Here is a 57,671-nt window from a genome sequence, read left to right on the forward strand (position 1 = left end):
GGTAAATGTTTGCGTAGCATACACTTCCTGTTTTTGCTGATGGGTATATACGACAATATCGGAAATTTCTTCATCGCTTTCCGGCCCGGGTACAAGCCCCTCACTTAAAGGCTGCCATTTGTCGGAGACGGACGGTTGCTTCCATGCCGCTCCGTAGATAGAGTGCGATGCAAGAACGGTAAGCTGCGGATTTCCCTGCGCATCCGGCAGGTCAAGCACGCATACGGCCTTTAACCCGTTGACCGGAGTATGGCAGCCGAGGTTGCGCCAATGCCTGCCACCATCTTCGCTTAAAAACACGGCGCTGTTTGTTGCGGTAATAAGAGTACCGGGACGGGACGGATGGGTTTCCAAATCTTTCAGCATCTGAGGTTTTTTTATGAAGGATTTTTCGCCGTCGGTTATCTTTTTTATCACCTTTATCGGAAGACCGTCGTTGATATAATCAAATTTCGTTAAATTATCTGACCGCGTAATGCCGCTATCGGTGAGGAAAAACCATGTATTCCCACTTCTGATAATTTTCCGTACGGCCATCGTATCCCAAATTTTTTGGGTGGACACGGCGGTAAGTTTATATAATCCGTCTCGCGTACCCGCCAGAAGAAAATCCTGCGCATGAACCGACATCGCAGTAATAAATGCCAAAACAATCAACAGCCGTTTCATAAAGGGTAATTATAACCGATATAACAGCGGGGGTCTATGGAAACCTTGCCTATTTTACCTAAATTGACTACAGTGTTGCTTATGGGAAAGAAACTATATACATTAGCAATTTTACTGATGGCACTTGCAGTGTCATTGTTTTCATGTGCGACCGGCAATAATATTGCAGTGCCGGATACGTCGTTGAGCGATACAAGAGAGCTTGCGGAACAAATCGTCAGGGAGTTAAATTACGTAAGAACAAACCCTCGGCGGTATGCAACGGAGGTATTGGAGCCGCGCCTTAAATACTTTGATGGCAATATGTATGACGAGCCGGGAAAAGTCCGGCTATTGACCCAAGAAGGCATTACGCCGTTACAGGAATGTATACGCGTATTAAAAGACACTGCTGTCGCGGAACCGTTAACCTTGGAAACAGGATTATGCCGTTCGGCGCAATGGCTTGCGAATGATCAGGCATACACCGGAGGGATGGGGCATACAGGGAGTGACGGTTCCGATCTTGTTACCCGAATCAATCGATATGGAACATGGGGAATTCTCTGCGGTGAAAACTGTGCGTATGGTAGTATTACGGCGCGGGACATTGTCGTACAGCTTTTGATCGACGATGGAGTACCGAGTAGGGGACACAGGATTAATATCCTAAAACAGGAGTTTAAGAAGGTCGGTATTGGTTTTAACAAGACCGGAAATGCACCTTACGGTGCCGTTACTGTAATGGATTTTGCGGGCAGTTATACGGGGATCTCTAAAAACTCCAGTTTTTAGGGATTCTTAAAAGCTCGTTTTGTTACAATTCTGCTTCTTTTTTTATCGATACCTCTTTTATTTGTGACGTATTTACTGTATAATACTCTTTATTCGTGCGGTTTAATACCTTCCGTTCATCGGCAATGCTCTGCGTTATAACAAGCGGTATTAAAGCCGACTGCAACCACCTTATGAAAACAACATACCTAGACGCTCTGCGCCGTGGTATGTTGTTTCAATAGAGAGTAGTAAAAACAACAAAGCATTTTACCAGGAGCGGGTATGGAAACAGGTAAAAAGATATTTGGCAGCAAAAAAAAATATAGACCAACGGTAAATTTATGGAGTAGTGTCCGTATAAAATTTATCGTTATTATTGTTACTATTTTGCTTGTTGTTATTATCAGTGTTGCCACAGCTCTCGCAATTGCCATTATCCGCCCTTATAAAGATTTACTTTCAAACAGCCTCTTGTTGCAAACAAAAATATTACTTGATAATCTTGAATTACGGGTTCAAACTCATTTTTCTAACCCCACTCAGGAGGATTTTGATCTTTTATTATTGAATCGGGTTACTTTCCCCGAAGCAAAATATGTTGTTGTCACAGGTAGAAGCACTCTTCCGGGACAGACGGGGCTTCACTACGTCCTTGCAACTGATTATCAAGATATCACTAAACTGATTAATACCCATCGATATATTCCCGGGGAATCACAGTTTTATCCTGAAGGAATTGAAGAAATCCTTCAAAAGCTGATGTATATTAATGATGAAGCCTCAACAATCGTTCAGCAACATATCGACTCGATTCAACTGCTCACAAATGAGATGGAAGGGTTGGATATACATCGCGATTCGTACATGCTCAAGCGCCAAACTGAAATCCAAGCAAATATCAGACATCTGGAAGCAAAGCTGCAATCTAATCTTTCGGCACTGGCCGATCAAGGTTTTGGTTCCTACCCTGATTATTCCATGCAGAATCTTTCAAAAAAACGGACAGAATATTTATTCTATGAACCGATTATCTATTATAACCCTGAAAAACCGAAGGAGTGTGTTCAAGGAATTGTATTTGTTGATATTTCGGTAGAGGGGCTTTTGGAAAAAATAAATGAACAGCAAAACCGATTAATTCATATCATCGTCCAAATCTCATTGATAGTATTGATTGCGGGTATCTCTACTGCATGGTTCCTCAGTTCATTATTTGTACGGCCGCTCGGTTTGTTGGCAGCGCACGTCGCATTAATTCGCGATACCGAAGATAAAGAGAAGTTAGCTGGTAAGTCGGTTCAAGTTACCTCACGAGATGAATTTGGAATGTTGGGAACAACGATTAACGATATGACTGAAAGATTGGCTGCCGCTGCTGCTATTTCTAAAGATTTAAAGGTTGGAAAAGAGATACAAAAGATGTTTATCCCGCTGGATCTTAGTTCCTCCGGCAGGAAGCTGACAACTGGCAGTCATCGTGACATTTATTCTGAATTTTTCGGTTATTACGAAGGCGCCCACGGTGTTTCAGGTGATTATTTTGATTATAGAAAATTGGATGCCTTCCACTATGCCGTTATAAAGTGCGATGTTGCAGGGAAAGGGGTTCCTGCTGCCCTTATTATGGTAGAAGTAGCGACTTTATTCCAAAATTATTTTCAAAATTGGAGCTATAAACGAGACGGCTATAATCTCAGCGATATTGTTATGCGGATTAATGACGTTATCGAATCGCATGGGTTTGTGGGGCGTTTCGCTGCATTTAGTCTTTGTATTATCAATATGCGTGTTGGCGATGCTTATTTCTGTAATGCAGGTGATAATATCGTTCATATCTACGACAAACAGGCACGGCGCTTGAAAAGCTATACGTTGCGTTCAGGGTCGGCTGCCGGAGCATTCTCTTCGGAAATGATAAATCTTAACGGTGGGTATCCCGTAGAGAAAATACACCTGAATTGTGGGGATATACTGTTTCTTTATACTGACGGTATTGAAGAGTCCAAACGCAAGCTTCGTATCCCGCTTTCGAAGCCGAAAGACGGTGCCGATGCTATATTATCGGAGGATAATGGTGACAACAATCATCTGATAGGTACCGACAGTGAAACATTAGGAAAAGATAGGGTCGAAGCGATTATTGAAGCGGTTTTTGCTCGAAAAAAGTTTACGCTCAAAAAACGGCAGAGCGATCATATTTATGAGCAGATGGACTTTGATTTCTCTTCGTGTAACGGGACGATTGAGGATGCTGTTCTGGCGCTTATTTCAGTTGAGAAAGTCTTTAGAATGTATAAAGACAGTTCCGCGCAATCTTTTGATTGCGTCCAAGTAGATAAAAAAATCGATGCGTTCTTGAGTAAGTGCTTTCTGCAGTATGATATTTACTGTTACGATAAGGAGCCTCATCCTATTTACGATGAATATTTTTACTACAAACAAATAAAAGAAGATATTCAATACGATGATTTGACCATTCTTGGTATTGCACGCAGGGTACCCGTTTAAACGCCTGTTACAGGGCTGTGTATAAGTTTTATATGAATATTGTCAACTCTTACTTGACATTTTTCCAATTGTGTTTTATTTTATACCAAGTACATCGCAGGGTAGAGCAGTTGGCAGCTCGTCGGGCTCATAACCCGGAAGTCGTAGGTTCAAGTCCTACCCCTGCTAAGTTTAAAAAAAGGCATCCTTCTTTTGGGGATGTCTTTTTTTTTAATCAGGAGGTAAGATTATGGCTATTGTTGAACGTTTGGCAAAGCATGTTGCTGATTTTGGTGTTTTGTATACGAAAATACACAATTATCACTGGCATGTCGGTGGACTTAACTTTTTGGTTATTCATCAAATGACTGATGGTTATTATGAAGATGTTGCAGATAGCTACGACTCTCTTGCTGAACGTATCTTGCAGTTGGGCGGCACCGCTCCTGCTTCGTTGAAGGAATATTTGGCTCTGACCAGTATAAAAGAGGAGACAAAAAAATCTTTTACAGCAAAAGAAGTTATTACCGGCATCAAAACCGATTTTGAATACTTAGTGGCTGAATTGCACGAAACCCGTAAGGCAGCTGCCGATTCGAATGATGCTGCTACCGATTCTCTTTTAACTGACATAATTGCCGGTCTCGAAAAGAAAATCTGGATGCTAAACGCCGCCCTTAAATAACGTTTTTGATATTTTTTTCAATGCGCGAGATTTTGTGTAAAATTTCGCGCATTTTTTTTATCTCAGAGAAAGGACAAAATGCATCAGGCTAAGTAGATAAAATGGCGGAAAAATTGATGCTATCCTTGACAGTTCTGGCCGAATAGCATCAATTTTTCCGCGGGGTTCCTAAAAACCGGCCTGATGCATTTTGCTCCAAAGCGATAGATTGACTTTTTTATAGTGCTATAGTATAGTCCTCTGTCTAGTATATTGAGGAAGGTTTATTTTCAGCCGCTAAAGATAGCGTGGCTGAAAAACACGGCGAGTTCGCTTTCGCGAACGTCGCTTATTGACGTATGCGCGTTCCGCGCATCAATGCAACAATCTCCAAAATTGATATTTTGTTCGGTCGTTGCATTTTAAGGAAATTTTGCTTTCCTCGCTATCCCAAGATCTTTTAGGCGGGTAATGCGCCTGATAATTATATATAGAAGGAGTCTAGTTTTATGAAACGGACATTTCAACCGAGCAGAACAAAACGCTTGCGCCGTCATGGATTTCGTGCGCGTATGGCAACACGCGGAGGACGTGCAGTTTTAAAGAGTCGCCGTGCAAAGGGGCGCTATAAGCTTTCCGTATCCGACGAAAAAAAGAGTTACTAAGAGTTTAACACATGGAACGCTCTTGTTTGCCTAAAGAAGAGCGTCTTTGCGGCGCCGCGCGGATACGGACTCTGTTTAAAATAGGTCTCCGCTATAGCTGCGACGGCGCAAAGTTGTTCGTTTTACCGAATAAATTACCATACAATCGTTTTGTTTGTACATTTAAACGACATTACGGTTCCGCCGTACAAAGAAATAAGGCTCGTCGTTTATCTAGGGAAGTATACCGTCAAATGAAATCCCAGCTTGTAATAGGAAAGGATATTATTTTGCTTATATTCCCCGGTGGCGATACTTTTTCTATACGGACAACGCAACTACAGTGTTTGTTTAAAAAAGCGGATATGTTTTCTATTCGATCTCAACAATATGAAACACAATTATCTGAAAAAGATTGAGCGTTTTTTTACGTTTTTGTTATGCGCGGGGGTAAAGGTGTACCAAAAGTGTATTTCTCCCTTATTCCCGCCTTGTTGCAGGTATTATCCCACCTGTTCTCATTACGCCCTTGAAAGCCTGACAAAATATGGGCCGGTTAAGGGAGGGTATTTAGCGGTAAGACGAATTCTGAGATGTCATCCTTTTCACAAGGGAGGGTATGACCCCGTTCCCTAGGAGATTCGTTTATGAATAAAAATACAGTTATTGCAATGGTGCTTTCCGGTCTTGTCATTGCAGCTGCGATGTTTGTGCAATACAAATTTTTTCCCCCTGCCCCCGTACAGCAACAGCCGTCTACCACCGCCTCTGTAACGGAGCAACAGGCAGCAGTCCCGCAAAATACTTTCGTAGCGGAAAATATGCCTGCTGATTCAGCTGTGCTGGAAGTCCCTGATGAAACTGTTATCGGTGAACAAATCGTTACGATTAAAACCAATGTTGCAGAAATTACGTTTACAAATCGGGGCGGCGATATCATTTCGTATAAGTTGTTGGAACACAATAATTCCAAGGGTGATTCCCATGTAGAAATGGTAAAAAACCTAACCGATCGGAATAGAGCGTTTTCGATTGCGCTTGGCGGTGCTCAAGCTCCCGCTTTAAATCAATTCTTTAATGTCAAAGAAGAAACAGTAAACGGAAAGCAGACTGTCGGCTTTTTTAAGACAATTTCGATAAAAAACCAAGACGGTTCCATATCTTCGTTTACACTTGCAAAAAGATATACCTTCCTGCCTGATGATTATATGTTCGAACTTGCCGTTACGGTCAGCGGCGATGCCGATATGAAGGGGTTGAATTTTGATAATGCGGGGTATACATTGCGGACAATGCCGCAAATCGGTCCTGATTGGGATGTAAAGGCGGATCGCTACGAGTATCGTAACTTTTTTGCGTATATAGACGGGAAGAAAAAAGATGCTACATTAAAAGCCAATCAGACTAAGTTGATTACGGATTCCGTTCCATGGGCAGGCATTTCGGGAAAATACTTTAGCCTTATCGTTATTCCCTCAACCCCTGCGCAGCAGATTCTGTATTCTGCCGCGCAGCCTAACGCAGATAGGGTACAAGACGGGCAATTGTTTTTTTTGCGCCCTGTTATTACCGGTAATAAGGTAACCGATGTGTACCGTATCTACCTCGGCCCGTGTTCTGAAAATATTTTAAGCGCTTATAATATTCCGTCAAAAAACAATTACAATTATGACAATCTGCGTATTGATACGGTTGCTGTTTCAAGCGGTATTTGGCGTCCGCTTGAAGTGTTGCTTAAATGGTTATTACAATTCTTCTATAAACTTATCCCGAACTGGGGCGTTTCGATTATTCTTGTAACGATTTTGATCAAGGTTATCTTTTTCCCGCTTACTAAGAAGAGCTCGGAATCAACGCAGCAGATGCAGAAAATGCAGCCAAAGATTAAAGAGTTGCAGGAAAAATATAAAGGCAAGCCTCAAAAGCTGAATGAGGAAATGGCAAAGCTTTATAAAGAAGCCGGTTACAATCCGCTCTCGGGTTGTCTACCGCTATTGATCCAATTGCCGATATTATTTGCGATGTACCGTCTGTTTAATAACTATTTTGAATTCCGCGGCGCTATGTTTATTCCCCATTGGATACCGGACTTATCTATCGGTGACAGTGTCTTGCAGTTCCCCAGTCCTATTCCCTTCCTCGGATGGACGGATCTGCGTATCTTGCCGATTGTCTATGTGATTTCGCAGATGGTCTTCGGAAAAATAACGCAGACACCGACAAACGATCAGCAACAAAACAGCACAATGAAAATTATGATGTATGGTATGCCGTTGTTCTTCTTCTTTATGTTCTATAATGCGCCGTCAGGGTTGCTACTCTACTGGACATGCACGAACTTCTTAATGCTTGTTCAGCAGATGATCATTAAGGCAATGATGAAGCAGAAAAAGGAGGTTCGGAAATGATTTATGAATTTGAAGGAAAAACCGAACGTGATGCTATAGATAAGGCAATTGCCGAGCTCGGTGTAGAGTCTGATCAATTTGATGTGGAAATTGTTGAAATTCAGAAAAATTCACTTTTCAAGAAGGGGTATGCTAAAATCCGTGTACATATTGACGATAAAGCGACCGTAGAGAGACCAACTAGCGACACTCCCCTTCAATCTGGACCCGGTCGAGAGGCTGCTACGGATAAAGAGGCTGATTTGGTGAAATTTATCGGTGAACTCATTCATGCGATGGGGTATATCGCAAATATCGAAATCCTTTCACATGAAGAACACAAATTGCTTGTGCGGCTTTCTTCTGAGGATTCTGCGATTTTAATCGGTAAGAAAGGGAAGAATTTGGATGCGCTCCAGCTGATCGCTAATGTGTATGCCGGTAAAATCGGAATTTCGGAACGGATTATGCTCGATTGCGAAAACTATCGGCTCCGTCGTGAAGAATCGCTGGTTCGACTTGCTTATACCACTGCCGATCAGGTTGTAACAACGAAGACTTCGGTCTTGCTTGAGCCAATGAACCCCTATGAACGTAGACTTATCCACAGCACACTTGCCGACATTCGGGATGTCGATACGAAGAGCGAAGGTGATGGCTTATACAAACAAGTGCGTGTGCTGTATAAAGGGCTATAGCGGATGAGGCGTTGTCTTGTTCTTCTTACCCTTTTAACAGCCGGTTCTCTTTTTGCACAGGATATCGGCAATGTACCCGATTCGGTGATTTCTGTGCTGGATTCGTTTTTATCCGCTGAGCAGCGGATAGAATTACTTAAGCAAGGACATCTTTTCCGGTCGGTGTATAATAAAGAGAACGCTGTACCGCGGCTTGCGCCGCTTTTCGCCGTGCCGCAAACATTTGCGGAAAACTGGAACAAGGGTAATCCTACTTTTTTGATAGAAGCGTTGTATGTGCATAAAAAGACGCAAGGCAATACAAAAGACATAGAGAAAATCTCCCGCATTCTCCGCTCTGTTTCAAAGCTGGAAGGACTGCAATATTATTCGAGCAGCCGCAAGAAGATGCGGACACTCTACGAGGCGTCGTATGTTATTGACGACCCTAAAACACAAGGACGGATTGCCGATCCTGTTGACAATCCTGCAGCGGATTTTTCGGTCTATGTACTGCAAAAGGATTTAACCTTCGATAAAAATATTTATCGTTACCGTTTCTGTTCTGATGCCGATTCTGCCGGTTTTATGTCTACAAATATCGATGTCTTAAAGTATTCGATATTTAAAGCAATGAAACCTGAAAATTTAGAAGTATCGATTGCAGTAACCGACCTTGGCGAATATCTACTGGTACATATGCTGACGCGTGCCGATTTTACTGCGCCTTCCATTTTTAGGGAGCGGGTACAGAATTCGTTTAGAACACGGGGAGAAGCGATTTATAATTGGTTTATTGCGCAATATGAAGACGGGGTAGCACTTTGATGGAGGAACTATGCGGTTGAATAAGATTCTAGTGCTGGTTTTACCGGTTACTTTTTTGATTATCGCGACAGCAGCTGCTGCTGCGATTATTTTAACGGGAGATTCTGAAAAAGGAAAAAAAATGAATGCGATAAGCGCTGAATTACAAAGGGACGGTATCTATGCCGTTATTGATACGAACAAAGGGGATATTGTTTTGGAGCTGTTTTATAAAGAGACGCCCCTGACGGTATGTAACTTTGTCGGATTGGCCGAAGGAACATTGGATGCGGCAAAGGGAAAACCTTTTTATGACGGTTTAACCTTCCACCGTGTTATTTCGAATTTCATGATTCAAGGTGGCGACCCTGACGGCAAGGGCACCGGCGGGCCGGGATACCGATTCCCTGATGAGTTTGTCGACAACCTCAAACACAATACTGCCGGCATTCTTTCGATGGCAAATGCGGGGCCGGGGACAAACGGGTCTCAGTTTTTTATTACCCATGTGCCGACGCCTTGGCTTGATGGAAAACATACGGTATTCGGCCGTGTCGTAAAAGGGCAGGATGTCGTCAATAAAATTGTGCAGGGTGATCGGATGAATTCCGTGTCGATTATCCGTAAGGGAGCTGAAGCACAGAAGTTTACTGCAACGCAAAAAGATTTTGATACTTATCTTGCAGGCGCTACAGAGCGGGCAAAACAACGTGCTACCCAAAAGCGGGAAAAATATGAAGCTTTGATAAAGCAAAAATTCCCCAATGTCGTTAAGACCGAAAACGGTATTTTCTATACAATTACGAAGGAAGGGAAGGGGGCAAAGGCTCAAACAGGCAAGACCCTGACGATGAAATATAAAGGTTCGTTGCTGGACGGCACCGTATTTGATGATTCCGATATGCATGAACCGCTCAAGTTTGTTGCCGGTGCAGGACAGCTCATTGCAGGGTTTGACCAACAAGCGGTACAGATGGCAACCGGCGAGAAACGGATAATTGTTATTCCGCCGGAACTGGGTTACGGTTCACGCGGAGCTGGTGGGGTTATCCCTCCCGATAGCTATCTGATATTTGAGCTTGAACTACTGTCGGTAAAGTAATCTCCGGCAAAACCCTGTGAATTGACTACGCATTTTTTTTGTGCTAGTATTTTAAGGATATTTATCATAAATAAGGATGTAAATAATGAATGCAATTCCATTGTTGCAGCAAGCCGCCTCAGGGGGTAGTTTTATTCCGTTGCTTGCTCTCGGTCTTATCTTTGTAATTTTCTACGTTTTTATTATCGGCCCTCAAAAGAAAGAGCAAAAGAAAACGCAGGAAATGATTGCCTCCGTTCAGAAGGGTGATAAAATCATCACAATCGGCGGTATTCACGGTGTTGTTTCTTCCGTAAAAGAAACAACGATTATTCTTAAAGTTGACGATAATTGTAAGCTCGAAATGAATCGTTCCGCAATCGGCAGCGTTATATTGGACGAAAAAACGAAAGCGAGCCGCCTGGCAAATGTGCCGGAAAAGGCATCTCTGCTTTCTGCTCTCTTTAAAAAGAAAGAAAAGAAAGCTGAAGATTCCAGCTCCGAAAAACCGCAGCCACCCGATTTTTCCGGCGGAGCGGAATAAACGTTTCCATTATCATAGGAGCGTATCAGCTTATAAATCGTTCGTGCTGTGCCTAACCCCCAGTATGAACGTTTGTTTCCGTTAGATGAGGAGATAGACATGAAAAAGCGAACTCGATTCGTGATTGTTCTGGCTGTGTTAGGCCTCTGTTTTGTGTTTTTGTATCCCACCCTTAAATGGTATTTTTGGACAGATAAAGACGATAAGGCACTGGCGCTCGGTTCCAGAGAAAAAATTAAAGATTATGTCATAAATATGACAAAAACGGATATTGATGCATTAATCGCATCTGCAAAAAAAGGTGATTCCGAGCCGGTTTCAGCAAAATATGATCCGCTTATTAAGGCTGCAAAGAAGAATTTAAAGGATCTCGGTAAGGAACGTCCATCGGTCTGGACAGCGAGTGCATTGCTCGCAGCATTCCCTGGGAGTTCTGAAGAGAGGGCTCGTTCGGCAATGAGTTCTATCCTAGAGGATTCATACCGTAGCAAAATACTCGGTATTAAAAACGCGCAAGCAAATGCCGTAAAACTCGGGCTCGACCTCTCTGGTGGTATGAGTATTATCATTAAAGCAGATTTAAGTGCAGTAACCGGCGATAGTGGGGATAGCAGTACTTCGGCAAAAAAAGAAGCGATGAATTTAGCTATTGATACCATTTCGAGCCGTATCGATAAGTTCGGTTTGACGGAACCTGTTATCAGGCAGCAGGGTGAAGATCGTATTTACGTTGAAATTCCGGGTGCTGCCGATGCCGACAAGATCAATTCTATTATCATGGGGCGCGGCTTGCTTGCATTCCATATTGTAGACGATGATGCGACTCAAGCTTTTTATTCCTACTATAATGCCAATCCAACGCGTACTTTTGATGCGGACTATAACCTTATTGATCCTTCGATTATTCCTGCAGACACCAAGGTACTCGGTGTATATAGCAAGGATGTGTACGGTTTGGATGAACGGCAAGGTTTTCTTGTTATAAAGAAAGAAGCAGCGCTTGAAGGTAAACACTTGCAGCGTGTAAGCACAACCACGAGTCAAACCAATGAACCGCTGGTTGTATTTGAACTCGATAAGGAAGGTTCGGAAATCTTTGCAACCGTCACTACCGCAAATCAAGGTAAACGGTTGGCTATTGTATCCGACGATAAGATTAAATCGGCGCCGAATATCAAGGAGCCGATTACCGGCGGTACGGGAACTATCAGCGGTTTCAGCGCGGACGAGGCGGAAAACCTTAAAACAATTTTGCGCACTGCATGGCTCAATGTACCGCTCGAATTGGAAAACCAGCAGGTAATAGGCGCCAGCATGGGAGAGCAAGCCATCAATCAGGGATTAATGGCGTTGCAATGGGGATTAATTGCAGTTTTGGCGTTCATGCTGATTTGGTATCGCGCAGCCGGTATTAATGCTTGTATCGCGCAGATATTGAATCTTTATATCGTATTCAGCGTGCTTTCAGCCTTTAATCTTACGCTTACACTTCCGAGTATTGCCGGTATGATTTTGACGATTGGTATGGCGGTTGACGCAAACGTTGTTATTTTTGAAAGAATTAAAGAAGAACTTGCCCTGCACAAAAGTAGAGAAGCAGCTATTCAAACCGGTTTTGATCATGCCTTCTGGGCAATTATGGATTCCAATATCACTACCTTTATTGCAGCCTTGTTCTTATCAATATTGGGAACCGGCCCGATTAAGGGATTTGCTTACAGCTTGACAATAGGTGTTGTTTCTTCCGTATTTACAGCTCTTTTTGTTTCACGGCTTATCTTTGATTTTGGCACGGAAACATTACACCAAGAAAAGCTGCACATTACGTGGAGGTCGCTCGCATGAAAAAAACGATAAAATTCAGCAAGCTTTTTGCCGTTATGGTTGTTTTGAGCTCTGCTCTTATTATTTCCGGAATTGTAGGTTTCTTTACTAAAGGTATTAACTTCGGGATCGATTTCCAGGCAGGGTTTATCGAGAAAGTACGATTTGCTCCTACCGCATTTATTTTAACGTATGATGGCGAAAAAAATATACAGGTAGCACAAAGTTCCCAAGGAATTGATATTACCGTTATTTCGGTGGATACTGAAAACAAGGTTGTATCTTTTAAGTATACTGAATACCCCACAGTTGGGCAGTTTATTGAGGCCATACAACAGCAAATTGATGGTGTAAAGGTTAAAGCACTTGCAAAGACCGATACCGCATTGCAAAGCGTGTTTATTACCTCAGAAACATCTCGCCTTACGACGGAGCCATTCCGTGCGCATTATATTCCCGAGCAAATACAACCGATCGATGCCGATGAGGTGCGTCATGCACTTGCTTCCATCCCTTCGGTTTCAGTACAGCAAGTTGGTGAATCACGTGACCGCGTGTTCCAAATTCGGTTACCTGATAACGGCACATACACCAATGCAAACGCTGAACTGCGGGCTTTAATTAATACTGCGCTGGTAGCTGCTTATGAAGCGGATAATTTTGCCGTATTGAGTACCGATTTTGTCGGCTCTCGCTTCTCCGGTTCGCTTGCTCGCCAAGCGGTACTTCTGGTAATTGGAGCATTGTTCTTAATCTTCATTTATGCTTTAGTCCGTTTCCGTTGGACATTTGCATTAGGCGCCGTGCTTGCTTTGGTTCACGATGTTCTGATTATGATCACCTTTATTGTGTGGACGCAGATGGAGTTTAATTCCACCACCATTGCGGCAATTCTGACAATTGTCGGATACTCAATAAACGACACGGTTGTCGTATTTGACCGTATCCGCGAAAATATTCGGCTTAATCCAAAGCTTGCATTGGTTGATGTTTTGGATCTTGCACAAACCGAAGTGTTGAGCAGAACAATTATCACAACCGTTACGACAATGCTTGCCGCTGTTTCGCTTTATATCTTTACATCCGGTAGCATGAAAGACTTTGCGCTTGCCTTATTGGTAGGTATGATAAGCGGTGTATATTCGACAATCTACATTGCCGGCGCTTGTATCACCTTCTTTTCCGGTAAAAAGCACGCAGGTGAGTTAGCACTCGGTGGTACTAAAAAAAGACCGGTTGCCGAGGTAACCATATAATCACTGATATACCTCTAAAGATTGTAAACCTCTAAAAACGTGAGTTTTTAGAGGTTCTTTCTTTTCTTATTTAGTCAAAAAACAGACAGAGCCCATAGACTTCTCTACATCCGGCATTTTTTAACACATGGGCACAGGCTTCAAGCGTTGCGCCGGTCGTCATCACATCATCGAGCAGCATGACTTTGTCGGGAACGGCCTTCGCCGAAAATGTAATTTTCCCCTGTAAGTTCACTGCGCGATCGGCCTTGGACAGCTTTTTTTGCGGAATGCCGTCCTGGCGCTTTAAACACCGGTATATCGTCAGTTCCGGATAAACCGCTAAATCCTTCGCAAGATCTTCAATTTGATCCCAGCCTTTTTCCCGCAGTTTTTTAGGACGCGGCGGCACCGGTACGAGCGGTAGACTTGCAAACTCCGGATGTTGTGTGAGAAAGTTGTGGATAAGCGGTGCAAATACGGTGGAAAAGGTGCGAATACTATTGTTCTTCCAAACAGGCAGCAATTTTTGGCCAAGACCGATATAGGGAAAAAGTGTAAAGATACGATCGCAAGCAGGCCGCGGTTTTTCTGCGGTTTCGTCGTCAGTCGGCCTGCAACGGGTACAATACTCGTGCTCGGAAATGAGGATTTTCCCGCAGTGCTTGCAGCGAGGTTCGGCTCGGCATAAATGCTCCAAATCATCGGAACCGATATACGGCTCAAATTCCGTTTGAATACAATGGCTGCACAGCGGCAGCCCTGCCTCGCTTGCGTTCCCACAGAGGATACAAGTCTGCGGGCACAAAAGCCCGCTGTAACATTTACGTAATACATTCTTCACATGATACAAAGGCACGATGCGTTTCATATAATCTCCTATAACAGGGTCGACCTTTTGCAGCCTTATTATGGTCTTATATAGCACGCGAAGGAAAATGGCTTGTATTTATTGATTTTCTGCAGAAGATTTTTCAGAATTTGAAATTATACCAGCCTCTTGAGTGTCAACTGCCGCTGAGTTATCTTTTTCAGCTTGTGTTGCTGCCGTCTGACTGTCTTTTTCAGCCTGTTTTGCAGCGATGGCTATTTGTAGCTGCTTTTGCCGGTTTTCTTCAAGCTGATTCGTATCGTTAAAAAAGCTATATGCCTTTTTTATATCGTCGTAATGAAACGGGATACTGTCGATATAGTCGTCTACGGTCAATTTCCCATCGAGGGTCTCTACTTGGAAGCCTTCAAGCAACAGGTATTTTTTTCCGTCCTTCAGCAAAAAGTTGAACCGTACATGGTTTGCAATTTTTCCTTTGGCAATGAGCCTACTTATCGTCTCTTTAGATGATGCATAGACATAGAGGGTCGTTTCACCAAGGTAACGCTGTCCGTTTTGCCTATGCTGGGAATCGGCTATATTGCTTATGGTAAAAAAGCGGTCGAGTATGGTCTTCATTCCGTTGTTTACGGAAAAATCAAACCGATAGGTATACAGCATTGTATCGACTTTAAAACTGATAAAATCGTCTTTTGCTTTGGGCATTACGCAACAATCAATAGCGTAGACAACGTCAAACTGATGATTTGTCGTATTGACTGTAACACCTGCAGCGACCGGTTCCGTATACAATGCCTTAGAGGGTAGCGTTGTGCAGGCTGTAAGGCAGAATGCGCAAACAGCCGCTGGAATCCAAACTGTTTTTAAAAAGTTATTCATAATATCCTCCTTTGGTCGATAAGTGCTGTTAATCAGAATTCATCATAATCAGTACATTCTCAATTTTTCCAATTATATTATATAAGTAGAAAATTTTTGTGGAAGCAGATTGCTACCCCATCAGCCCCATTAGCCGCGCTTGCAGTCCCTTGCTCTTTGCGACCTTCCGCATTGTTTGGCGGGTCTTTTCAAACTGCTTTAACAGCTTGTTTACTTCGGCGACGGATGTACCGGATCCCTTTGCAATGCGTTTGCGGCGGGGCGGCCCAATGATGTAGTGATTTTCCCGTTCTTTGAGCGTCATCGACTGGATAATCGCCTTTTGCCGCTTAAAGCCTGCTTTGTCGATATCCTCGGCGGAAATTTGACCGGCAAGCCCGGGCATCATATCAAGCATGGATTCAATCGAGCCCATCTTTTCGACATTTTCAAGCTGGTCGAGCATATCGGAAAGGGTGAACGTTTCCGTCGCCATCTTTTTCTGCAAGCGGGCGGCTTCTTCCGCATCGATATTTTCCTGCGCTTTTTCGACGAGCGAAACAATATCGCCCATACCGAGGATTCTGCCGGCAATACGGTCGGGATAGAACGGTTCAAAATCTTCGATTTTTTCGCCGACGCCGACATACAGGATAGGCTTGCCGGTTACGGTTTTTAACGATAACGCCGCACCGCCGCGAGCATCGGAGTCGAACTTGGTTAAAATAACGCCGGTCAGCCCCGCCTGTTCATCGAAGGCTTTGGCGACCTCGGCAGCATTTTGTCCTGTCATCGCATCGGCGACGAGGAGGGTTTCTACCGGATTGACCGCCTTTTTTACCGCGGCGATCTCCTGCATCATCGCTTCGTCGATTTGCAGCCGTCCCGCCGTATCGACGATAACGGTATCAAAGCCGTTTTTCCGTGCATAGGTAACCGCGTTTTGTGCAACCCGTACCGCATCCTTGGTGTTTTCTTTATATACGGGGACGTCGATACGTTCTCCTAATGAGGAGAGCTGTTCCACAGCTGCGGGACGGACGAGGTCGCAGGCAACGAGCAGCGGCTTACGGCCTTCTTTCTTTAAACGGGCTGCCAGCTTCGCAGCGGATGTCGTTTTACCGGAACCCTGCAAGCCGAGGAAGAGGATAACCGACTGGGTGTCGGGGCCTTTCAGTTGCAGGCTTTTCTTTTCATCGCCTAAAAACGACAGGATTTTATCGTGGACAATCTTGATAAACTGCTGACCGGGATTAACCGATTTTAATACGGTTTCTCCCTTTGCTTCTTCGATTGTTGCATTGATAAAACGGCGTACTACGCGGAGGTTGACATCCGCTTCGAGCAGCGCAATTTTTATTTCCTCTACCGCTTCTTCAATATTTTTTTCGGTAATGGTTGCCTTGCCGCTTATCTTGCGGACAATGCCGCTAAACGTATTGGTAATTTTCTCAAGCATTTTTCATCCTTATTCGTACGGGGGTGTCGATTCATGCGGGGGTTCGCTGATTGAGTGTTAAAAGGTGTTCAATATTTATCAGTTAAAGTAAATGGACTGACCCCCCGCTTTTGCTAAAACCAATCTTTGTTGCCGTCTTCCCAGCTGAAAAATTCTTCCGGCTGAAAAAATAACCCGAGTTCCCGCGCGGCGCTTTCAGCAGAGTCCGACGAATGGACAACATTGATATTGGTATGCAAGGCATAATCGCCTCTGATGGTTCCCGGTTCCGCATTCAAGACCTTTGTCGCTCCGCAGAGTTTCCGCACAATGGCAACGGCCTCATCGCCTTCAAAAGCCATCGCGACCACGGGGCCGGAGGTGATATATTGCACCAGTTCGCCGAAGAACGGCTTATCGGCGTGTTCGGCATAATGCTTCTTTGCAAGTTCGGGACTGATACGCATCAGTTTTAAGGCAACCAGTTTTAGCCCTTTTTTTTCAAACCGGCTGAGCACTTCTCCTGCAATCTGCCGCTGCACTACACCGGGCTTCATCATCACAAATGTTCTTTCCATAATCTATTTTCTCCCATTTTTGGCGATGTCTTAAAAGTGTTTTCTTTTTCGACATCCCCCTTAATTGACACTCACTTTTTCCAACTTCCAGATATCTCGCACATAGTCTTCAATAGTACGGTCTGAACTGAACTTACCCGATCGGGCGATGTTCAGAAGACACATCTTAGCCCATTTCATCTGGTTGCGATAGTATTCGACAATTCGCTCCTGCGCTGCTGTGTATGCATCGAAGTCCGCCAGTACGTAATAGACGTCCGGCCGCTGACCTTCCACGCCGTATACCAGCGAATCATACAATTCTCTAAAGCTGTTGTCAAAGGGCGGCGTATACGTCCCGTCGATAAGCTGGGTCAGCGCTCTCGCCAATGCAGGATTGCGGTTCAGGTATTCTTGCGGATTATAGCTGTGCTCGTGCTCGATTTTTTGAATCTCATCGGCGGTGATACCGAAAATAACGGCGTTTTCAGCGCCTACTTCTTCCACAATTTCGATATTGGCGCCGTCCAGCGTTCCGAGCGTGATTGCGCCGTTCAGCATAAATTTCATATTGCCGGTTCCCGACGCTTCCTTACCCGCGGTGGAAATCTGTTCGGAAATATCCGAGGCGGGGAAAATCTTTTCTGCAGTCGAGACGCAATAGTTTGCCGCAAACACAACCTTTAATTTTCCCCGTACACGGTGATCATTGTTGATGCGGTCGGCGACGGTATTAATCAGCTTGATGATGAGCTTTGCCCGCCGATAGCCCGACGCCGCTTTTGCGCCGAAGATAAAGGTGTGCGGGATAGGATCATACGTCGGGTCTTCGATAATTCTGTTATAGAGCGTCATCACATGCAGGATGTTTAAGAGCTGGCGTTTGTATTCGTGGAGCCGTTTTATCTGCACGTCAAAAATCGAGTTCGGATCGATCACAACACCCTGTGTCTGCTTGAGGAATTCCGCAAGCCGCTCTTTATTGTGTTTTTTTATCGCGATTAATTCCTGTAGTGCTTCCTGATTATCAGCCAGCTTTTCGAGCTGCCGCAGCTGCGTAAGGTCTTTAATCCAGCCGTCGCCGATATGCTTTGTGATAAAAGCCGAAAGCGCAGGGTTTGCGGTTAAAAGCCAGCGGCGCTGGGTAACGCCGTTTGTCTTATTGTTAAACTTTTGCGGATACAGGTTATACCAATCGGACAGCTCTTTGGTTTTAAGAATTTCGGTGTGCAGCGCCGCGACACCGTTGACCGAAAAGGAACCGACGATTGCGAGCCATGCCATACGGATTTTTCCTTCGCCGATAATGGACATCTTGTTGTGTTTTTTCCAATCGTTCGGGTATTTTTCCCGCAGTTCCAGCAGGAAGCGGCGGTTTATCTCTTCTACAATTTGGTACACGCGCGGCAGTAGCCCTTGGAATATCTCGATCGGCCATTTTTCCAACGCTTCCGCTAAAATCGTATGGTTTGTGTATGCAAAGGTTTGCGTAACAATCGCCCATGCCGCATCCCAGCCGAGGTGGTGTTCGTCCATCAAAAGGCGCATCAGCTCGGGGATTGCCACGACGGGGTGCGTATCGTTTAGCTGGATAACATTATAACGCGGGAAGTCGGAAAAATTTGTACCGTGTTTATGGATAAATGAACGCACTAAATCCTGTAAACTTGCAGAAGTGAAAAAATACTGCTGCTTTAAGCGGAGCGCTTTTCCCGACGGGCCGCTGTCGTTGGGGTATAATACGCGCGAAATATTTTCTGCGGAGTTCTGCTTTGCAACCGCAGCGGTGTATTCCATATTGTTAAAGAGCTGGAGGTCGAATCCATTGGGAGAGGAGGCTTCCCACAGGCGCAGGCGGTTGACGGTTTTGGTGCCGTATCCGATGATCGCCATATCGTAGGGGGTTGCGATAACCTCCTCGGCATTTTCCAACCGATAGCACAGGGTGCCGTCTTCTTGCTGCGTGCATATCGGGGTGCCGCCGAAGCGTACCGTTACCGCCAAATCGTCGCGGCGTATTTCCCACGGATCACGATAACGCCGCCAATTGTCGGGGTATTCTACCTGATAGCCGTTTTCAATCCGCTGTTCAAACATACCGTACTGGTAGCGGATACCGTAGCCGTGTCCGGGATAGTCAAGCGTTGCAAGCGAGTCCAAAAAACAGGCGGCGAGCCTACCGAGACCGCCGTTTCCAAGCCCTGCATCGGGTTCTTCATCCTCGATGTCCCGATACGAGGCGGAAAGCTCCGTTAAAAGTTCTTCCATCACGGCGCGCATACCGGTGTTGTTCAAATTATTCGAAAGCGCTCGCCCCATCAAAAATTCGGCGGAGAAATAATACATCTGCCGTACATTGGGCTGCTCCTGCGCGGCTCTGGTTGCGGATATGTTCGGCTGGATGCTATCCATAACGCTGCTCGCCGCGGCATCATAGAGCTCACGCTTTGTTGCCTCGGATATGTCCTTGCTGAAATTCCGTTTCAACTTGCCTAGAATACTTGCCCGTAAGGTTTCTTTTAATTGAGACATAATCTACCTCGCTATTTCAGAATTAACACGACGGCTGTCGCGGCTAATACAACATATTTTTGCTGATTTTCCGACAGCGGCGCCTGTTCGGGATCGGTAAAATCTTCCCCTGCCGGATAGGATGTATCGATCAGCCGATACCAATGCTTTCCTTGCGGAGGAGGGCATATCGTTGCAGTAACGTCTAAACTACCGCCATTTAATATGATGTAAAAGCTGTTATCATCGCATTCGGCTCTCGTTTCCGCCGCGGAACCGTCAAGAAAATACGCTAAAAACGATGAAGGTTGGTTCCAATCGGGGGTATTGCCCTGTGCATCATACCAGCTGATATCTTGCTTACGCCGGTCTCCGGATTGCGTTCCCGTTAAAAATTCCGAACGCAGGAACGCCGGATGCTGTTTGCGCAGGCGGATCAATTTTTTTACAAAGGTCAGTATGTCGGCATTGCTTTGTGTCAGCGACCAATCGAACCAGCTTATCTCGTTGTCTTGGCAGTAGGGGTTGTTGTTTCCCCGTTGTGTCCGCAGTACCTCATCTCCGGCAGTTAGCATCGGAGTTCCCAACGATAAAATGAGCGTTAGCAGGATGTTTTTTGCTTTTTGCTTCCGTAGGGTTTCGATGCGGGTGTTTTCGGTTTTCCCTTCAAAGCCGTTGTTATAGCTGCAATTAAAATCGGTACCGTCCCGATTGTCCTCTCCGTTCTCTTCGTTGTGTTTTCTATCATAGCTTAATAAATCGTAGAGGGTAAATCCATCGTGGCTGGTAACAAAGTTGATGGAATGGAAAGGCTTGCGTCCGTTGCCGGAGTACAAATCGGCGGAACCGGTTACGCGCGTTGCAAGCTCTCTAGCATGGGAGGAATCGCCGCGCCAAAAGAGGCGCACATCGTCGCGGAAACGGTCATTCCATTCCGCCCACCTGCCGCCGGGGAAGTTCCCTACCTGATAGGCGCCGCCCGCATCCCATGCCTCTGCGATGATCTTTGTTTTTCTCAATATGGGATCTTCGGCAATATGCTCAAGGGTAGGCGGATTATCCATCAGTTTCCCTTTTTGATCCCTGCCCAAAATGGAGCCGAGGTCGAACCGGAAGCCGTCAGCGTGCATTTCGATAACCCAGTAGCGCAGGCAGTCCAAGATAAAGGTCTGCACAATCGGGTGATTGCAGTTGAAGGTGTTGCCGCAGCCGGAGTAATTCCGGTAATAGCGGGCGTTATCTTCTAATATATAATAGATGATATTATCCAAACCGCGGAACGAAAGGGTCGGCCCGAATTCGCTGCCCTCCGCCGTGTGATTAAATACGATGTCAAGAATCACTTCGATGCCGTTTTTATGCAGCTCGCGCACCATTCGTTTGAACTCGAATACCGCACCTATGCCTTCACGGTCGGAAGCGTACGACGACTTAGGCGCAAAGAAGGCGATGGTACTGTATCCCCAGTAGTTTTTTAACACTATGCCGGTTCGAGGATTTATTCTAGTCAATTCATGCGCGTTAAATTCCTGAATGGGCAGCAGTTCAAGGCTGGTAATACCCAGCTCTTTTAAATACGGGATAGTATCGATAATCCCCTGATAGGTTCCCTTGTGCTGTTGCGGTGCATTGGGATGGCACGAAAGCCCTTTTACATGCGCTTCGTATATGATGCAGTCCTTCAACGGATAATTGAGGGGATGGTCGCCCTGCCAGTCAAAATCATCGTGAGCTACTGCGATGCACTTGGGAAAGTGAGCAGGCGACTGTTTTGTTAAAAAAGCAAGGTCGCCGTCTATATGCGGCGGAGGTGTTTGCGTAGAAAAATTTCCGCTAAAAGATTCTGTGTTGGCAAGTCCTTGTGAGTATGGGTCGAGCAGATAATTGCCGACATTAAAACGCATTCCTTCATAAGGGGCAAATGGGCCGTCTACGCGGTAAAGATATAAGGCATTTTTCGGCAGTCCTTTTACAAAGACATGCCAGATATCTCCTGTTTTATTCGTTTGAGGATCAAAAGTGTATGAACAACAAGGCGCGGAATCTTCGGATTTTGCAAAGATATCCAACGTTACCGAAAAAGCATGTCGGGAAAAGACACTGAAATTTACGCCGTCGCAATAGACAGCAGCACCGGCTGGAAGCGGGCTACCCGGCAAAAATGATAGGTTTTCCATGAACGAAACGAAATGTAGCACGAAAAGTAAAATTATGCTATACTCCCGGTAAGTATCGGATAATTGCATCAGGCTATTTTTTTATATCCCGCGGAATAAAGAGGTTGTTCAACCAGAACTGCCAAGGATGGCAGTGGTTCCATGCAGCAGCGATGTTTTGTGCACGCACAAAACTCGCCTTCAACGGTTGTACACGGATGTACAACCGTTGAAGATGGTTCAAATGCTTGCCCAATCTCCTGATTTTGCGATTCATATTTATTTGTCTGATGCGTTTGCCCGCCTTTCCTAAAAGTAGTGTGAAATTTTGTATATCTACAAAATTTCATACAGAAGGATAAAAGTTATGAAGAAGATTCCGATTGTCAGTACGGTTGTAACCACAGTAGACGCGATGCAGCAGGCGTGTAAGCAGTCAAACTTCAGTATTATCTCGCAACAATTACATGATTACAGCGAAGCGCTTGCCGCTTTTCGATACGAGATGCCGGAAATCAAGATTATCGATTTCGGTGATCCGGCTGTTCATGCGGAAAAATGCCTTAAAGTGGTAAAGGATGATCCGTGGCTGCTGTTCGGGGGCGTTATTGCAATTACCGATTCACAGGATCAAAAGGCAACGTTGACGCAGCGGAAAGAGCCTAACTTTTTATTCGTTTTAACACGCAAGGAATTTGAACAGTATGTTGCACAAATTATTAAAATTTTAAATTCACATGAACATTTTTTAGTCAATCGCGGTATGAACCATCCTGCGAATGAACTTGAGCATGGCAGCTTTATGAGTGAGACCGACCCGTTCGAAATTATGTTCTATGCAAATCTCATTTCTACCTACCTTTATAATACCGATCGTGTGAATGAGGCTGAACGGAGTGCCTTTCAAGGCGCGATGATGGAGCTGCTGTTGAATGCCGTAGAGCATGGAAATTGCAATATCAGTTATAATGAAAAATCAGAATGGCTCAAACAGGGAAAGGATGTACTTGAGCTCATCAGGATAAAACGGAAGGATCCTGCCGTTGGAACAAAAAAAGTCTTGATTACGTATGATATTTCTCCTGAACGCACGCGAATTACCATCAAAGACGATGGAAAGGGATTTGACTGGCGTTCCGCGCTTGATGCTCCTTTTGAGGCAGGGCTGCATGGCATGGGTATTAAGATGAGTCAGAGTTTTGTGAAAGAACTGTATTATAATGATGCGGGAAATGAGGTTTCATTCGAGGTGCCGAACCAGAAAGACAGCACCAATCTGACGCCGGCAATTCTGCGGGAACAAGAAACCTTTCATTTTAATCACTTGCAGGTCGTATGTCGCCAAAACGACGAAACAAATAATCTCTTTTATATTCGATCCGGTCGCTATGCGGTCTATGTGAATAATACGCTGCTGACAGTGTTGACACCGGCGGATATCTTTATCGGGGAGATGGCTTTCCTCACCAATGATACGCGATCGGCAACGATTGTCGCGATCGGAAACGGTACGTTGGTTAAGGTGCCTAAGATGAAATTTATGAAGCTGATAGAATCTTACCCCCATTACGGTATCTTTTTGTCACGTCTTCTTGCCGACCGTCTTGCGCGTCAATCACGCGAAAGCGCCTCGCTTAAAGCCGAACTCAAAGCCTTGAAAGATTGAGGTTAGGGTAATCGGCGCGTTTACAAAGGTTTATACATGCTTTCTAAGAGTTTAACGGTACTTGAATTACTCGATCTCGACTTAACCGAGCACGATGCCCTTCACCTGCATTGCGTGTGCGGGCAAAAGGGTTTGACGCGCAGTATTACCGTTGCGGATTTAAACCGTCCCGGGCTTGCGCTGTCAGGATTTTTTGATTCCTTTGCATATCAACGTGTTCAGTTATTCGGCAGAGGAGAATGCGCCTATTTGCAAACACTTATCGAAAGCAATACTCTCGAAAATATCAAAAAAATGCTTACCTACGATATTCCTTGCTGTATCTTTTCTCATAATATCCCTCCTCCTGCCGTATTTTTAGAGCTGGTGCAGGGAACGGGATGTCCTGTGCTGCAAACCGACCTTTCCTCCAGTGCGCTTTCCGTGCGGCTGATGCGCGTTCTCTCCAATGTATTTGCTCCGACAGTCGCGATACACGGTGTTCTGGTAGAAGTGTACGGGCTCGGTATTCTTATTTTAGGCGATTCGGGAGTTGGTAAGAGCGAAACGGCGCTGGAGCTTGTAGAGCGCGGGCATCGCTTGATCGTTGACGATGTAGTAGAAATCACCTGTATCAATGGTAATAGTTTGATTGGACGGGGCGCCAATAAGATGATCGGGCATCACATGGAAATACGCGGACTCGGCATTATCAATATCATGCAGCTTTACGGGGTTCGTTCCGTGCGTGAGCAAAAGCAGATACAGCTGGTTGCAAAGCTGGAAGAATGGGATTCGCATAAAGTATATGACCGTATCGGTACCGAGGAACTTACCACCGAGATATTGGATGTAAAACTGCCGCTTTTGGAAATACCGGTAAAATCAGGGCGGAATATTCCGATTATTTTAGAAACAGCCGCGATGAACGAGCGGCTCAAAAGTATGGGCGTTTATTCTGCGAAGGAATTTAATCAAAACATTCTGCGCTGGATGGAAAGCGATACGAGCCGGGTACCGTATTATTCGGCGGATGATACCTATTAAGGAAAAACTATGGTAACAAAAAAGATTATTGTGCAAAATCGTGCCGGAATCCATGCGCGCCCCTCATCGTTGATTGTACAAACGGCAAATAAATTCCAGTCGAATATTATGTTTGAAAGAGAGAATATTACCGTCAATGCAAAATCCATTATGGGCGTGATGACGATGGCTGCAGGATATCAAACCGAGCTGACCGTTTCCGCCGACGGCGTCGACGAAGCTGAAGCGATTGCTGCACTTGAGCAGCTTTTTGCAGCAAAATTTGAAGAGGAATGACGTAACCGGATGAGTACTCCTTTATGGCTTTTTACCGGCCCCGAATTGGGGGAACGGAGCGATGCGCTTGAAGCGCTGCGGAAGAGTGCAGGAAAAAAATATGGACAACTCGACAATCATCTCTTTTATGCGGCGGATACCTCAATATCGGTGGTGTTGGATGCCGTACAGAACGGTTCCCTATTTGCGGATGCTCGGTTCGCCGTTGTAAGAAATGCGGAAGCAATCAAGAAAAAGGAAGACATACAAGCGCTTACGCAGTGGGTTGAACAGACGCCCAATGAAGATGGCGCCTTTTTAGTGTTGATTTCCGATGAAATCGGCATCGATAAAAAAATTGAAGCACTAGTACCTAAAGATCATAAAAAAATATTTTGGGAACTGTTCGAAAATAAGAAACAGGATTGGATCCGCCGTTTTTTTGCGCAATCGAGGATCAATATTGAACATGATGCTATCGATGTTCTGTTGGAGCTGGTGGAGAATAATACCGAAGCGCTTAAAACTACATGCACACATATCAGCCTCTTTTTTGAGCCGGGAACAACGCTGACGGCAGAGACCGTTGAACGTCTGCTTGCCCATAATAAAGGGGAAACACCGTTTACGCTTTTTGATGCATTGAGCAATGCCAATTTGGAATATGCGTTGAATATCCGCCAAAAGCTGACCCTTTCCAAAGAATCTTCGCCGGTACAGCTGATTGCGGGACTTACTTACTGCTTTCGACGGCTGTGCGACTGGCATGCTCTTGCGCAAACCGGCGGGATTGACGATTTCAGTTTAAAAAAAGCAGGCTTTACGTCGAAAAAAGCGATTGACCAATACCGCCGCGCAAGCAGACAATGGAACGAACAAACCGTGTACCGTATTATATCGCTCTTAAATAAGACCGACATGCAAATCCGTACGATGGGGCAAGAACTTTCGGGAGTGCTGCTCGATACTTGTCTCTACAGCATTATTTACAATCAAGGGCGTGAATTAGCCGCATATAGTAACGCTGCACAGCTGTGCTAACTATGCGACGGTAGGGTATCTTTAATTGACACAATCGCCCGCGCAGTATACAATTCCGCAATATTTTTCGAACAATCACTAAAACACAACCTTTCGAGCCTAATTGACAGGGGCGTTTGAGTTCAAAACAGGGATGATATGAGTAAAGAACAAAACAATCAGAAATTAGTACATTGGGCGGATCAAACCGCGGAGAAGATTATACGCGAGCGCGGCGATTTGGAATCTTATACGTGCGCCTCGGGAATTACGCCGTCGGGAACCGTTCACATCGGCAACTTCCGGGAAATTATCTCGGTTGATTTAGTTGTACGTGCGTTACGCGACCGCGGCAAAAAGGTACGCTTTATTTATTCGTGGGATGATTACGATGTGTTCCGCAAAGTGCCTGAAAATATGCCGGGAAAAGAAACGCTGCAAAACTATCTGCGGTATCCCATCACAATGGTACCCGACACAACCGGCCGCGACACGTCTTACGCGCGTCATCACGAAGTAGATGTAGAGCAGGTGCTGCCGAGAGTCGGTATTCATCCCGAATTTTTATATCAGGCTGAACGGTATCGCAGCGGCATGTATGCCGAAGGGATGAAAAAAGCGCTGCAGAACCGCGACAAAATAAAGGATTGCTTAAACCGCTACCGCGATGATGAGCATAAAATTCCCGCAACGGAAGAATATTGGCCGGTTGCGGCTTTTTGCTGCAACTGTAATAAAGACACTACCGAGATTGTTTCTTACGACGGCGAATACGGATTGGAATACCGCTGTACAAGCTGCGGTCATCAGGAAAAGGCCGACTTACGCACCTCAAAGGAATTAAAACTCGGATGGAGAGTTGACTGGCCGATGCGCTGGCAGTTTGAAAAAACGGTTTTTGAACCTGCCGGAAAAGACCATCACAGCCAAGGCGGTTCTTTCGACACGGCGCGGCTTGTCGCGGATGAAGTATATGATTGGCCTGCTCCGGTCAGCTTTCGCTACGATTTTATCGGCATTAAAGGCTTGCCGGGTAAAATGTCCTCGTCAAAGGGAAAGGTCATCAGTCTGTCCGATGTCTTGAACGTGTATCAGCCTGAAATTGCGCGGTACTTGTTTGCCGGAACGAGGCCGAACACGGAGTTTTCCATCAGCTTCGACTTGGACGTTATCAAAACCTATGAGGACTACGATAAAACCGAGCGTATCGCATGGGGTGTCGATAAGGCTAAAAACGATGAGGTGTATGCGAAAGAACGCCGCATCTATGAACTTTCGCAGGTTGAAGGGATGCCGCCGTGCATAGCCTATCAAATTCCGTTCAGACACCTCTGTAATCTTTTACAAATTAACGCCGGAGACATCGCGGCGGTCATGAAGCTTTTGCCGGATATGAAGGAAGAACAGCGGGAGCGTTTTGAAGCACGGGCGAAGTGCGCATGGTATTGGATTACCGAATGTGCGCCGGAAGACTTCCGGTTTGCACTGCGTACCGACGGCGGCAAGGCGGAACTTTCTGCAGCCGAAACCGCTGCGCTCTGCAAAATCCGCGATGAGCTGTTACCGCAGATGGATGCGCTTGATGAAAAAGCTTTTTCAACTGCGCTGTATGATGTAGCTCATGCGTGCGAAATCGAACCGAAAGCGCTGTTTACCGCCGTCTATCAGGCGTTGATTGGGAAAGACCAAGGACCGCGCCTTGCCGGTTTTATGAAGATAATCGGAAAGGAACGGCTTGCACAATTGCTTTCATTTTATTAGAATACTGCGCAAATGATGGCACAAGGTTGTAATGCGGTTTTGAATGTACATTCTACTTTAAAAGACAGGCAAGAGGTATCCCATTTTTGCCGCTTCATCCTTTGCAGCCGGTTGTTATGTTATTATTGAATTTTTTAAACGCTCTTTTTTAAGGGCGTTTTTTTTTGTGAACACGGATGGGCATCTCTAAAAACTCGGTTAGATTTTTAGAGATGCCCGACGAGTATTTTTATAAATTGTTATACTGTAATAATTTATAAAAATACATCGCAAAAAGTTTAAGGAAAACCTCTAAAAAACTGAAGTTTTTAGAGGTTCTCGGATGCTTTAAAAAGCCGACCGCGTTTATGTATTTAATTTAATAGAGGAGTTTGATATGAAACAAGTTATTATGGAAGCGGAATCGCTTCAAGGCTATTTGACGTCGAAGGATAATGCATATCTCAAAAAATTAGATGAATTGTATAATCAGACAATGCAACAATTTACACGGCTCGATACTGCCGCGGATATAAAAGAAAAAGATGCGGCTGAAACTGAGATTATCGCATTATATGATAAAATGGGAAAGATTTTGCAGGAAATCTGTAAAGAAGTGCCTCAGCTCAAGGTGTATTCATTCATTACTGATTTTGCAAGCCATGCGGAAGCCTCTCGCGTTATGGCGAAACTGCGCAGCAGCGAAACCGGTCATAACGAATTCATCTATTATACTCAGCGCGCCTTTGAAATGCTGTTCAAACTTGCGTATAGCGGAAGCCACGAAGACAGCAAAAACTACCTTATTTCCAAAACGCCGGTTACCGTTCCCGTACAGAACTATGCCGTACATAAAATCTGCGACATCGATCATAAGATAGAAAATACCGTCATGTGTGTTATGCTGCGCGGTGCACTCCTTCCGTCGATGATTATGTCCAAGGAGATTGAAGAATATTCCTCACACGGCTATGTAACCCCGTTCGCACTGTTTAAGATTAAACGGGATGATACAAAAAAAGTCGACGATATGCAGTACGTACTCAATTTGGATATGTCGTATTTCAATTTAGAAGACTTGAACGGGAAAGACCTGATCTTTGCAGATCCGATGAATGCAACCGGCGGCAGTTTGATTACTGTTGTCAAATACCTTGAACGGCAGGGAGTGAAACCGAAATCGATCAGCTGCTTCCATGTTATCTCATCGCTCAAGGGAGCTTTGTGTGCCGCCCGCGCTTTAAAGAACTGTACGGTGTATACACTGTGGATGGATCCTGCACTAAACTCCGCCGCGTATATTCTTCCCGGGCTGGGAGATGCGGGCGATAGGATCAACGGGATTGATGAAGCTGAACATCCGCGGAATATGATTCAGCTTATTGCGGATTACGGCGCGACTATTGCAGGTTTGTATCGTCATCAGTTGAGAGCGATTGAGAATGTGGTGCTTCAAAATAAATAAGCGTATCGATGAGAGAGTGGTTCAATTGACGACGGGAGCGGTGGTTCAACGAATTACAGCTGTTAACTCCGCTGAGGACGTCTACAATATTGTCGATCGGGTACCGAAAAACAGCATACTGTTTGTTCTCCTTTTTTTTATAACCGCTGCCGGTCTGTTTGCAAAGGGCAGTGTTGATTCCGAGACAGCAAAAGCCTATTTTGAAATTGCTCAAGCCTATACCGAGATATCCAAGTACGACAAAGCGGCGGAATTTTACCTAAAGGCGGCAAAAGATCCTGCGCATAAAAATGCGGCGGAGTATAATTTGGCACGAGTGTATGGGCTGCAAGGCGATTGGGAAAAGGCAAAGAATATTTTTGAACGGCAATACAAAGAAGCGCCCGGTAATGTGTTGATTGCAAAGGCGTATGCCTACAGCCTTGCAGCAACCGGCGACGAAGCGCGCGCCTGTGAAATGTATAAAAAATTGTACGATGAGGATTCGGAAAACCCCGAAGCGGTGCTCAATTATGCCCGTATACTGATTCTTTCCAAACGGTACGACCAAGCGCTTTCTTTTATTGAGGAGATGAAAACTCGATTTACCGAAAGTAGCGAAAACAAAGCCTTTGCCGAACTGGAAGAAAATATCAAGAAAGCGCAGAAAGAGCCGGAAAAACAGAAAAAAGAACCGCAGCATCAGGAAGAGCTGAATAAAGACGGTAAAGCGCAAGAAAAGCAGGATAAAGAAGAGCGGAATAAGGGCGGTACCGAAAACCGATCGGGAAAAGCCGCCTCCAATTCCAAGGCTGAACCGAGTACTAATTTTGAAAAGGCGAAGGTAGATGAAAGGTAGATGATAAGAAAAAAGCATAACAGGTTTGCCAGCAATGTAGGGTTTATTCTCGCTTGTGTCGGCTCGGCTGTCGGTATGGCGAATGTGTGGGGTTTCCCCTACAAACTTGGAAGCAACGGCGGCGGCGCCTTTTTGCTCATCTATATCTTATTTGTTATCCTTTTCGGATATGTCGGGCTTTCCGCGGAATACGCAATCGGCCGCCGCAGCGGTACGGGGACGCTCGGCTCCTATGCCTATGCATGGAAGCACGGCCGCAAAGACCTTGAGGGCATCGGTAAGATAGTCGGATGGCTGCCCTTGGCGGGTTCAATTACAATCGCCATCGGGTATGCCGTTATCATCGCGTATGTACTCAAGGCTTTTACGCAGTCCGTATTGGGCAGTATTATGACGGTAGAACCCGGACAGTGGTTTGAATCCTTTGCCTTTCAGCAGTTCAGCGTTGTGCCCTATCATATGGTTATTATTATTGTAACGCTGCTGACCATTGTGCTCGGTGCACATACAATCGAAAAAACAAATAAAATAATGATGCCGCTTTTTTTCATATTGTTTGCGGCATTGGCAGTTCGTATGGCATTTTTGCCCGGCGCTTTTGCAGGGTATACGTTTTTATTTACCCCCGATTGGAATCATTTAAAAAATCCGTCCGTGTGGATAACCGCGATGGGGCAGGCTTTTTTCTCATTATCTATTACCGGCTCGGGAATGATTGTCTACGGCGCTTATTTAAGTAAAGATCATGACTGCGTAGCGGGAGCAAAAAATACCGCACTGTTCGATACCATCGCGGCGATTGTTGCAGCTCTTGTGATGATCCCTGCGTGCTTTGCTTATCGGATGGATCCCGCAGGCGGTCCCGGTTTGCTATTCGTTGTCCTTCCTTCCATTCTTCAAAAAATGCCCGGCGGCAGAATATTCGGTATCATCCTGTACCTTGTCGTCGTGTTCGGAGGAATTTCATCCTTGCAAAATATGCTTGAAGTGGTCGCCGAATCGCTGATGCACACGTTTAAAGGCTTAAAACGCACCGCGGTGATTACCGTTCTTGGCGTCATCACCTTCGGCATCGGTGTATTTATGGAACCCATCGCAGAAACCAAGGGCGCAATTCTCGGCGGCTGGGGCGCATGGATGGATTTGGTCTCCACATATATTATCCCGATCGGTGCAGTGCTCGGCGCCGTTTCATGGTTCTGGGTAATGAAAAAAGATGAGCTTTTGGATGAAATCAACACCGGAGCAAAGAAATGCTACGGCAACGGCTGGTACTACCTTGGTAAATACGTGTACACACTCTTCGCGCTGTTTTTGTGCGTTGTTGCATTGATGCGCGGCGAGGGATTTTAGAGCATAGGCCTAATCCGGCTGTTGATGATGTGTCCCGGCGAATGCTATGATAGAAAGATGAGGCTGTTTGGCGAGGTATAGTTTAGATTGAAAGCGTGTAGTTTCTATGATATTATGGAAAAGGGCTAAAGGGTGTTATGGCGACAGGCTACCGGACTGCTTTTTAGGAAGAAAGAATGAAAAAAGTTTTTTTATTCTTGTTTTTTTTGATACAAACAGTTTTATCTTTTTCACAAGAAAAAAAAGCATTTATAGGAACAATTATTAGAGAAAATTTTTTTAAAGAGACAACGGAAATCAAAAATACTGAATCGGAAATTTATTGGCTCTTATATTGTGATGATATTACAAAGCGACAGTTAGTTTTTCGAGATGGAGATAATGGGTATTTAAAATATAGAAAATACCTCGATAAAAAAGTAATAGTTTTTGGCGAAGTCATGAACTGGGAAACTGCCCATCACAAAACGAAAGAACTTATTATTGTAAAAAATATGAAGGAGATAGATGAAACCGGACAGGAGATTTATAAATACATTTCAAACAATGTAATGAAAGCAGCTCAGTCAGTTATTCTTGAAACAACAAATGATAAAATAGATATATCAAAAATCAAAATTGTAGAAGACTTTGGAAATGTATCAAATCCATTTACAGGAGAATATTTCTATAGGGATTTCATTGCATATCCATACTACAGCATACGAAAATTCGGTTCAGCGATAGACGGTGAAATTGTAGAAATTTCAAAAACAACGGAAAGTTCTATCATAATAAAATCTGGTGACCTTGAAATTGAATACTTCGGCTGGATAACGCTTGATGAAAATTTAAAAGTTGGAGATAAAATTTTAAAAGGAACTTTTTTGGGAACATTATATGGTGGTGGTGATAGTGGAATGAAATTGAAAATAAGAATGAAATACAAAGATACAATTATTAATCCTTCTTTATGGTTCTAGTATTGAATATTTCAGAAAGCATATCAAACTTACTTTTTGAAATGAAATTGAACTTTCAGGCTAAGCAAGGTAGTGGTAGTAGTAAAATACTATAAACAATATGGAAGACGTGCTGATAATTAGTGATGTTTTATTTGAATTAGCGACTGCTTGACAATATTTTTATGATTTATCAACTAAATATGGAGCTTGAATGGATAAAAAGAATAGGGTTTTTAAAATCCTGAAAAAAGATTTGACATTATTTTTTATATGTCTTTTTTTGGGGCTTATTAGTATTTTTGTTTCAATTGCTCATCGGCTTCAAATAGATTCAATTTCATATACTGATCAAAAATGGATTGGAATCGTTTTTTCTGTTTTTTTGACTTATATATTATCTATATTAATATTTCTTCTTGTAAGCATTATTTTTCGAGCGAAAGATAAAAAATACAAAATATTTTTAGTAGATATAGTGTTATTAGCTTTTTTATGCTTGATATTTATTTTAATTACCTATATTGATTATCCTACATTAGTTTATATGGCTTAAAATCTGAGAAAGATAGAGAAATTTTACAATGAAAATATGCCTAATACCCGCTTCAAAGCCGACAACGCAGACAAGCCGCAAATGCAGATTAAACGAATGTTGAACGGCACCTTTAATGCAGGAGAAAAAATGAAATCAACTGAAGTATATAAAATTATAAATCTAATAATTAAGGAAGATTTTAAAGCATTAGGATATAAAAAAACTAAAGGTGGAATGCTTGGGTTTTATAAGCAAATAAATAAATTCTATGTAATATTTTGGTTTCAATGTTCTCAAAGTGCTTTTAATTTTTATACAGGATCAAAATTTACCATCGAATTTCAGCTAAGTGAGACAGATGGAATAGGCTCTGAGGCTATTGAGAGGCATAGAATAAGTCATTATTTAACACAAGAAGAATTACAATACATTACAAAAAAAGAAAATGAAATAAGAAAAAATATGAAAAAGCCGCCTTCAAATTATTCATTGCTAAATATGTCTGATGATATTAAAAAATGGTTTATGAAAAATTACGAACCCGTAAAAGATGTATATAATAATGATACAGATATTTGGCTTAGATATATTGAAGAAAAGAATATAAAAGAATGGGCTGAATATTTTAAAAATATAATCAAAAGAATAGTAGGTGTCTTGGAGCAAAAAGCAATGAGTCAGGAACGCCCATTAATAGTAATTGGTTGATAGTAACATAAAAAAACAATCCCCTTACTGCTTAATGGAATAGAACCCGCCTTCTTCTGCAACAAAACCTTCGCGGATGAGACCTTCGAGCGCTTTATCGAAGAGAAGCTTTTCCGTCTGAGTATTGCCGTACAGCTCTGCATATTCTTGACTATTGTGTGCCGTAAGGGTTCTGATAACTGCTCCCCGCGCCTGTCGTACCGAACCTTCAAACTTGGACTGTTTGGTATAATGTCTGCTTTTTCTGTTCGGATTGACGGTTTTCTTTTTTAATTCCGCGCCGTAATCCATCAGTGCGTAGTACCAAAGCCGCGGATTTTCTTTATACAGTGAGGATTCGATATGTGGAAATAGTTCTTTATCGCTGATATCGGTTCTGTCTTTAAAAAAGAAAAAGATAAACACCGCGCGGATATTCGTTTCGATAAATACGTTGGGCCTATTGTAGGCAAATGTCGAAATCGCGGCAGCCGTGTAGGGGCCGATACCCGAAAGCGTTTGAAGTGTTTCAGGAGCATCGGGAACAACTCCGCCGTATTCGCTTACAATGGTTTGGGCGCACTGGTGTAAAAAACGCGCGCGGCGGTTGTATCCGAGACCTACCCACTGCTCAAGCACCCGCACGAGGGAGGCAGCCGCAAGGTCTTGCACTGTGGGGAACACTTCCAACCAGCGGTTATATTTTTCCACCACCCGTTCGGTCTGCGTTTGCTGCAGCATAAATTCGGACACGAGGATGGAGTACGGATCGTTCGTTGTGCGCCACGGAAAAAACCTGCCGTGTGCGGAATAATAATCTAAAATCGCTTTTTGAAAATCGCTGTAATCGGGTGTGTGTACGGATTCAAAAGTATTCATAGGTTTTCTATTGTATGGATAATGTGCATAAACTTACGGTTATAGAATTGATATCCATTCATATTGCACGCTAATGTTCAGTTTATGATATGCTTTTGTTATGCATCTGCTTTCGGAACAATGAGCGAACGCCGTAAAAGTTCGTCTATGATGAGCCCTACAATGAGATCGGGAGTATAATGCTCCGTATCGATCAGCATATCGGCAAAGGCATAATCGGTATTGTCGATATTATACAGTTCTTTGTACCGGCGGGTATCGTCGCTGTCCCGCATCGCGGTAAACTCTTTGATATGCTCAAGGCTTCCCCCCTCCCGTTGAAAGATACGTTCCGCGCGTACTTCTTCAGAGGCATAAAGGTACACTTTTAAATCCGCCTCTTTCAGCATCCAAATCGCAAGGCGGGAACCGAGTACACACGATGATTTCAGCGCCTGTTCAACTTGGCGGTTATCGACAATACGGTCAAAACTGAAATCAGTCTTTGCTTGTTCAATGACTTGCTTTAACGGCATATCCAATTCTTTTGCGAGACTTCTAAAGGTGTAATTGATGCACGGAATACCCAACGTATCGGCCAGCAAGGTAGAGACCGTTGTGTTGCCGCAGCCGGAAGCGCCTGAGATCGCAATGCGCAGCTCTTTTTTTGCAGGAATAGCATAGTCGTTTTTCATCAGTGTATCCCTCATTCGATATTATGAGCCTGCTCGCGGATATTTTCCAGAGCATCCTTAGCGGAGATTACCGCTTGTCCGATTTCCGTCAGCTGATTTTTGGAGCCGATGGTGTTAATCTCCCGATTGATTTCCTGACATAAAAAATCAATTCTTCGACCGGGAGCTTCGTTTTCCGTAATTTCTTTTTCTAAAGCGGCAATATGCGCTTTTGCCCGTATAATTTCTTCATTGATTGTATACTTAACAAGCAACGCCGCGATTTCCTGCATAACACGCTGCGGATCCGGTTCACGCTCCATCAATTCGGAAAATTTCTTTTTCAACATCGTAGAAAAAAGTTCTTCCATCCTTGCAGCGTGCCGCTCAATCTCCGCAACCGAGTTGGAAAGTACGGCAAGCATTTTCCGTATGTCTGCGGATAATGCCTTACCTTCTTCAATCCTGCACGTGTTGAATTTTTCAGTCAACTCATCGAGGAGAGGAATAAGAGCGTGTTGCCAAAGCTCCTTATCAAAATTTTTATCGATTTGCAGCACTCCCTCTTGCCGTAAAATCAGGTCGAGCGTGATTTGATTTTCCATTCCGAGCGCATGAGCGATATCGGCGATGGATTTATAGTACGCTTGTGCAAGGGTAATATTGGGTAGAATGGGCTGCTCATTGTGTAATTTTTTTAAGCGGAGATAAAAATCGACTTTACCTCGTATAATACGCTTGGAAAAATACTTACGCAAAAACGGTTCGAGCTGAGTCATCGTAGACGGAATATTGATGTTGAGATCCAAAAATCGAGAGTTATAGCTTTTCAGTTCGCAGGAAATGTCGGTACCGTTCACAATGCCGTCAAGGTAGGCATAGCTTGTCATGCTCTTCATACGCGCGCCTTTTCGAGTAAGTCGTTATAAACGGCGCGGCCGAGTTTCCAATTATCGCCTGCTCCAACGGTGATAAATAAGTCGCCTGAACGCAGTTCATGTTCTACAAAGTCCTTTGCGTCCATAATCTCTTCAAAGTAATAAACCCGTTTGCGCCGCTTTTTCATTTGGTCGAATAAAGTTTTGCCGTTTATCGATCCGTTGTATTTTTCCCGTGCCGAAGCATATATCTTATGCAGGATCACCGTATCGGCGTAGGAAAAGGCGTCGGCAAATTCGGGAAGCAGCGCTGCGGTACGCGAATAGGTATGCGACATAAAATCCGCGATAATCCGACGTTTAGGATAAAAGTCATGTATACCTTTGAGCGTTTTATAAATTGCGGTCGGATGGTGTCCGTAATCGTCCATGAAGAGGATGCCGTTGACTTCGCCCAAAATTTCACTGCGCCGTTTTGCCCCCTTAAACGAAGCGAGGCTGTTTCTGATCGTGGTGAGATCGGCGGCGGTAACCTCTTTTCGCTCCTGCTTGATAAGTCCGATTACCAGCGCGATAGCGGCGGCGGCATTGAGGACGCTGTGCTCTCCCGGAATACCAATGCGGAATTCTCCGCCGAAGCCGCGCAGAGAAAAAACCGACTGCCCGTTTTGGATGCCGAGGGTTTTAATCCCGTAATCGCCGTGCGCCGTTTTGCCGTAAGGCGTTAAGACAAGATCGGGACGGGAAGAAAATGTCAATTTTGCCGCCTCCCGTGCTCCCGCATCATCGGAGCAATAGATCAGTTCGTTGAACTGGGGCAGGCGGTCGATATACTGTAAAAAGGCGGTTAATATGTCTTCGTATTTAGGATAGTAGTCCTGATGATCGCTTTCGATGCTGGTAAGCACGATTTTTTGAGGATGAAAAAATAAAAAGTTGCGTTTATATTCGCACGTTTCAGCCACAAAATACTTTGAACCGTTGATAACCGTACACCCGCCGCCGAAGTTGGACACGGCGCTTCCTGCCAATACGGAGGCGCTTAAATGTAAGTCCTTTAAAAGAGTACCTGCGATACCGGTAGTCGTTGTTTTGCCGTGTACGCCTGCAATACCTGCCGAATAGCTGTGCTCGGAAAAAGCGCCGAGTGCTTCGGGATAGCTCATGCGCGGGAGATTTTGCTCCGCAGCGGCATGCAGCTCCGGATTTTTATCAGGCGTGTAAGCCGTCGAGTATATGATCAGTTGGGTGGAAGCAGGGATATTTGAAGGCACAAAAGGACTGCTGACCGGTATATTCAGCTTACGCAGCAGTGCATCAGTATAAAATTCATCGCTGACATCGCTGCCGGTCAATATTGCACCTCGCGAAACAAGCAGCTCCGCTAAGGCCGCCATACCGGTTCCTTTTATACCGATCATATGTATATGATAACCGGAGAGATTTTCCGGCAAACGGGTTGTAATCATAGAGGAATATAATAATGGAAAAGTTTGTTTTAAACAAGGCAAAGCTTTAACAAGGGCTTGACACCCAATACCGTCTTGTGTACTATAAAACAGCCTTTGGGACTATAGCTCAGCTGGATAGAGCGTCAGATTCCGGATCTGAAGGCCGGCGGTTCGAATCCGCCTAGTCTCATTCTGTTAAAATATATCTAATTTCCGGTTTCTTTTCTCCGTTCTTGCCTACTTGACTTAAATGCTATTTTACTTGATATGCTTAAATGCAGGTAGAAATATTTAGGAGCTATATGAAAATTGTTTTTATTACCGGTGTGTCCGGAACGATGGGATCCGAAGCATTAAAACAGATTGCTCAAACGGGAGCATTCCGGTGCCGTGTTCTATTACGACCTAAAAAGGCGAATATAAAGCTGGCAAAAAAGCTTCAGAAAAACGAAAACATTGAAGTGTTGTTCGGTGATATACAAAACTGCGAAGACTGTCTTGTCGGCGTAAAAGATGCAGACTATGTGCTTCACTGCGCAGCGATTATTCCTCCTGCTGCCGACCACAATCATGATGCTGCATTCCGTACGAATTGGATGGGGACTCAAAATCTGCTTAATGCTGTGGTAGAAAACGGACAAATCGAAAAGACAAAATTCGTTTACATAGGCACCGTTGCGGAATACGGTAATAGAACATTCAAACACCCGTGGGGACGAGTCGGCGATCCGCTTTTGCCGAGTGCGTTCGATATGTATGCGGCAAGTAAAGTAAAGGCCGAGCGTGCGGTTATTGAATCTCCTTTATGCTGGGTTTCGCTGCGGCAAAGCGGCATCTTATATGACGACGTGCTTTTCAATAACATGAATGACGGGCTGATGTTTCATACGTGCTGGAATACGCCGATAGAATGGGCAACGGCGCGTACATCCGGCCTACTTTTGAAAAATCTCGTTGAAAAAGATACAAACGGAACGCTTAGGCCTGATTTTTGGAAAAAGGTATACAATATCGGAAACGGAAAGGATGCCCGTGTTACCGGCTTTGAAACACTTGACCGCGGTTTTAAAATGATGGGACGGAGCGCCGAGGAAATTTTCCGCCCCGAATGGAATGCAAGCCGCAATTTCCATTGTATGTGGTTTGCCGATTCTCATATATTAAACAGCTATCTTGATTTTCAACATGAAGGGTTTGAAGCGTTTTTTTCAAAGCTTGAAAAAAAATTGTGGTATTTTAAATTGGGAAAACCGTTCCCGCGCCTTGTGCAGCGTTTTTCGATTATGCCGCTGCTGAACACAAATAATGCCCCGGTCTTTTGGGTTACGCACAACCTCAAAAAAAGAGTTGATGCCTTTTTCGGTTCGTTGCAGGCGTATAATGCAATCCCGCGCAGCTGGGAAAAATTCCCGTTATTGTGCAAAAATCAAAACCCTGAAACCGGTGCTGAGTTAGATTATGCGGCATTAAAAGACGAAGCATTGCTTGCGGCAAACAATATGCTTTTAAATCACGGCTATGATGAAACAAAGAAGCCGGATGAACTTGATATTGAAGATATGCAGCAGGCAGCAGCTTTCAGGGGTGGCAAGTGCAACAGTACAACAATGACCCGCGGCGATATGTACCGTCCACTGCAATGGCAGTGCCATAATGGTCATCATTTTTCGGCGACTCCGTATTTGGTGCTTAAAACAGGCCATTGGTGCCCCGAATGCTGCAGCGTACCGCCGTGGAATTTCGGAGAGCTTGCAAAACACATTCCGTTTTATGCGCAAGTATGGTACGACGACCACACGAGTGATGAAACGGAATCGTATTCAGCAGAGGATGCCCGCGATATATTCGCCTACGAAGCAGGTTCCTCTAATATACAAAGGGGATGATACGCTTCGGTTTATAGCGGGCAAATTCGTCGGGGAAGTCTTGCGCATATTTTTTATACAAGGCATGAGACCGCGGTACTAAGTTACAAGCCGTCCAAAATAAAAACAGGAAACCGGCGGATGACCATGTTAAAACCGCAAAGCCGAGCCATTCCACCAATTCACCGAAGTAGTTTGCACTGGTAACGTAGCGGTACATCCCCTTACACGGATAGTAATGCTTGCTGTCTCCATTTGATCTCAGCGAACGAATATAGGAATCGGATTGTATATTGATAAACATACCGGCACAAAATAATGCAGCACCAACGATAAAACGGGGATCGGCAAACCAGCGCACGTTATACATCTCTGCAGGAGAAAAATAAAAAATCCATAAACCGATTAAAAACGCATTGACCGTATTAAAGAGCATCCCCATTGATACTATGCTAAGCGGCATTTTACTGTTTCCCTTGAGTAGCATCGGGAAAATCAGCGTGCGCTGAATGTAGTGCGCAAGGAAGAAAGACACAAGCACTATCCGCACCGGTTTGTGTGCATAGTCGAGTATTGATAGTAAAGAAATCATAACGATAAGGGTGGGACACTCCATCAGCATCCATGCAGCTTTATTGTTAAAACTGAAGCCCCATTTTTTATTGATCAGCTTCCCGTACCCTGCCGGGATAAAATACAAGGCAATAAAACACATCAACCCTAACGCAAGCATTGTAATTTCAACAGTACAATATACAGAATATAACATTGCCACAGTATCATCGCTTTTCTTCTTTTAATCAACTATCTTTTGATGCGGAGTGTTGGGGAATGCAACTTTCCGCACGAATCAAGCGCCGGTATGAAGGGTTGACAGGCTGCATAAATACTCGTAGCTTACTTAAAAAGGCTGAATGAGATTATGGATCCTACGATACGATTGCTTCCCGCCGATGCGGTGTACACTGTGTATGAGCGGCTGCGGCAAGAGAACCCTGATCCGCGGAGCGAGCTGCATTGGAAAAATGTCTATACGCTGCTTGTTGCCGTGGTGCTTTCGGCACAGGCAACCGATGTCGGGGTAAATAAAGCGACTGCGCCTCTTTTTGAAAAAGTCGATACGCCGGAACAAATGGTTGCGCTCGGTGAAGAAGGACTGAAGGGTTATATCAATTCCATCAACTTATACCCGACAAAGGCAAAACGGATTATCGCGCTTAGTAAAATTTTGATAGACCAATATCATTCTGAGGTACCGCATGATCGAGCCGCATTGGAAAGTCTTCCGGGTGTCGGCCGGAAAACAGCAAATGTTGTGTTGAACGTAGGGTTCGGTGAACCCGCAATAGCGGTCGACACACACATCCTACGAACGGCGCCCCGTATCGGACTGTCTAACGGGACAACTCCGCTGGAAGTAGAACAAGATTTGATGCGCATAACACCCGAAGAATTTTTGCTGGACGCTCATCATTGGATACTGTTGCACGGCAGATATGTCTGTAAAGCGCGAAATCCTGATTGTGCCGGATGTAATCTTAATGATATATGCTTAAAAAACGGGGTAGGGGAGTAGAACCGTAACAAAAGGCGGCAGGAAGATTGGCTATCTGCTTCGCATTTCCGGCCTTGCTTACAATAGAGCCGTCCCCAGCCGCTGTTTTATTTTTTCATTGGTAGGGCGGACATCGTAATACGCCGCTTTAAAGGTGATTGTGCGGGCTGTAGTATCCCACAGTGCGAAATATGCAGGGAAATGCGTTTTATCGGCAAGCTCCGCCGCTCTATTTTCCGCTGCATCGAATACACGCGGAAAGCCTACGCTGCCAGGATTGACGATGCAGCAATCCTTATCGAGCGTAATCGTTTGTTCCGGTTCAGGATATAATGCGCCGTAGTCTTCTCGATCGGTGTAGTAGAAGGCAGCTTGATGGGTATGTCCGCAAAAGCAGAGTTTAAAGTTTTCGGCATATAAGTATTGAAGCGATATTGCCGTTTCTTGCCCTCCCTGCAGGTATTCGGTAAGAGGCTCCAATGGAGACCCATGTACAAGCAGCGTCTTTTCGGATAAAAAATAGAGAGGGTGCAGACCTGCCAAAAAGAATCGGCTTTTCCACGAGATAAGCTGTGCAGTCTTTTTTAGCGATCGGTGTGCGTTTTCACCGAACCAGCTGCTCGGGAGTCGCTTTAATAATCCCGCTTCGTGATTACCCGCCAGAAGAATACATGGACGGATGTGTCTTTTCAATTCTTTTATTTGCTGTATGCACGCTTCGGGATCGGGGCCGTAGCCGACCATATCGCCAAGCGAGATAAAGCCGCCATACTGCCCTTCGACGGAATCCAGCACAGCGTTGAGTGCTTCCATGTTTGCATGGATATCGGCCGTTACCAGTATCTTCATAATGAGAGGAATATATCATACCGTATGCCGGAAAAACTTACAACAAGACTTTTCAACAACCTCCGGGATAGCTTTCAATCGGATTGGAAACTGCTCTCCGAGACCGAACATTTTCTTGCTTCTACCCCCTTGCAGCGAAATTATGAACAGCAGTTTGCCCTATGGCGTAAACAGCTGCAAATAGAAAAAAATGATGCGGTACGTGCATCGATACGGGGAGAAATCATTGCATTGAGAAAAGCGCTGCGTCTGGAAGGATATGATTTATCGCTCGGTTCAATTCAACTTATTGTAGAAGATTTTGTCAACGATGATGCGGCTGCCCGCGGCTTCCAACGGGTTGTGATCTGCTTTTGCGATGCGGGGGTGTTTTGGTTATCGGGAGAAGCCAATCATCTTGAACTTGCCGGTGATCTACAGACCGAGTTGGAACGTAAACGGCTGTATGTTCATCCTGAGATGCATTATCTTTGGTTTCTATGGAAACGAAATGCTTTATTACTCAGCGGTTCCGCAACTGAAACAAAAGAAGCTTTCGAGCGGCTGCAAAAACGAGCTCAAGCAAACCCACAAAAGATATTGCGGTATCTTAAAGCGTTATAGGATCAGTCTTACTTGTCTTTTCGCTGTTATTTTAGTACCTTCATCCGTAATTAACATACTTTGATAAGGAGTACAGGGGAATTGAGTTTTCCGTACAGATAGATACTTCGTTTATAAACCGTTAGGAGATATGATATGGACATGGATTTATACATAACAAAGCATCGGGTCATGCAAGATTACCTTCGCCAGCTAACCAACCTTGTAAACGGTACTATAGACAAGGCAAATGCGCCATTAATTGCAGAGCTTATTAATAAAACAACGGGTGTATTGAATATGCACCTTGCCTCCGAGGATCATTTTGTTTATCCAAAATTATTGGAGAGCAGCGATGAGAAAATTCGATCAATTACCCGATCATATATGAATGAAATGACCGGCATAGCGGATTCGTATCTCGCCTTTCATAAAAAATTCAACACGCCGTCAAAAATACTTGCGGATATCGATGAATTTAAGCGGACTTTTAAAAAAGTTCGGGATGCACTTTTGCTGCGCATAGATCGCGAAGAAAAAGAACTGTATACGTTTACTGTTTAAAAGTTTCCTGAAAAGGCAATGCGCGGACTTGCAATTTCCTCTTTTTGCTCCTATAATTGCAACTATGCTGAGCCAACGCATCGGATTTTTGCAGTACCAACCGCCTCTTTCCAAAGTGCAGTTGTTATTTTCAGTAGCGGCATATTTGCAAAAGGTAGTTGACATAAAAATAGTCGACGCTACAATCACTCAGCAACTCAGCAACTCAGCAACTCAGCAACTCAGCAACTAGACTGTGCCCTGATAAACGGGCAATTTTTTCATTTAAGCAACACCATTATTATTTTTTCTCATCAATTTTTGCAGACGGCAAGCGTACTGTTAGGCTTTTTTATTTTAAACCGCAAAGGGCGCTAAGTATGCGGAGAAAGATAGAGAGGAGAGTTGATAAGGATATTCCTTCTAAAACCTTAGCATTTTCTGCGAGCTTCGTGGGTGCATTAAGAAAAAGAACTGCAAAGCACATTCCCTATTCCCAAGATTCAAGTATAAATTTCGTACCACATAATTACACATTATGCATTATAAATTATCCATTATTTTCAGCTTTTTATCGTAGGAGCCGTCCTGCAGTATGGTTTGATTCAGGGTAAACGGAGCCGTAATTGGTAATTTGTAATGGATGAAAGCCATAAGCGAAGCCTTTGGTGCTTTGAGGCAAAATAATGATAATAGAGGAGAAATACGTATGAATACTAAAAAGGAAAAGAGCGGAAAGCTCTTAGGTTTAGCAGCGGCAGTGCTGCTTACAGCAGTGTTAGTGTTTACCGGCTGTCCCAATGCCGCGGGTGGTAACAGCGGAGGCAGTATCACACCGCCTGCATCTGCCGGTAGTTATAATGCAGCGACCGGTAAGGGTGTAGTAGGCGGCGTAGAGTTTACGATGAAAGGGATTGCAGCGGTAACAAACGGAAACCTTGGGCACATCGATGAGAGTGATAACGGAGTGCATACGGTAAGCCTTACTGCCTACCGGATAGGCGAAACGGAAGTAACGCAGGAGCTGTGGCAGGCTGTGATGAGCAATAATCCGAGTTATTATGACGGCACTTCCGGTAAAGAACCTGTATCCGGCGAAACGCAAGAAAAGCGACCGGTGGAAAGCGTGGACTGGTATGAGTGTATAGCGTTCTGCAATGAGCTTACCAAGAAGGTAGCGGGGTTAGGAGAGAGTGAATGTCTGTACTATAGTGATGCAGGTTATACGAACGTGTATACAAAAGAAGATGCAGGTGCAAAAAAAGAGGTGTATTTGTATACAGACATGAATAAAAAAGGGTTCCGGTTACCGACGGAAGCGGAATGGGAATGGGCAGCTATGGGCGGAAAAGACTATAAATGGTCTGGAACAAATGTCGAAAGCGAACTTAAAGACTATGCGTGGTACAGGGCTAATAGTAATAATCAAACGCATGAAGTAAGGAAGCAGACTGCGAACGGATACGGCTTATACGACATGAGCGGGAACGTATGGGAATGGTGCTGGGACTGGTATAGCAACACTACGCCTGCGGGCGGGCAGGACCCGACTGGCCCTGCTGCTCCCGGTGCTGACCGCGTCGATCGCGGCGGCAGCTGGGACGGCTATGCAGGCGACGCCGCTCGTGCGTATCGGGGCATCAGCAATCCCGGCAGCCGCCGCAGCATTCGTGGCTTGCGGCTGGTCTCGCGTCCCTAGAGCTCACACATTTTGCCGGAGAGGTAGAGCAGCTGCGGGCTGTTGAGCAGTGTACGTCCGTGTACACTGCTCAACGATAAGTTTTTCTATCGAAAAACTTACTACTGTTTGGAACCGCCGCCGTCCGTGGCGGTATGTGGCGAATCCGAACAGGCAAAATGTGTAGAGGTGCACGTGTTTTGCTGTAGAGCGTGTGCATATCCGCCAAGGAGGGCGGGGATAGTAAACAGAATTTGATGAAGAAAAACGAACGATAAGAGGCTGGAAGGTAGAGACGTTTTAGTTCAATATAACTCCCGCACCAATCCGCCACGGACGGCGGTACTGAAACGAGTTAGTGTGAAAGTCACCACTGTTTAGCTTTTATTTTCAGAACTATGCTTTGGAACCAAGGTGGGTTCTTAGGGCAGAGCCCCGCCCAAGAATGTGCGTCCTTGCACATTCTTGGGCTACGAGTTCGCAATGCGAACTCGCTGCTGCGTAGAACCACCGCCATCCGTGGCGGTACTGCGGTATGTTGATTTGGCAGGAGTGCAAACGCACCAGGTAGAGTAGATAAAAGCGCAGAATAATTGAGGCCGTGAGACCATTTGAACCGCGAAGAGGTTCAACTCTGGTTGAACGACCTCAATTATTCTGTGGGGATGCTAAGAAATAGCCTGATGCGTTTGCACGGGGCTTGACTTTCTTTTGAAATTGTGGAATACTCGTTCAGTCTTGCTAAGACGGTTATGTAACGGGCCATTAGCTCAGCTGGTAGAGCAACAGACTCTTAATCTGTGGGTCGCAGGTTCGAAGCCTGCATGGCTCAGATGAATAGGAAGTTAAGTAGCCTAAAGGCTAGGACTTGACATTCCTAAGAATCATCGGTATATTGTTTCGACTCACTTTGTGAGCGAGAGTGGTGGAATTGGCAGACACGCCAGACTTAGGATCTGGTGCCTCGGCGTGAGGGTTCAAGTCCCTCCTCTCGCAGGATTCCACACTGTACATACCGAGCGATATATTTTGCGGGAATAGCTCAGTGGTAGAGCGCCACCTTGCCAAGGTGGATGTCGCGGGTTCAATCCCCGTTTCCCGCTCTTGCAGAAGCGATTCGGTACATCCGAATCGCTTTTTTTTTAACCGGATAGTGCCGGTGAAGAATAAAGTTCTCTTGCGAGAAACCCTTTTAGAATCATAAGGACATGCCAATGAATTTTACGAAAGAATTTACCCCTATCGAAAAGTCTCGGATGAAACTTTCGATTACCGTTAAACAGGATGAGGTGCAAAACCGATATGCGCTTTTAACGAAAAAATATGCGAAACAGCTCCAGATACCGGGCTTTCGTAAAGGCAAAGTACCGGTAAAAATCCTTGAACAGAAATTCGGTGATACGCTACGTGCCGAAACGTATGACGAAGTAATTCAGAATGTATTGGAAGAAGTGTTTGAAGCTGCGGATAAATATTCACGGCCGTTGCCGTATTCGCAGCCTGAACTTGATGGCACACCCGATTTCAAACTCGACTCCGACTTGGTGTTTACCGTTCTGTATGATGTACTTCCTAAAGTAGAAATCTCCAAGGTAGAAGGTTTTACGGTGTCCGTGCCTGAGGTAGCCGTTACCGATGCCGATATCGAAAAAGAATTGGAGCTGATACGGGAACGTAATGCACTTGTTATCGATTGTGGCGATAACGATACCGTGCAAAAAGATAATATCGTAACCATTAATTACGTGCAGCTTGATGATGCCGATGCGGAAATCGAAAGTTCAAAACGTAACGATTTTGTATTTACCGTCGGCAAGGGGCAGTTCCATTACGGCGTAGACGATGAGCTTATCGGTATGAAGAAAGGCGAAGAAAAGGTTATCACCAAGACATACTCTACCGGATATGCCGACAAAGAGCTTGCAGGGAAGACAATCAAGTTAAAGGTTACCGTTACTGCGTTGAAACGCAAAGACCTACCCGCTATTGATGACGACCTTGCACAGGATGTAAGCGAAAAATACAAGACGCTTGCCGACTTAAAAGCCGACATATCGAAAAACCTTACACGTCAGGTGGAAGATGTTTTGGAGCGGAAAAAGACCGACAACCTGCTTAAACAGATGGCGGAAGCTAATCCCATTGAACTGCCTGAATCTATGATTAAGGCGGAACTTGAAGGCCGATGGGCTATGCTGGCACAGCGGTTAGGTATGTCGCCCGACAACTTGGAAAAACTGACGGGCGGTGTAAACGGTAAGTTTTCTAAGGAATCTGCGATGGCTGAATGGCGAGCAGAGGCGGAGCTGCGGCTTAAGACTCGCGTCATTGTCGAAAAATTGATGGAAGAACGGGGAATCGCTGCCTCACCGGAAGATGTTGAAGCGGAATATGCTTCGATAGCCGAACGTACAGGAGCTTCAACGGCGGATGTTAAAAAGCATTATGAGGGTAGTCCCCGCGAAAAAGAATATTTAATCGATGATATTAAAGAGAAAAAACTCTACGCACAGCTTTTTGAGAAATCAACGGTAAAACCGGGCGAAAAGCTGACGGTGGAACAATTACTTGGAGAGGGAGCTGCCGATGTCGGAACAGATGCATAGCCTTGTTCCCTATGTTATTGAGCAGACAGGAAACGGGGAACGCAGCTACGATATTTTTTCGCGCCTGTTAAAAGACCGTATTATCTTTGTCGACGGTGAGATAACCGATGCAACCGCCGATTTGGTTGTTGCACAATTGCTTTTTCTGGAGTCCCAGAATCCCGACAAAGATATCAGTCTTTATATCAACAGCCCCGGAGGTTCGGTAACGGCGGGACTTGCCGTTTACGATACGATGCAGCATATTCATCCTCATGTGCAGACCATCTGTCTCGGACAGGCTGCAAGTATGGCTGCCGTACTTTTGGCAGGTGGAAGCAAAGGGAAACGCTTTGCACTACCTTCCTCTCGCGTGATGATCCACCAACCGTGGGGCGGCGCACAGGGGCAAGCCAGTGATATTACCATACAGGCACGGGAAATACTCCGGTTAAAAAAACTGATTATTCAATACTGTGCCCATCATACCGGGAAAACGGAAAAGACAGTTGCCGAGGATATGGAGCGGGATTTTTTTATGTCTGCGCAGGAGGCTTGCGAATACGGCATTGTCGATATGGTCATGGATAGGAGAAAAAATGCCTAAATTAAGAAGTGATCCTTCTTTGGTTTGCTCTTTCTGCGGAAAGCGTGAGGATGCAGGCCGTAAAATTGTCCCCGGTCCGGGAGTTGCCATCTGCGATCATTGTATCCAGCTTTGCAAAGAATATTTGGCCGCCTATAAGATGGCAATGCCTTTACAGCTTTCGGGGGATATTCCGACGCCGATGGAATTAAAGGCCTATCTTGATGAATATGTCATCGGGCAAGAGAAAGCCAAGCGAGTTTTATCGGTTGCCGTTTATAATCATTATAAGCGAATTATGCATCCTCCTATAGATCGGAATGCTGTTGTTATTGAAAAATCCAATGTTTTACTGATAGGCCCGACCGGTTCGGGAAAAACGCTGCTGGCGCGGACGCTTGCACAAAAGATGAAGGTGCCCTTCGCTATCGCAGACGCGACTACTTTAACCGAGGCCGGTTATGTCGGAGAAGATGTCGAAAATATCCTTTTAAAGCTTATCCAGAATGCCGATGGCGATATTGCCCGTGCAGAACGAGGTATTATCTTTATTGATGAAATTGATAAGATTGCGCGGAAAAGTGAAAACGTGTCGATTACCCGTGATGTTTCAGGCGAAGGCGTCCAGCAGGCTCTGCTAAAAATTGTCGAGGGAACCGTTGCTTCGGTGCCTCCGCAAGGTGGCCGTAAGCACCCTAATCAGGATATGCTGAAGATTGATACATCCAATATTCTGTTTATCTGCGGTGGCGCTTTTGTCGGGCTTGATGCAATTATTCAGACGCGAGTTGCAGAGAATCCTATGGGCTTTGGTGCGGATGTACGGTCTGCAAAAGAAAAAAATTTGCAGGAATTATATGACAAGCTCATTCCCGACGATTTGGTAAAGTTCGGTATTATTCCCGAATTGATCGGACGGCTCCCCATCAGTGTCTCGCTTAACGATTTAAAACTTGCAGATTTGCGCCGTATTCTTGTTGAACCCAAGAACGCGATTATCAAACAGTTCCAAGAATCGTTTAAGCTTGATAATGTTAAACTGACTTTTGATGATGCCGCACTTGACGCTATTTCGCAACAAGCGCTGGATCAAAATACCGGTGCACGAGGTCTCCGTTCTATCGTAGAAAAACTGATGCTTGATGCAATGTTTGAAGCGCCTTCAATGAAAGGCCAAAAATCCTTGCATATCACAAAGAAGGTTATTGAAGAAACGGAAAAGCCTGAGTTAAAGCTGATCTCGGAAAAAACGGCATAGTTTGCCGAATTGTATTTTGTTTGGTTTATTTTTTAAATAACATCAAATGCCATAAAAAGAGCCGGTGCATTAAACGGACAGAAGCTAAAACTTCAACCGTTAGCGTCGGCTCTTTTTATATTCGCGCCGCTTTAATTAAAAAAATGAGTTGCGGTTTAGTTGCGATATTGTACACAGATGAGTGCGCCCAGTACCATCAGGTGAGCAGAGAGCTGCTGCAGGTAGGTTAGTAAACCGTGCACACCATGTATGCCGCTGTTAAATGTTCCGATAAAATCAATCAAAATAATATTGATGATCCATAAAACGATAAAAATAATTAAGATTACATTTAAAATTTGAGGGGAGAGTGTAAATAGCCCCATCAGCAGGAAAAAACCGGCGATAAGTTCACATACGGCAATCGCGATGATGATGATTGTGCTTATTGTTGAACTTTTTACCAGCTGTGTAAGAAAGGTAACTACCGGATTTAAATTACCGGCAGTGGATTGCATAAGTCCTGTTACGCCGCTAACCAGTAAGAAAAAAACAAGTGCAATTTGTAAGATGGTGATCCCCATACTTCGTCTCATAAAAACCTCCGAGTATCTTTTGTAAGAGACATCCTAAAACTTCTATTTTTAAAGATGTCCTGTATAATATCGGCGGATAGCCGCTATATTTTTACGGCATTGGTAATTGAAAATGCTGGAAATTGTTTGCTCAATTCGGATTCTAAATAATTTATGAATTATTTCTCCCTCTTGCCTGAATATGACCTGCCGTTTATACTTCCCGACATGTGTAATCACCACTATGCAAAATCAATTCGTCAATGTCTTTTTTCTATAAAACCGATAGAAGTGCGCGGGGCAGATGTTACGGTGCATTCGCTTTCGTATGATTCGCGTGAGGTACGGACAGGCGCCGCTTTTTTTGCCTTGCCCGGGGTGCATACCGACGGTTCAAAATTTATCGATGCTGCTATTGCAAAGGGCGCCGTTGCGGTTATTCATGAAACAACACTTCCATTATATCAAGAACATATTTGTTATGTTCAAGTGCCGGATGTTCGCGCCGCAATGGCCGCTGTGGCTGCCGTTTTTTTTGACGAACCTTCCAAAGACTTGGTAACAATCGGAGTAACCGGTACGGAAGGAAAAACCAGCACCGTCGATTTTATCTGGCAGCTGCTGCGGCTTGCAGGGAAAAAAGCGGGCTTTTCTTCGACCGTATCTTTTTCATTTGGAGATAAGCCGGTCGCCAATCCGGCGCATCAGACTACACCCGAATCGATTACGGTGCAGGAACGGCTTGCCCGTATGCGGGATAACGGCTGCGAATACGCCGTTGTGGAAGCGTCTTCTCACGGGCTTTCTCCCCGAACGGCGCGGCTATTGCATGTGCATTTCGATGCAGGCGTATTTATGAATGTGACGCAAGAACATTTGGAATTTCACGGCACCTTTGAACAATACCGCTACGATAAAGCGAATTTATTTCGGTCATTAGATACCCATGACCATAAGAAAAAAAACGGAATGGTTGCGGCCTTCGGTATCGTCAATCTTGAAGATCCGTCTGCCACCTATTTTGCACAGGCAACAAATCAGCCCGTATTCGGATTTTCCGTGCGAAAAAATATCGATGGCGCTGCTGCGGCTGTTCCGTTTTCAAACTTTGCAGGCGGCTTATCTGCCGATAACGTGCATGAAGGGGAGTGCGGTTTAACCTTTACCATTCACGCATCGTTGAATGGTGTGCAAAAAACGTATGAGGCCGCCGCTTCGGTAACCGGCTTTTTTAATGTGTACAATATCCTCGCCGCGCTTATTGCCGTTCATAACTTAACGGGACTGTCGTTTGATATGCTTGTGCCGTTGCTGAATCGGCTTGTACCGGTAAGGGGGAGAATGTGCCGTGTTGAAGCGGGACAGCGCTTTGAGGTGCTTATCGATTATGCGCATACGCCGTCATCATTCCAAGCGATTATGCCGTCTGTTCGTGACCGTGTTAAAGCGAAAGGCGGCCGCGTGATTGCCGTATTCGGTTCGGGCGGAGAGCGCGATACCGTTAAGCGACCGGAGCAGGGAAAAATTGCCGGAGAATACTGCGATACGATCATCCTCACCGACGAAGACCCCCGCGGCGAAGACCCTGTCGAGCTTTTGGAGATGATTGCCGCCGGCTGTCCTAACAAGAAGCGTGGCGAAGAACTGTTTATCATTCCCGACCGGCCGGCTGCCGTCCGTAAAGCATTTTCCCTTGCGCAACCGAATGATGCGGTATTGTTGCTTGGAAAGGGGCACGAAAATTCGATTATCGGGAAAAACGGCGCCGTACCCTATGACGAATACACCGAAGCGCACAATGCCCTGCGGGAATTGCAGGATTTTTAATGTATAGGATTTACTGCAAATACTTGGCGTTTAAATTCCGAAGGTGTAAGTCCGTACCGTTTTTTAAAAGCACGGCGGAACGTTTGTGTATTTGCATAGCCGCAGCGTTCGGCCAAAGCACTAAGAGATTCTTTCGTGTTCTCCGCAATCAGCGCTTGAGCTTTTTCGAGCCGTTTATCTTCCAAATATTGAGCAAAACTTTTTTGCATTCTGGTACGAAAGAAATAGTATAGAAAATTCTCCGTCATCCCGAAATCCTGAGCCATTTGAGAAAGATTTAAAAGCGGATTTGCATAAGATTGTTCTATATATTCGGCAATATGATTTATAAGGGTTATGTCTTTTCCTTGGCATACATCTGCCGGCACCACATGTTTGTTGTCGTTTATTCGTGCGGAGGGGTGAGATTCCGGAAATGTGTAAAGAGAGGTCTGCAAAGAACTTTTTCGCGGTACGCGGAGCAATAATATGGCTGTATATCCGATATAAGATAAGAGAAAAATCATAAACACGGCGGATACGGCAAAACGTCCGGTTACTATGTGCTGCACGAATGTAAATCGCGGAATGCTTACAAGGAGGACGGTATCGGTGCCCCGTATCGGTTGCGCAAAGAGAAAATAAGATTTGCCGCGTATACGCTGTTGTGTAATGATTATCGGCTCGTTGCTTTCGTCTGCGTTTTGTATCGATTTTGGCAAGGCCGATAGTATTGTTTGTATTTCAGATTGTACGGGTTCAGTTTCTTTTACTGCCCCGTCAGGGCGGATAAGCAATGGCCTACCTTTGCTGTCGATAAGCCAAAAGACGGCTTTGGTAAAAGCCGGAAGAGCGGAAAAAAGCCCTTCAAAATAGCTTGTTTTTAAAAGTATTATGAGCTTTCCTGCATTTGCTGCCGTGTTTGGCAAAGGAAAGGTCTGTTCAAATACAAGAAGCTTTCTCTGTATTCCTTTAGAAACCACCGAAGACTCGGGCAGCCATGCATTGACATACACAGGTCGTAGATAGTATTCCCGCCATTGTCTGCTGTTTAAATCTTGGAATGTAAAAAGAGTTGTATACATGGTATCTATATCAAAAAAAGCATTGTCCGCTTCCACTAAATAGTCGCTTTTTTTAGAATAAAGATACAGCGAATCGATTGCCGGATGCACCGATTTGACATAGGATAGCTGACGTTGTGCATTGATAAGTATTTGTATATCGGCAGAACCTTGTGCAATCGTATTCTGCATTACAAAGGCTTGTACATCGGTATTGATCATCAGCATATAAGAGAACCGCTGTATTTCACTCATTGTTAAATGAAGGGCATCGGCCGTTTTAATCAAAGTGTTTTTACAGGTATCCATTTGTTTTTTTATTGCACGGCGGAAAAACCGGTATTCAGTGACAGCTATCACGACACAGGCAACACAGCATAGTGCAAATAAAGAACGGGAAGCGGAAATTTTCTGTATGTTTCGGCGTAGCGATCGAATCGGCACAATAAAAAAAGTATACCATGTTTAGAGTAAAAATGCAAAAATTTAGATTAGTTTAGGCAAGGTAAACGCATCAGGCCGTTTTTTTAACAACCCAGCGGAAAAGTTGAGACTATTCGACCAGAGTTGAACCTCTTCGCGGTTCAAATGGTCTCACAGTCTCAACTTTTCCGCGATTTTTATCTACTCTACCTGATGCATTTACCTGTCTGTTGGAAAAATGTACGAAATTTTAAGTAAAATTTCGTACAGAAGGAGGATAACCTCTGAAAATATTTTATAATGCGGTTGCCCTGTTAGGTTAGGATGCTCCTAAAAAACTGAAGCTATAGGGCATCGCTAAAAACGAGGTTTCCGGTTTTCACCCAATATAAAGAAATGCCAAGAACCGTAGGGCTTCCCATTAACGATAACATCTTGCGTATGCTGCATACTGATAATATGTATGTCCTGCAAAAGCGCCGGAATGGTTTCCGCATCGGTAAAAAAGTGGGGAATACCGTTTTCCGGCCCATCTTCAACTTTAATGACGGTATTTTCATCAACGACGGGAAATCCTGCCTCCTTATAGCTCCACGCATTTTTTGAGCAGAGCGTAAGATACACTTCGCCGCCGTTTTTTACGACCCGTCTTATTTCAGAAAGTATTTTTTTAATACCGGCAGTATCCGTATGAGAAATCACATGGTACGCAAGGAGACAATCGAACGAATCATCCTGATATGGCAAAGCGCTCATATCCCCGCATTGAGCGATAATCGGTAAATTTTGTTCCGAAGCGGTTGCACGCAGCCCCTCAACAGCACTCTCCGATAAATCGATTGAATGAACGGTAAAACCTTTTCTTGCAAAAAACAGCGAATGCCGCCCCAATCCGCAACCGAGATCAAGAAAATGCGAATACCCCTTTTGCTTCCATCGCTCCGCCAAATAATACGCAATTTCCGCCGGCCGGTACCATATATCCGTTTCTATTTTCTCCCAATCCCATGCTTTATGTTCTACCATATATATACCACCTTGCAGCTTTTGCCTTTCCAGCGCTTTTAAAAATAGCCTGTCCGGAAGTGTACGTCCGTGTACACTTCCGGACGCGAGTTTTTGCATCGCAAAAACATCGCTTCTGTTTTGAATCACGGACATCCCCGCCCACGAATGTACATCCGTGTACATTCGTGGGCTACGAGTTCGCATTGCGAACTCGTTTCTGCGTTACACCCCGTCCATCCTTGGACGTTCTGAAGATACAAGGCGCGAGCAAAAAACACCCGCGTATACCTACTGTTCTTTGCGAGTACGCATGACCAGCGCTTTTGGAAATAGACGATGCAGATGCTAGGAGCCTAGCCGAAATAAAGCGGAGACACGCCACAGAATGTACATCCTGTACATTCTGTGGCTACGAGTTTAGCCTTACGTCTAAACTCGTTACTGATTTACACCCCCGCCATCCGTGGCGGTTCTGCTACGTTGAGCATTTATTGCAGAAACGGCATGGATGCCGCTCATACTAACCTGTAGCGACAACGCAGATGTGCCGTATCTCCAGCGCTTTTAAAAATAGCCTGTCCGGAAGTGTACGTCCGTGTACACTTCCGGACGCGAGTTTTTGCATCGCAAAAACATCGCTTCTGTTTTGAACCACGGACGTCCTTGTCCGTTCTGAAACTACAAGGCGCGAGCAAAAAACACCCGCAGACACGCCCAAAAATAAACATCCTTGTTCATTTTTGGGCTACAAGTTTGCAGGAGCAAACTTGCTTCTGCTTGGAACCAGCGGCATCCGTGCCGCTTCTGCCTTTCCAGCGCTTTTGAAAATAGACATCGCAGATGCTAGGAGCCTAGCCGAAATAAAGCGGAGGCGTACTTTTTGTACGTCGAGCATTTATTTCGGCGTAGCGACAACGCAGATGCGTTGTATATTTTCAAAAGTTTACTTGTACTGTCGGTTATAAGCAGTCTGCATATTCTCAAGAACTGCAGACAGCTGGAGCTTATCCAAATTCTTTAGATAGTTATCCCATTCCGTATCGCTGTTGATATCCATGGTACCGACCATGAATTTAACGGCGCTCTGGCGGATATAGTTGGCAAGCTCTTGCTTCACTGTAGAGAATTTTTCAATTTCTTCTGCAGTGTACTTTAACGGCGGCACTTCTTTATTGACATCTGCATAGGGTTTATACAGATTATGAGTTTCATCGTAGAGAACTTTCTCAAGGTTTTTCGGTGCATAGTAGTCGCCGCTGAGGTCAACAGCCTGTCCGAGTCGGAAAGATGAGATTTCGGCAATGGTTTGCCCTTGAATAAAGGTTACATTCTGCGGGTCTTTGTCGTTCCACGGCTTCAGCTGTTTCCAGATTGCTTTTTGCCCGTCTAAGCCGACATCTCCTTCGGCTGCCCATGCCCATGCATCACCTTCATTACCGTATTTCTGCTTAAGCGTACCCTCGGTGCTGTACATGTAATCAAAGTAGCGGAGGATTGCCTCGGCATGGGGTGTTTTTGACGAAAGAACGAGGGCGCCGGTTCCCGGTACGGATAAAAAGTTTACGGCTTCGCGTACTCCGTGCGGCCCCTGTAACGGTGCAATAGCTTGGAAGTGCAGGAAACGTTCTCCGCTTAATGATGAGAATTGGCCTCTCCAGCCGCCTGCAACGAATCCGACTACCGGCTGTGCGGAACTTTCAACCAGCTGTGTCAGCTGACTTGAATCCTGTGTAAAGGAACCGTTATAAATCAGGCCTTCTTTATAGAGCTTATTGATAAATTGTAAGGCTTCACGGTATGCGGGTTTATTTACCGCAGTATCGATTTTTTTATCGTTTAACAAATACCCGACATTACCTTCCGCCCCCGCAGAGATATTGGTATCAAGATCACAGTAGATAAACGAGTTGATGATAAAGCGTTCCACCTGATCATTCCAGCCGATAATGGAACCGGCAAGCGGTATTTCATCTTTTTTACCGTTACCGTTGGGATCGTTATCGCGGATGGCAACGAGCGTGTCATAGAACTCATCGATGGTTTCCGGCACTTTAAGTCCGAGTTTATCGAGGAATGGCTTGTACACAAACATCTTCGCGGCATTCGTACAATGATAGCAGACTTCCAGACGAGGCAGCGAGTAGATATTGCCATCCGTCATGGTCATAAAGCCCATTGCTCCCGGAAAATCTTCTAAAGCCTTAGTTAAATTGGGCAACGTACCGTCGGAATAGTATTTATTAAGCGGCATAAATAATTTTTCTTCCGTACCATAAGCAGTTTGATCTTTAAAGGTAATTCCCATGCCTAAAAATGCATCCGGTAAATCACCTCCTGCAAGGGTGAGCGGCAGTTTTTCCGGCGCTGCTTGCTCCGGTACCATAATCCAATTTACTTTAACGCCGGTTTTCTCTTCCATAAACTTGGAAAATTCGTTTGTGTTAAAATCTTCAACACAAGGCGGCTGCGCAACCATGATATTTACGGTAACAGGTTCGGATACAATAGGATACGTTCCTTTAGGCGTATACTTCCCTTTTTCCGCAGTTTCCGATGCCTTGCATCCGCTGATGATAACGCATGCAATAAGCGCCGTAGCGCACACAATACCGGTGATCCTTTTCATATTCCCTCCTTGATATCTAATATCGATATCTAAAATCGGCTTATAGCCTGATTTTCACTATTTTTAGCCCTTTACGGAACCAATCATCACGCCTTTTACAAAATATTTTTGTACAAACGGATAAATAACCAAGAGCGGCAGACTGGCCACCACGATAAGCGCATACTTGACGGTTTCCGCAAGACCCTGTACACGTACGGCCGCGCTCACATCCGACAGCATAGTCGGGTTCGTTTTATTCACGATTAAAATATTGCGCAATACAATCTGAAGCGGGTAGAGCTTTTTATCCTGCAAGAACACTAAGGCGTCAAAATAGCTGTTCCAAAGCACCACCGCATAAAAGAGTGACAGCACCGCAATAATAGCGCCCGACAACGGAAGCACCACGGTAAAGAAGAACCGCAGATCAGAACATCCGTCTATTTGCGCAGCGTCATACAGCTCATTAGTGATGGTTTCCTGCAAAAACGTGCGCGCGATGATAACGTTCCAAACATTGACCGCATTGGGGAGTACAAGCGCCCAGCGGGTATTGTAAAGTCCGATCCCTTTTACGACAAAATACAGCGGTATCAGTCCGCCGGAAAAGAGCATCGTCGCCATAATAAACTTGGTCACGAATTTTCTTCCGTAAAATTCTTTGCGCGAAAGCGGATATGCCAGCAGCATCGAAAGAGACACGCTGATAAAAGTTCCGAGCGCTACATAGATGATGGAGTTGAGGTATCCCAGCCCGATATCTTTGTTTGCAAAAACCGCCTTATATGCCGTCAAATCGAAATTGACCGGAAAGAGCGTAACCCGATGCTCAATCACTGCCTTAGGATCGCTCAAAGAACAGGCAATAATGTACAATAGCGGATACAAAACAATGATAAAACACAACCCTAAAAAGACATTGTTTATCCCGTTAAAGAGATTGTCAAAAGGTGTTTCTCGAATTTTCGACGATTGTTGTTTCTTCCATATAGAATGCTGAGTTTTTACCATAACCCGCCGTCCTTTTGCCGCAGCTTTGCCAGATAGTTAAAGAGCAGAATAAGCGCTACGTTGATAAGAGAATTGATAACGCCGATAGCGGTTGAATAGCTGAAATCGTTATTGACCAACCCCATCTTATACACATACGTTGACATGATTTCGGCGGTTTCAAGGTTGAGTGGATTTTG

At 44.8% G+C, this 57,671-nt stretch carries 52 protein-coding genes and 5 tRNA genes (2 of these 57 running past the window's edge); 38 read left to right on the top strand and 19 right to left on the bottom strand.

The annotated features are described in order from the left end of the window. Positions 1–669 carry the 5' end (the start) of a putative glycoside hydrolase gene (locus E4N69_RS02195; protein ID WP_253824349.1) on the bottom strand. It extends 1,356 nt beyond the left edge of the window, so 669 of the gene's 2,025 nt are visible here — the first part of the coding sequence; the start codon lies at positions 667–669; its stop codon lies beyond the left edge, outside the window. An 81-nt stretch (positions 670–750) separates the two neighbouring features. Here E4N69_RS02195 and E4N69_RS02200 point away from each other — a divergent pair, with 81 nt between their 5' ends. The 14 genes from E4N69_RS02200 to secF all read left to right on the top strand — a co-directional run bounded on the left by E4N69_RS02200 (position 751) and on the right by secF (position 13,796). After that, the gene (locus E4N69_RS02200) at positions 751–1,443 is read left to right on the top strand and encodes a CAP domain-containing protein (RefSeq protein WP_162664713.1); all 693 of its coding nucleotides are present in this window, start codon (positions 751–753) and stop codon (positions 1,441–1,443) included. 264 nt (positions 1,444–1,707) lie between these two features. Further along, positions 1,708–3,933 carry a SpoIIE family protein phosphatase gene (locus E4N69_RS02205; RefSeq protein WP_162662331.1) on the top strand — a complete coding sequence of 742 codons (2,226 nt, stop codon included), beginning with the start codon at positions 1,708–1,710 and terminating at the stop codon, positions 3,931–3,933. 95 nt (positions 3,934–4,028) lie between these two features. After that, a tRNA-Met gene (locus E4N69_RS02210) sits at positions 4,029–4,101 on the top strand. A 61-nt stretch (positions 4,102–4,162) separates the two neighbouring features. Then, positions 4,163–4,597 (top strand): Dps family protein, encoded by a 435-nt coding sequence (locus E4N69_RS02215; RefSeq protein WP_230977924.1) that lies wholly within the window; start codon positions 4,163–4,165, stop codon positions 4,595–4,597. A 488-nt stretch (positions 4,598–5,085) separates the two neighbouring features. After that, a complete protein-coding gene (gene rpmH, locus E4N69_RS02220) occupies positions 5,086–5,241 on the top strand; it encodes a 50S ribosomal protein L34 (protein WP_006188846.1) in 156 nt (51 codons plus the stop codon). Between the two features lie 11 nt (positions 5,242–5,252). Next, positions 5,253–5,639, top strand: a complete 387-nt coding sequence (rnpA, locus tag E4N69_RS02225; protein ID WP_162662333.1) for a ribonuclease P protein component — start codon at positions 5,253–5,255, stop codon at positions 5,637–5,639. Continuing rightward, the gene (gene yidD / locus E4N69_RS02230) at positions 5,611–5,856 is read left to right on the top strand and encodes a membrane protein insertion efficiency factor YidD (protein WP_162662335.1); all 246 of its coding nucleotides are present in this window, start codon (positions 5,611–5,613) and stop codon (positions 5,854–5,856) included. Before rnpA ends, yidD begins: the two co-directional genes overlap by 29 nt. An 11-nt stretch (positions 5,857–5,867) precedes the next feature. Beyond that, positions 5,868–7,628: a membrane protein insertase YidC gene (gene yidC, locus E4N69_RS02235; protein WP_253824350.1), complete on the top strand. Its 1,761-nt coding sequence runs from the start codon at positions 5,868–5,870 to the stop codon at positions 7,626–7,628. Beyond that, positions 7,625–8,305: an RNA-binding cell elongation regulator Jag/EloR gene (jag, locus tag E4N69_RS02240; RefSeq protein WP_253824351.1), complete on the top strand. Its 681-nt coding sequence runs from the start codon at positions 7,625–7,627 to the stop codon at positions 8,303–8,305. The genes yidC and jag overlap by 4 nt, the downstream gene beginning before the upstream one ends. Positions 8,306–8,308: 3 nt before the next feature. After that, positions 8,309–9,112, top strand: coding sequence for a DUF6675 family protein (locus tag E4N69_RS02245; RefSeq protein ID WP_253824352.1), 804 nt, complete (start codon positions 8,309–8,311; stop codon positions 9,110–9,112). A gap of 10 nt (positions 9,113–9,122) precedes the next feature. Beyond that, complete coding sequence (locus E4N69_RS02250) at positions 9,123–10,193, top strand: peptidylprolyl isomerase (protein WP_253715019.1); 1,071 nt, start codon at positions 9,123–9,125, stop codon at positions 10,191–10,193. Positions 10,194–10,278: 85 nt separating this feature from the next. Next, a complete protein-coding gene (gene yajC / locus E4N69_RS02255) occupies positions 10,279–10,716 on the top strand; it encodes a preprotein translocase subunit YajC (protein ID WP_162662342.1) in 438 nt (145 codons plus the stop codon). Between the two features lie 99 nt (positions 10,717–10,815). Then, the gene (gene secD, locus E4N69_RS02260) at positions 10,816–12,561 is read left to right on the top strand and encodes a protein translocase subunit SecD (protein WP_162662344.1); all 1,746 of its coding nucleotides are present in this window, start codon (positions 10,816–10,818) and stop codon (positions 12,559–12,561) included. Next, positions 12,558–13,796, top strand: coding sequence for a protein translocase subunit SecF (gene secF, locus E4N69_RS02265; RefSeq protein WP_162662345.1), 1,239 nt, complete (start codon positions 12,558–12,560; stop codon positions 13,794–13,796). The genes secD and secF overlap by 4 nt, the downstream gene beginning before the upstream one ends. 70 nt (positions 13,797–13,866) lie before the next feature. Here secF and E4N69_RS02270 read toward each other — a convergent pair whose 3' ends face one another. The 6 genes from E4N69_RS02270 to glgX all read right to left on the bottom strand — a co-directional run bounded on the left by E4N69_RS02270 (position 13,867) and on the right by glgX (position 22,148). Further along, on the bottom strand, positions 13,867–14,646 hold the full coding sequence (locus E4N69_RS02270) for a ComFC family protein (RefSeq protein WP_253824353.1): 780 nt from the start codon (positions 14,644–14,646) through the stop codon (positions 13,867–13,869). A 78-nt stretch (positions 14,647–14,724) separates the two neighbouring features. Further along, complete coding sequence (locus E4N69_RS02275; RefSeq protein ID WP_162662349.1) at positions 14,725–15,486, bottom strand: hypothetical protein; 762 nt, start codon at positions 15,484–15,486, stop codon at positions 14,725–14,727. 112 nt (positions 15,487–15,598) lie between these two features. After that, complete coding sequence (gene ffh, locus E4N69_RS02280) at positions 15,599–16,924, bottom strand: signal recognition particle protein (RefSeq protein ID WP_253824354.1); 1,326 nt, start codon at positions 16,922–16,924, stop codon at positions 15,599–15,601. Positions 16,925–17,037: 113 nt separating this feature from the next. Further along, complete coding sequence (ndk, locus tag E4N69_RS02285) at positions 17,038–17,481, bottom strand: nucleoside-diphosphate kinase (RefSeq protein ID WP_253824355.1); 444 nt, start codon at positions 17,479–17,481, stop codon at positions 17,038–17,040. A 60-nt stretch (positions 17,482–17,541) separates the two neighbouring features. Further along, positions 17,542–19,992, bottom strand: coding sequence for a glycogen/starch/alpha-glucan phosphorylase (locus E4N69_RS02290; RefSeq protein WP_253824356.1), 2,451 nt, complete (start codon positions 19,990–19,992; stop codon positions 17,542–17,544). 11 nt (positions 19,993–20,003) lie between these two features. Next, a complete protein-coding gene (glgX, locus tag E4N69_RS02295; RefSeq protein ID WP_253824357.1) occupies positions 20,004–22,148 on the bottom strand; it encodes a glycogen debranching protein GlgX in 2,145 nt (714 codons plus the stop codon). Between the two features lie 346 nt (positions 22,149–22,494). Here glgX and E4N69_RS02300 point away from each other — a divergent pair, with 346 nt between their 5' ends. From E4N69_RS02300 to E4N69_RS02350, 11 genes are all read left to right on the top strand, one after another. Continuing rightward, positions 22,495–23,793, top strand: coding sequence for a cyclic nucleotide-binding domain-containing protein (locus E4N69_RS02300; protein WP_253824358.1), 1,299 nt, complete (start codon positions 22,495–22,497; stop codon positions 23,791–23,793). A 36-nt stretch (positions 23,794–23,829) separates the two neighbouring features. Continuing rightward, positions 23,830–24,819, top strand: a complete 990-nt coding sequence (gene hprK, locus E4N69_RS02305; RefSeq protein ID WP_162662361.1) for an HPr(Ser) kinase/phosphatase — start codon at positions 23,830–23,832, stop codon at positions 24,817–24,819. Positions 24,820–24,828: 9 nt separating this feature from the next. Beyond that, positions 24,829–25,095, top strand: coding sequence for an HPr family phosphocarrier protein (locus E4N69_RS02310; protein WP_162662363.1), 267 nt, complete (start codon positions 24,829–24,831; stop codon positions 25,093–25,095). A gap of 9 nt (positions 25,096–25,104) precedes the next feature. Next, a complete protein-coding gene (gene holA, locus E4N69_RS02315; protein WP_253824359.1) occupies positions 25,105–26,115 on the top strand; it encodes a DNA polymerase III subunit delta in 1,011 nt (336 codons plus the stop codon). A gap of 138 nt (positions 26,116–26,253) precedes the next feature. Next, a complete protein-coding gene (gene lysS / locus E4N69_RS02320; protein ID WP_253824360.1) occupies positions 26,254–27,855 on the top strand; it encodes a lysine--tRNA ligase in 1,602 nt (533 codons plus the stop codon). A 361-nt stretch (positions 27,856–28,216) separates the two neighbouring features. Continuing rightward, positions 28,217–29,299, top strand: coding sequence for a uracil phosphoribosyltransferase (locus E4N69_RS02325; protein ID WP_371922375.1), 1,083 nt, complete (start codon positions 28,217–28,219; stop codon positions 29,297–29,299). Positions 29,300–29,315: 16 nt separating this feature from the next. Continuing rightward, positions 29,316–30,137, top strand: a complete 822-nt coding sequence (locus E4N69_RS02330; protein ID WP_253824362.1) for a tetratricopeptide repeat protein — start codon at positions 29,316–29,318, stop codon at positions 30,135–30,137. Beyond that, entirely contained in the window at positions 30,138–31,490 is a 1,353-nt protein-coding gene (locus tag E4N69_RS02335; RefSeq protein ID WP_253824363.1) for a sodium-dependent transporter, read from the top strand. Positions 31,491–31,666: 176 nt separating this feature from the next. Continuing rightward, positions 31,667–32,452, top strand: a complete 786-nt coding sequence (locus E4N69_RS02340) for a DUF4431 domain-containing protein (RefSeq protein WP_253824364.1) — start codon at positions 31,667–31,669, stop codon at positions 32,450–32,452. 193 nt (positions 32,453–32,645) lie between these two features. Beyond that, positions 32,646–32,987, top strand: a complete 342-nt coding sequence (locus E4N69_RS02345) for a hypothetical protein (protein ID WP_253824365.1) — start codon at positions 32,646–32,648, stop codon at positions 32,985–32,987. 129 nt (positions 32,988–33,116) lie between these two features. Next, complete coding sequence (locus tag E4N69_RS02350; RefSeq protein ID WP_253824366.1) at positions 33,117–33,677, top strand: hypothetical protein; 561 nt, start codon at positions 33,117–33,119, stop codon at positions 33,675–33,677. Between the two features lie 24 nt (positions 33,678–33,701). On the opposite strand, the gene E4N69_RS02355 is transcribed toward E4N69_RS02350, so the two are convergent. The 4 genes from E4N69_RS02355 to murC all read right to left on the bottom strand — a co-directional run bounded on the left by E4N69_RS02355 (position 33,702) and on the right by murC (position 37,535). Next, the gene (locus E4N69_RS02355) at positions 33,702–34,535 is read right to left on the bottom strand and encodes an HhH-GPD family protein (protein ID WP_253824367.1); all 834 of its coding nucleotides are present in this window, start codon (positions 34,533–34,535) and stop codon (positions 33,702–33,704) included. Positions 34,536–34,633: 98 nt separating this feature from the next. Continuing rightward, positions 34,634–35,209: a (d)CMP kinase gene (cmk, locus tag E4N69_RS02360; RefSeq protein ID WP_253824368.1), complete on the bottom strand. Its 576-nt coding sequence runs from the start codon at positions 35,207–35,209 to the stop codon at positions 34,634–34,636. An 11-nt stretch (positions 35,210–35,220) separates the two neighbouring features. Then, the gene (locus tag E4N69_RS02365; RefSeq protein WP_253824369.1) at positions 35,221–36,087 is read right to left on the bottom strand and encodes a YicC/YloC family endoribonuclease; all 867 of its coding nucleotides are present in this window, start codon (positions 36,085–36,087) and stop codon (positions 35,221–35,223) included. Continuing rightward, positions 36,084–37,535 (bottom strand): UDP-N-acetylmuramate--L-alanine ligase, encoded by a 1,452-nt coding sequence (gene murC / locus E4N69_RS02370; RefSeq protein ID WP_253824370.1) that lies wholly within the window; start codon positions 37,533–37,535, stop codon positions 36,084–36,086. Before murC ends, E4N69_RS02365 begins: the two co-directional genes overlap by 4 nt. A gap of 98 nt (positions 37,536–37,633) precedes the next feature. Here murC and E4N69_RS02375 point away from each other — a divergent pair. Together E4N69_RS02375 and E4N69_RS02380 are read left to right on the top strand one after the other, a co-directional pair. Then, positions 37,634–37,707: transfer RNA gene (locus E4N69_RS02375), tRNA-Arg, on the top strand. A gap of 112 nt (positions 37,708–37,819) precedes the next feature. Beyond that, the gene (locus tag E4N69_RS02380) at positions 37,820–39,403 is read left to right on the top strand and encodes an NAD-dependent epimerase/dehydratase family protein (RefSeq protein ID WP_253715036.1); all 1,584 of its coding nucleotides are present in this window, start codon (positions 37,820–37,822) and stop codon (positions 39,401–39,403) included. Here the strand turns inward: E4N69_RS02380 and E4N69_RS02385 are convergent. After that, complete coding sequence (locus E4N69_RS02385; RefSeq protein ID WP_253715037.1) at positions 39,384–40,151, bottom strand: DUF1295 domain-containing protein; 768 nt, start codon at positions 40,149–40,151, stop codon at positions 39,384–39,386. The two genes, E4N69_RS02380 and E4N69_RS02385, sit on opposite strands and share 20 nt — an antisense overlap. A 153-nt stretch (positions 40,152–40,304) precedes the next feature. Here E4N69_RS02385 and nth point away from each other — a divergent pair, with 153 nt between their 5' ends. Next, a complete protein-coding gene (gene nth / locus E4N69_RS02390) occupies positions 40,305–40,958 on the top strand; it encodes an endonuclease III (RefSeq protein ID WP_253715038.1) in 654 nt (217 codons plus the stop codon). 57 nt (positions 40,959–41,015) lie between these two features. On the opposite strand, the gene E4N69_RS02395 is transcribed toward nth, so the two are convergent. Beyond that, the gene (locus tag E4N69_RS02395; RefSeq protein WP_253715039.1) at positions 41,016–41,786 is read right to left on the bottom strand and encodes a metallophosphoesterase family protein; all 771 of its coding nucleotides are present in this window, start codon (positions 41,784–41,786) and stop codon (positions 41,016–41,018) included. A 24-nt stretch (positions 41,787–41,810) separates the two neighbouring features. On the opposite strand from E4N69_RS02395, the gene E4N69_RS02400 reads away from it, so the two are divergent. The 9 genes from E4N69_RS02400 to clpX all read left to right on the top strand — a co-directional run bounded on the left by E4N69_RS02400 (position 41,811) and on the right by clpX (position 49,018). Beyond that, positions 41,811–42,389: a hypothetical protein gene (locus E4N69_RS02400; RefSeq protein ID WP_162662391.1), complete on the top strand. Its 579-nt coding sequence runs from the start codon at positions 41,811–41,813 to the stop codon at positions 42,387–42,389. Positions 42,390–42,524: 135 nt separating this feature from the next. Next, the gene (locus tag E4N69_RS02405; RefSeq protein WP_253715040.1) at positions 42,525–42,932 is read left to right on the top strand and encodes a hemerythrin domain-containing protein; all 408 of its coding nucleotides are present in this window, start codon (positions 42,525–42,527) and stop codon (positions 42,930–42,932) included. A 688-nt stretch (positions 42,933–43,620) separates the two neighbouring features. Beyond that, complete coding sequence (locus E4N69_RS02410) at positions 43,621–44,610, top strand: formylglycine-generating enzyme family protein (protein WP_253715041.1); 990 nt, start codon at positions 43,621–43,623, stop codon at positions 44,608–44,610. Between the two features lie 738 nt (positions 44,611–45,348). Further along, a tRNA-Lys gene (locus E4N69_RS02415) sits at positions 45,349–45,421 on the top strand. Positions 45,422–45,505: 84 nt separating this feature from the next. Beyond that, a tRNA-Leu gene (locus E4N69_RS02420) sits at positions 45,506–45,585 on the top strand. A gap of 35 nt (positions 45,586–45,620) precedes the next feature. Beyond that, a tRNA-Gly gene (locus E4N69_RS02425) sits at positions 45,621–45,692 on the top strand. Positions 45,693–45,803: 111 nt separating this feature from the next. After that, positions 45,804–47,195 carry a trigger factor gene (gene tig / locus E4N69_RS02430; protein WP_253824371.1) on the top strand — a complete coding sequence of 464 codons (1,392 nt, stop codon included), beginning with the start codon at positions 45,804–45,806 and terminating at the stop codon, positions 47,193–47,195. Further along, positions 47,176–47,781: an ATP-dependent Clp endopeptidase proteolytic subunit ClpP gene (gene clpP / locus E4N69_RS02435; RefSeq protein WP_016523077.1), complete on the top strand. Its 606-nt coding sequence runs from the start codon at positions 47,176–47,178 to the stop codon at positions 47,779–47,781. Before tig ends, clpP begins: the two co-directional genes overlap by 20 nt. Further along, the gene (gene clpX / locus E4N69_RS02440; RefSeq protein WP_253715043.1) at positions 47,774–49,018 is read left to right on the top strand and encodes an ATP-dependent Clp protease ATP-binding subunit ClpX; all 1,245 of its coding nucleotides are present in this window, start codon (positions 47,774–47,776) and stop codon (positions 49,016–49,018) included. Before clpP ends, clpX begins: the two co-directional genes overlap by 8 nt. Before the next feature lie 155 nt (positions 49,019–49,173). Here clpX and E4N69_RS02445 read toward each other — a convergent pair whose 3' ends face one another. After that, positions 49,174–49,593 carry a hypothetical protein gene (locus tag E4N69_RS02445; protein ID WP_162662401.1) on the bottom strand — a complete coding sequence of 140 codons (420 nt, stop codon included), beginning with the start codon at positions 49,591–49,593 and terminating at the stop codon, positions 49,174–49,176. 153 nt (positions 49,594–49,746) lie between these two features. Here E4N69_RS02445 and E4N69_RS02450 point away from each other — a divergent pair, with 153 nt between their 5' ends. Further along, a complete protein-coding gene (locus E4N69_RS02450; protein ID WP_253824372.1) occupies positions 49,747–51,399 on the top strand; it encodes a UDP-N-acetylmuramoyl-L-alanyl-D-glutamate--2,6-diaminopimelate ligase in 1,653 nt (550 codons plus the stop codon). Here E4N69_RS02450 and E4N69_RS02455 read toward each other — a convergent pair. The 5 genes from E4N69_RS02455 to E4N69_RS02475 form a co-directional block, all read right to left on the bottom strand. After that, positions 51,396–52,751, bottom strand: a complete 1,356-nt coding sequence (locus E4N69_RS02455) for a helix-turn-helix domain-containing protein (RefSeq protein WP_253824373.1) — start codon at positions 52,749–52,751, stop codon at positions 51,396–51,398. The two genes, E4N69_RS02450 and E4N69_RS02455, sit on opposite strands and share 4 nt — an antisense overlap. A 471-nt stretch (positions 52,752–53,222) precedes the next feature. Further along, the gene (locus E4N69_RS02460; protein WP_253824374.1) at positions 53,223–54,056 is read right to left on the bottom strand and encodes a class I SAM-dependent methyltransferase; all 834 of its coding nucleotides are present in this window, start codon (positions 54,054–54,056) and stop codon (positions 53,223–53,225) included. Between the two features lie 760 nt (positions 54,057–54,816). Next, complete coding sequence (locus E4N69_RS02465; protein ID WP_253824375.1) at positions 54,817–56,499, bottom strand: ABC transporter substrate-binding protein; 1,683 nt, start codon at positions 56,497–56,499, stop codon at positions 54,817–54,819. A gap of 63 nt (positions 56,500–56,562) precedes the next feature. Then, positions 56,563–57,492, bottom strand: a complete 930-nt coding sequence (locus E4N69_RS02470) for a carbohydrate ABC transporter permease (RefSeq protein ID WP_253715048.1) — start codon at positions 57,490–57,492, stop codon at positions 56,563–56,565. After that, positions 57,486–57,671 carry the final stretch of an ABC transporter permease gene (locus tag E4N69_RS02475; protein WP_253715049.1) on the bottom strand. 729 nt of this gene lie beyond the right edge of the window, so only the last 186 of its 915 coding nucleotides appear in the window; its start codon lies beyond the right edge, outside the window; it ends in the stop codon at positions 57,486–57,488. Before E4N69_RS02475 ends, E4N69_RS02470 begins: the two co-directional genes overlap by 7 nt.

This window comes from Treponema sp. OMZ 906, assembly GCF_024181185.1.
In the GTDB taxonomy this organism is placed as follows: Bacteria; Spirochaetota; Spirochaetia; order Treponematales; family Treponemataceae; genus Treponema.

Bases quoted from the DNA above. Each gene is read 5' to 3' on its own strand.
- E4N69_RS02200 (WP_162664713.1), top strand. From the start codon at position 751: ATGGGAAAGAAACTATATACATTAGCAATTTTACTGATGGCACTTGCA.
- E4N69_RS02205 (WP_162662331.1), top strand. From the start codon at position 1,708: ATGGAAACAGGTAAAAAGATATTTGGCAGCAAAAAAAAATATAGACCA.
- E4N69_RS02215 (WP_230977924.1), top strand. From the start codon at position 4,163: ATGGCTATTGTTGAACGTTTGGCAAAGCATGTTGCTGATTTTGGTGTT.
- rpmH (WP_006188846.1), top strand. From the start codon at position 5,086: ATGAAACGGACATTTCAACCGAGCAGAACAAAACGCTTGCGCCGTCAT.
- rnpA (WP_162662333.1), top strand. From the start codon at position 5,253: ATGGAACGCTCTTGTTTGCCTAAAGAAGAGCGTCTTTGCGGCGCCGCG.
- yidD (WP_162662335.1), top strand. From the start codon at position 5,611: ATGAAACACAATTATCTGAAAAAGATTGAGCGTTTTTTTACGTTTTTG.
- yidC (WP_253824350.1), top strand. From the start codon at position 5,868: ATGAATAAAAATACAGTTATTGCAATGGTGCTTTCCGGTCTTGTCATT.
- jag (WP_253824351.1), top strand. From the start codon at position 7,625: ATGATTTATGAATTTGAAGGAAAAACCGAACGTGATGCTATAGATAAG.
- E4N69_RS02245 (WP_253824352.1), top strand. From the start codon at position 8,309: ATGAGGCGTTGTCTTGTTCTTCTTACCCTTTTAACAGCCGGTTCTCTT.
- E4N69_RS02250 (WP_253715019.1), top strand. From the start codon at position 9,123: ATGCGGTTGAATAAGATTCTAGTGCTGGTTTTACCGGTTACTTTTTTG.
- yajC (WP_162662342.1), top strand. From the start codon at position 10,279: ATGAATGCAATTCCATTGTTGCAGCAAGCCGCCTCAGGGGGTAGTTTT.
- secD (WP_162662344.1), top strand. From the start codon at position 10,816: ATGAAAAAGCGAACTCGATTCGTGATTGTTCTGGCTGTGTTAGGCCTC.
- secF (WP_162662345.1), top strand. From the start codon at position 12,558: ATGAAAAAAACGATAAAATTCAGCAAGCTTTTTGCCGTTATGGTTGTT.
- E4N69_RS02270 (WP_253824353.1), bottom strand. From the start codon at position 14,646: ATGAAACGCATCGTGCCTTTGTATCATGTGAAGAATGTATTACGTAAA.
- E4N69_RS02275 (WP_162662349.1), bottom strand. From the start codon at position 15,486: ATGAATAACTTTTTAAAAACAGTTTGGATTCCAGCGGCTGTTTGCGCA.
- ffh (WP_253824354.1), bottom strand. From the start codon at position 16,924: ATGCTTGAGAAAATTACCAATACGTTTAGCGGCATTGTCCGCAAGATA.
- ndk (WP_253824355.1), bottom strand. From the start codon at position 17,481: ATGGAAAGAACATTTGTGATGATGAAGCCCGGTGTAGTGCAGCGGCAG.
- E4N69_RS02290 (WP_253824356.1), bottom strand. From the start codon at position 19,992: ATGTCTCAATTAAAAGAAACCTTACGGGCAAGTATTCTAGGCAAGTTG.
- glgX (WP_253824357.1), bottom strand. From the start codon at position 22,148: ATGGAAAACCTATCATTTTTGCCGGGTAGCCCGCTTCCAGCCGGTGCT.
- E4N69_RS02300 (WP_253824358.1), top strand. From the start codon at position 22,495: ATGAAGAAGATTCCGATTGTCAGTACGGTTGTAACCACAGTAGACGCG.
- hprK (WP_162662361.1), top strand. From the start codon at position 23,830: ATGCTTTCTAAGAGTTTAACGGTACTTGAATTACTCGATCTCGACTTA.
- E4N69_RS02310 (WP_162662363.1), top strand. From the start codon at position 24,829: ATGGTAACAAAAAAGATTATTGTGCAAAATCGTGCCGGAATCCATGCG.
- holA (WP_253824359.1), top strand. From the start codon at position 25,105: ATGAGTACTCCTTTATGGCTTTTTACCGGCCCCGAATTGGGGGAACGG.
- lysS (WP_253824360.1), top strand. From the start codon at position 26,254: ATGAGTAAAGAACAAAACAATCAGAAATTAGTACATTGGGCGGATCAA.
- E4N69_RS02335 (WP_253824363.1), top strand. From the start codon at position 30,138: ATGATAAGAAAAAAGCATAACAGGTTTGCCAGCAATGTAGGGTTTATT.
- E4N69_RS02340 (WP_253824364.1), top strand. From the start codon at position 31,667: ATGAAAAAAGTTTTTTTATTCTTGTTTTTTTTGATACAAACAGTTTTA.
- E4N69_RS02345 (WP_253824365.1), top strand. From the start codon at position 32,646: ATGGATAAAAAGAATAGGGTTTTTAAAATCCTGAAAAAAGATTTGACA.
- E4N69_RS02350 (WP_253824366.1), top strand. From the start codon at position 33,117: ATGAAATCAACTGAAGTATATAAAATTATAAATCTAATAATTAAGGAA.
- E4N69_RS02355 (WP_253824367.1), bottom strand. From the start codon at position 34,535: ATGAATACTTTTGAATCCGTACACACACCCGATTACAGCGATTTTCAA.
- cmk (WP_253824368.1), bottom strand. From the start codon at position 35,209: ATGAAAAACGACTATGCTATTCCTGCAAAAAAAGAGCTGCGCATTGCG.
- E4N69_RS02365 (WP_253824369.1), bottom strand. From the start codon at position 36,087: ATGAAGAGCATGACAAGCTATGCCTACCTTGACGGCATTGTGAACGGT.
- murC (WP_253824370.1), bottom strand. From the start codon at position 37,535: ATGATTACAACCCGTTTGCCGGAAAATCTCTCCGGTTATCATATACAT.
- E4N69_RS02380 (WP_253715036.1), top strand. From the start codon at position 37,820: ATGAAAATTGTTTTTATTACCGGTGTGTCCGGAACGATGGGATCCGAA.
- E4N69_RS02385 (WP_253715037.1), bottom strand. From the start codon at position 40,151: ATGTTATATTCTGTATATTGTACTGTTGAAATTACAATGCTTGCGTTA.
- nth (WP_253715038.1), top strand. From the start codon at position 40,305: ATGGATCCTACGATACGATTGCTTCCCGCCGATGCGGTGTACACTGTG.
- E4N69_RS02395 (WP_253715039.1), bottom strand. From the start codon at position 41,786: ATGAAGATACTGGTAACGGCCGATATCCATGCAAACATGGAAGCACTC.
- E4N69_RS02400 (WP_162662391.1), top strand. From the start codon at position 41,811: ATGCCGGAAAAACTTACAACAAGACTTTTCAACAACCTCCGGGATAGC.
- E4N69_RS02405 (WP_253715040.1), top strand. From the start codon at position 42,525: ATGGACATGGATTTATACATAACAAAGCATCGGGTCATGCAAGATTAC.
- E4N69_RS02410 (WP_253715041.1), top strand. From the start codon at position 43,621: ATGAATACTAAAAAGGAAAAGAGCGGAAAGCTCTTAGGTTTAGCAGCG.
- tig (WP_253824371.1), top strand. From the start codon at position 45,804: ATGAATTTTACGAAAGAATTTACCCCTATCGAAAAGTCTCGGATGAAA.
- clpP (WP_016523077.1), top strand. From the start codon at position 47,176: ATGTCGGAACAGATGCATAGCCTTGTTCCCTATGTTATTGAGCAGACA.
- clpX (WP_253715043.1), top strand. From the start codon at position 47,774: ATGCCTAAATTAAGAAGTGATCCTTCTTTGGTTTGCTCTTTCTGCGGA.
- E4N69_RS02445 (WP_162662401.1), bottom strand. From the start codon at position 49,593: ATGAGACGAAGTATGGGGATCACCATCTTACAAATTGCACTTGTTTTT.
- E4N69_RS02450 (WP_253824372.1), top strand. From the start codon at position 49,747: ATGAATTATTTCTCCCTCTTGCCTGAATATGACCTGCCGTTTATACTT.
- E4N69_RS02455 (WP_253824373.1), bottom strand. From the start codon at position 52,751: ATGGATACCTGTAAAAACACTTTGATTAAAACGGCCGATGCCCTTCAT.
- E4N69_RS02460 (WP_253824374.1), bottom strand. From the start codon at position 54,056: ATGTACACGGATGTACATTCGTGGGCGGGGATGTCCGTGATTCAAAAC.
- E4N69_RS02465 (WP_253824375.1), bottom strand. From the start codon at position 56,499: ATGAAAAGGATCACCGGTATTGTGTGCGCTACGGCGCTTATTGCATGC.
- E4N69_RS02470 (WP_253715048.1), bottom strand. From the start codon at position 57,492: ATGGTAAAAACTCAGCATTCTATATGGAAGAAACAACAATCGTCGAAA.